The organism is Mangrovicoccus algicola (genome assembly GCF_014903745.1).
Lineage (GTDB): Bacteria > Pseudomonadota > Alphaproteobacteria > Rhodobacterales > Rhodobacteraceae > Mangrovicoccus > Mangrovicoccus algicola.
In genome coordinates this window covers 1-51,712 of record NZ_JACVXA010000035.1, presented here as the reverse complement: position 1 = coordinate 51,712, position 51,712 = coordinate 1, and the positions used below count along the sequence as shown (strand labels likewise).

General features: G+C 68.6%; 52 protein-coding genes, 2 tRNA genes and 2 pseudogenes. 22 read left to right on the top strand and 34 right to left on the bottom strand.

From position 1 onward, the window contains the following. From ICN82_RS12195 to dnaK, 7 genes and pseudogenes are all read right to left on the bottom strand, one after another. Positions 1 to 308 (bottom strand): annotated as a pseudogene (locus ICN82_RS12195) (hypothetical protein); the annotation flags it as partial. After that, a complete protein-coding gene (locus tag ICN82_RS12190; protein WP_193183130.1) occupies positions 305 to 712 on the bottom strand; it encodes an ExbD/TolR family protein in 408 nt (135 codons plus the stop codon). The gene ICN82_RS12190 and the pseudogene ICN82_RS12195, both read right to left, overlap by 4 nt. Positions 713 to 715: 3 nt before the next feature. Beyond that, on the bottom strand, positions 716 to 1,090 hold the full coding sequence (locus ICN82_RS12185; protein WP_330998999.1) for an ExbD/TolR family protein: 375 nt from the start codon (positions 1,088 to 1,090) through the stop codon (positions 716 to 718). Positions 1,091 to 1,092: 2 nt separating this feature from the next. Next, positions 1,093 to 2,202 carry a MotA/TolQ/ExbB proton channel family protein gene (locus tag ICN82_RS12180; RefSeq protein WP_226898455.1) on the bottom strand — a complete coding sequence of 370 codons (1,110 nt, stop codon included), beginning with the start codon at positions 2,200 to 2,202 and terminating at the stop codon, positions 1,093 to 1,095. A gap of 220 nt (positions 2,203 to 2,422) precedes the next feature. Continuing rightward, positions 2,423 to 3,184, bottom strand: a complete 762-nt coding sequence (gene radC, locus ICN82_RS12175) for a RadC family protein (RefSeq protein WP_193183126.1) — start codon at positions 3,182 to 3,184, stop codon at positions 2,423 to 2,425. A gap of 84 nt (positions 3,185 to 3,268) precedes the next feature. Then, positions 3,269 to 4,429 carry a molecular chaperone DnaJ gene (gene dnaJ, locus ICN82_RS12170; RefSeq protein ID WP_193183123.1) on the bottom strand — a complete coding sequence of 387 codons (1,161 nt, stop codon included), beginning with the start codon at positions 4,427 to 4,429 and terminating at the stop codon, positions 3,269 to 3,271. A 75-nt stretch (positions 4,430 to 4,504) separates the two neighbouring features. Further along, positions 4,505 to 6,436: a molecular chaperone DnaK gene (dnaK, locus tag ICN82_RS12165; RefSeq protein WP_193183121.1), complete on the bottom strand. Its 1,932-nt coding sequence runs from the start codon at positions 6,434 to 6,436 to the stop codon at positions 4,505 to 4,507. Between the two features lie 213 nt (positions 6,437 to 6,649). Between dnaK and ICN82_RS12160 the strand changes: the two genes are divergently transcribed. Continuing rightward, a complete protein-coding gene (locus tag ICN82_RS12160; protein WP_193183113.1) occupies positions 6,650 to 7,249 on the top strand; it encodes an alpha-ketoglutarate-dependent dioxygenase AlkB in 600 nt (199 codons plus the stop codon). Positions 7,250 to 7,259: 10 nt separating this feature from the next. On the opposite strand, the gene ICN82_RS12155 is transcribed toward ICN82_RS12160, so the two are convergent. Beyond that, on the bottom strand, positions 7,260 to 7,871 hold the full coding sequence (locus ICN82_RS12155; RefSeq protein ID WP_193183111.1) for a hypothetical protein: 612 nt from the start codon (positions 7,869 to 7,871) through the stop codon (positions 7,260 to 7,262). Positions 7,872 to 8,057: 186 nt separating this feature from the next. Here ICN82_RS12155 and cysQ point away from each other — a divergent pair, with 186 nt between their 5' ends. The 3 genes from cysQ (at position 8,058) to galU (ending at position 10,714) form a co-directional block, all read left to right on the top strand. Beyond that, a complete protein-coding gene (gene cysQ / locus ICN82_RS12150) occupies positions 8,058 to 8,852 on the top strand; it encodes a 3'(2'),5'-bisphosphate nucleotidase CysQ (protein WP_193183140.1) in 795 nt (264 codons plus the stop codon). Then, positions 8,853 to 9,653: a 3-deoxy-manno-octulosonate cytidylyltransferase gene (locus ICN82_RS12145; RefSeq protein ID WP_193183109.1), complete on the top strand. Its 801-nt coding sequence runs from the start codon at positions 8,853 to 8,855 to the stop codon at positions 9,651 to 9,653. 170 nt (positions 9,654 to 9,823) lie between these two features. Next, the gene (gene galU, locus ICN82_RS12140) at positions 9,824 to 10,714 is read left to right on the top strand and encodes a UTP--glucose-1-phosphate uridylyltransferase GalU (RefSeq protein WP_193183107.1); all 891 of its coding nucleotides are present in this window, start codon (positions 9,824 to 9,826) and stop codon (positions 10,712 to 10,714) included. 117 nt (positions 10,715 to 10,831) lie between these two features. On the opposite strand, the gene ICN82_RS12135 is transcribed toward galU, so the two are convergent. From ICN82_RS12135 to ICN82_RS12095, 9 genes are all read right to left on the bottom strand, one after another. After that, the gene (locus ICN82_RS12135) at positions 10,832 to 11,296 is read right to left on the bottom strand and encodes a PTS sugar transporter subunit IIA (protein ID WP_193183105.1); all 465 of its coding nucleotides are present in this window, start codon (positions 11,294 to 11,296) and stop codon (positions 10,832 to 10,834) included. Between the two features lie 31 nt (positions 11,297 to 11,327). Further along, on the bottom strand, positions 11,328 to 11,906 hold the full coding sequence (hpf, locus tag ICN82_RS12130; RefSeq protein ID WP_193183103.1) for a ribosome hibernation-promoting factor, HPF/YfiA family: 579 nt from the start codon (positions 11,904 to 11,906) through the stop codon (positions 11,328 to 11,330). A gap of 271 nt (positions 11,907 to 12,177) precedes the next feature. Continuing rightward, the gene (gene lptB / locus ICN82_RS12125) at positions 12,178 to 12,930 is read right to left on the bottom strand and encodes an LPS export ABC transporter ATP-binding protein (protein ID WP_193183101.1); all 753 of its coding nucleotides are present in this window, start codon (positions 12,928 to 12,930) and stop codon (positions 12,178 to 12,180) included. Next, a complete protein-coding gene (gene lptA / locus ICN82_RS12120; protein ID WP_193183099.1) occupies positions 12,927 to 13,457 on the bottom strand; it encodes a lipopolysaccharide transport periplasmic protein LptA in 531 nt (176 codons plus the stop codon). Before lptA ends, lptB begins: the two co-directional genes overlap by 4 nt. Then, positions 13,454 to 14,080: a hypothetical protein gene (locus ICN82_RS12115; RefSeq protein ID WP_193183097.1), complete on the bottom strand. Its 627-nt coding sequence runs from the start codon at positions 14,078 to 14,080 to the stop codon at positions 13,454 to 13,456. Before ICN82_RS12115 ends, lptA begins: the two co-directional genes overlap by 4 nt. Positions 14,081 to 14,082: 2 nt before the next feature. After that, a complete protein-coding gene (locus tag ICN82_RS12110; protein WP_193183095.1) occupies positions 14,083 to 15,057 on the bottom strand; it encodes a KpsF/GutQ family sugar-phosphate isomerase in 975 nt (324 codons plus the stop codon). Positions 15,058 to 15,062: 5 nt separating this feature from the next. Next, entirely contained in the window at positions 15,063 to 15,677 is a 615-nt protein-coding gene (locus tag ICN82_RS12105; protein WP_193183092.1) for a ribonuclease D, read from the bottom strand. A 128-nt stretch (positions 15,678 to 15,805) separates the two neighbouring features. Then, a tRNA-Leu gene (locus ICN82_RS12100) sits at positions 15,806 to 15,892 on the bottom strand. Between the two features lie 196 nt (positions 15,893 to 16,088). Continuing rightward, a tRNA-Leu gene (locus ICN82_RS12095) sits at positions 16,089 to 16,175 on the bottom strand. A gap of 191 nt (positions 16,176 to 16,366) precedes the next feature. On the opposite strand from ICN82_RS12095, the gene ICN82_RS12090 reads away from it, so the two are divergent. After that, positions 16,367 to 17,350 (top strand): complex I NDUFA9 subunit family protein, encoded by a 984-nt coding sequence (locus tag ICN82_RS12090; protein ID WP_193183090.1) that lies wholly within the window; start codon positions 16,367 to 16,369, stop codon positions 17,348 to 17,350. Here the strand turns inward: ICN82_RS12090 and ICN82_RS12085 are convergent. From ICN82_RS12085 to ICN82_RS12045, 9 genes are all read right to left on the bottom strand, one after another. Continuing rightward, positions 17,340 to 18,278, bottom strand: coding sequence for a YihY/virulence factor BrkB family protein (locus ICN82_RS12085; protein ID WP_193183088.1), 939 nt, complete (start codon positions 18,276 to 18,278; stop codon positions 17,340 to 17,342). The two genes, ICN82_RS12090 and ICN82_RS12085, sit on opposite strands and share 11 nt — an antisense overlap. A gap of 118 nt (positions 18,279 to 18,396) precedes the next feature. Beyond that, the gene (locus tag ICN82_RS12080; RefSeq protein ID WP_193183086.1) at positions 18,397 to 20,328 is read right to left on the bottom strand and encodes a hypothetical protein; all 1,932 of its coding nucleotides are present in this window, start codon (positions 20,326 to 20,328) and stop codon (positions 18,397 to 18,399) included. Positions 20,329 to 20,436: 108 nt separating this feature from the next. Then, positions 20,437 to 21,294, bottom strand: coding sequence for a lysophospholipid acyltransferase family protein (locus ICN82_RS12075; protein WP_407943760.1), 858 nt, complete (start codon positions 21,292 to 21,294; stop codon positions 20,437 to 20,439). Positions 21,295 to 21,336: 42 nt separating this feature from the next. Continuing rightward, positions 21,337 to 21,615: an HPr family phosphocarrier protein gene (locus ICN82_RS12070; RefSeq protein ID WP_193183138.1), complete on the bottom strand. Its 279-nt coding sequence runs from the start codon at positions 21,613 to 21,615 to the stop codon at positions 21,337 to 21,339. Continuing rightward, a complete protein-coding gene (locus tag ICN82_RS12065; RefSeq protein ID WP_193183082.1) occupies positions 21,578 to 22,018 on the bottom strand; it encodes a PTS sugar transporter subunit IIA in 441 nt (146 codons plus the stop codon). Before ICN82_RS12065 ends, ICN82_RS12070 begins: the two co-directional genes overlap by 38 nt. Continuing rightward, complete coding sequence (gene rapZ / locus ICN82_RS12060) at positions 22,015 to 22,941, bottom strand: RNase adapter RapZ (protein WP_193183080.1); 927 nt, start codon at positions 22,939 to 22,941, stop codon at positions 22,015 to 22,017. The genes ICN82_RS12065 and rapZ overlap by 4 nt, the downstream gene beginning before the upstream one ends. Beyond that, positions 22,938 to 23,381: an HPr kinase/phosphorylase gene (locus tag ICN82_RS12055; RefSeq protein WP_193183078.1), complete on the bottom strand. Its 444-nt coding sequence runs from the start codon at positions 23,379 to 23,381 to the stop codon at positions 22,938 to 22,940. The genes rapZ and ICN82_RS12055 overlap by 4 nt, the downstream gene beginning before the upstream one ends. Beyond that, the gene (locus ICN82_RS12050) at positions 23,362 to 23,886 is read right to left on the bottom strand and encodes a histidine kinase dimerization/phospho-acceptor domain-containing protein (RefSeq protein ID WP_193183076.1); all 525 of its coding nucleotides are present in this window, start codon (positions 23,884 to 23,886) and stop codon (positions 23,362 to 23,364) included. The genes ICN82_RS12055 and ICN82_RS12050 overlap by 20 nt, the downstream gene beginning before the upstream one ends. A 264-nt stretch (positions 23,887 to 24,150) precedes the next feature. Then, the gene (locus ICN82_RS12045; RefSeq protein WP_193183074.1) at positions 24,151 to 24,933 is read right to left on the bottom strand and encodes a response regulator transcription factor; all 783 of its coding nucleotides are present in this window, start codon (positions 24,931 to 24,933) and stop codon (positions 24,151 to 24,153) included. A gap of 272 nt (positions 24,934 to 25,205) precedes the next feature. On the opposite strand from ICN82_RS12045, the gene ICN82_RS12040 reads away from it, so the two are divergent. Continuing rightward, positions 25,206 to 26,804 (top strand): phosphoenolpyruvate carboxykinase, encoded by a 1,599-nt coding sequence (locus tag ICN82_RS12040; RefSeq protein WP_193183072.1) that lies wholly within the window; start codon positions 25,206 to 25,208, stop codon positions 26,802 to 26,804. A 51-nt stretch (positions 26,805 to 26,855) separates the two neighbouring features. On the opposite strand, the gene ICN82_RS12035 is transcribed toward ICN82_RS12040, so the two are convergent. Beyond that, positions 26,856 to 27,632: a sulfite exporter TauE/SafE family protein gene (locus ICN82_RS12035; RefSeq protein ID WP_193183070.1), complete on the bottom strand. Its 777-nt coding sequence runs from the start codon at positions 27,630 to 27,632 to the stop codon at positions 26,856 to 26,858. 161 nt (positions 27,633 to 27,793) lie between these two features. Here ICN82_RS12035 and ICN82_RS12030 point away from each other — a divergent pair, with 161 nt between their 5' ends. The 11 genes from ICN82_RS12030 (at position 27,794) to ICN82_RS11980 (ending at position 41,817) form a co-directional block, all read left to right on the top strand. After that, the gene (locus ICN82_RS12030) at positions 27,794 to 29,473 is read left to right on the top strand and encodes an acyl-CoA dehydrogenase family protein (protein ID WP_193183068.1); all 1,680 of its coding nucleotides are present in this window, start codon (positions 27,794 to 27,796) and stop codon (positions 29,471 to 29,473) included. Between the two features lie 206 nt (positions 29,474 to 29,679). After that, on the top strand, positions 29,680 to 30,321 hold the full coding sequence (locus ICN82_RS12025) for a ribonuclease HII (protein ID WP_193183067.1): 642 nt from the start codon (positions 29,680 to 29,682) through the stop codon (positions 30,319 to 30,321). A gap of 113 nt (positions 30,322 to 30,434) precedes the next feature. Continuing rightward, entirely contained in the window at positions 30,435 to 31,529 is a 1,095-nt protein-coding gene (locus ICN82_RS12020; RefSeq protein WP_193183065.1) for a site-specific DNA-methyltransferase, read from the top strand. 212 nt (positions 31,530 to 31,741) lie between these two features. Next, a complete protein-coding gene (gene glpK / locus ICN82_RS12015; protein WP_193183063.1) occupies positions 31,742 to 33,229 on the top strand; it encodes a glycerol kinase GlpK in 1,488 nt (495 codons plus the stop codon). Next, entirely contained in the window at positions 33,229 to 34,365 is a 1,137-nt protein-coding gene (locus tag ICN82_RS12010) for an iron-containing alcohol dehydrogenase (protein WP_330999000.1), read from the top strand. The genes glpK and ICN82_RS12010 overlap by 1 nt, the downstream gene beginning before the upstream one ends. A 111-nt stretch (positions 34,366 to 34,476) precedes the next feature. Further along, positions 34,477 to 35,925 (top strand): xylulokinase, encoded by a 1,449-nt coding sequence (gene xylB, locus ICN82_RS12005; RefSeq protein ID WP_193183059.1) that lies wholly within the window; start codon positions 34,477 to 34,479, stop codon positions 35,923 to 35,925. Then, positions 35,922 to 37,229, top strand: a complete 1,308-nt coding sequence (gene xylA / locus ICN82_RS12000; protein WP_193183057.1) for a xylose isomerase — start codon at positions 35,922 to 35,924, stop codon at positions 37,227 to 37,229. The genes xylB and xylA overlap by 4 nt, the downstream gene beginning before the upstream one ends. 50 nt (positions 37,230 to 37,279) lie before the next feature. Next, positions 37,280 to 38,539 carry a cytochrome-c peroxidase gene (locus tag ICN82_RS11995; protein ID WP_407943759.1) on the top strand — a complete coding sequence of 420 codons (1,260 nt, stop codon included), beginning with the start codon at positions 37,280 to 37,282 and terminating at the stop codon, positions 38,537 to 38,539. Positions 38,540 to 38,614: 75 nt separating this feature from the next. Further along, positions 38,615 to 39,106, top strand: coding sequence for a TRAP transporter small permease subunit (locus ICN82_RS11990; RefSeq protein ID WP_226898454.1), 492 nt, complete (start codon positions 38,615 to 38,617; stop codon positions 39,104 to 39,106). After that, positions 39,099 to 40,718 (top strand): TRAP transporter large permease, encoded by a 1,620-nt coding sequence (locus ICN82_RS11985; protein ID WP_193183055.1) that lies wholly within the window; start codon positions 39,099 to 39,101, stop codon positions 40,716 to 40,718. The genes ICN82_RS11990 and ICN82_RS11985 overlap by 8 nt, the downstream gene beginning before the upstream one ends. A gap of 37 nt (positions 40,719 to 40,755) precedes the next feature. Beyond that, complete coding sequence (locus ICN82_RS11980) at positions 40,756 to 41,817, top strand: TRAP transporter substrate-binding protein (RefSeq protein ID WP_193183053.1); 1,062 nt, start codon at positions 40,756 to 40,758, stop codon at positions 41,815 to 41,817. Positions 41,818 to 42,077: 260 nt separating this feature from the next. On the opposite strand, the gene ICN82_RS11975 is transcribed toward ICN82_RS11980, so the two are convergent. Further along, positions 42,078 to 43,040: an alpha/beta hydrolase gene (locus ICN82_RS11975; protein ID WP_193183051.1), complete on the bottom strand. Its 963-nt coding sequence runs from the start codon at positions 43,038 to 43,040 to the stop codon at positions 42,078 to 42,080. An 82-nt stretch (positions 43,041 to 43,122) separates the two neighbouring features. Further along, complete coding sequence (locus tag ICN82_RS11970) at positions 43,123 to 43,716, bottom strand: HD domain-containing protein (protein ID WP_193183049.1); 594 nt, start codon at positions 43,714 to 43,716, stop codon at positions 43,123 to 43,125. A gap of 66 nt (positions 43,717 to 43,782) precedes the next feature. Between ICN82_RS11970 and ICN82_RS11965 the strand changes: the two genes are divergently transcribed. From ICN82_RS11965 to ICN82_RS11950, 4 genes are all read left to right on the top strand, one after another. After that, positions 43,783 to 44,073, top strand: a complete 291-nt coding sequence (locus ICN82_RS11965; RefSeq protein WP_193183047.1) for an S-adenosyl-L-homocysteine hydrolase — start codon at positions 43,783 to 43,785, stop codon at positions 44,071 to 44,073. A gap of 112 nt (positions 44,074 to 44,185) precedes the next feature. Continuing rightward, the gene (ahcY, locus tag ICN82_RS11960) at positions 44,186 to 45,574 is read left to right on the top strand and encodes an adenosylhomocysteinase (protein ID WP_193183045.1); all 1,389 of its coding nucleotides are present in this window, start codon (positions 44,186 to 44,188) and stop codon (positions 45,572 to 45,574) included. A gap of 1 nt (position 45,575) precedes the next feature. Then, complete coding sequence (locus ICN82_RS11955; protein ID WP_193183043.1) at positions 45,576 to 46,541, top strand: ketopantoate reductase family protein; 966 nt, start codon at positions 45,576 to 45,578, stop codon at positions 46,539 to 46,541. A 36-nt stretch (positions 46,542 to 46,577) separates the two neighbouring features. Beyond that, positions 46,578 to 47,513, top strand: a complete 936-nt coding sequence (locus ICN82_RS11950) for a DUF808 domain-containing protein (RefSeq protein ID WP_193183041.1) — start codon at positions 46,578 to 46,580, stop codon at positions 47,511 to 47,513. Between the two features lie 354 nt (positions 47,514 to 47,867). Here ICN82_RS11950 and ICN82_RS11945 read toward each other — a convergent pair whose 3' ends face one another. From ICN82_RS11945 to tsaD, 5 genes are all read right to left on the bottom strand, one after another. Beyond that, a complete protein-coding gene (locus tag ICN82_RS11945) occupies positions 47,868 to 48,293 on the bottom strand; it encodes an EVE domain-containing protein (protein ID WP_193183039.1) in 426 nt (141 codons plus the stop codon). Positions 48,294 to 48,362: 69 nt separating this feature from the next. Next, positions 48,363 to 48,635: a YciI family protein gene (locus ICN82_RS11940; RefSeq protein ID WP_193183031.1), complete on the bottom strand. Its 273-nt coding sequence runs from the start codon at positions 48,633 to 48,635 to the stop codon at positions 48,363 to 48,365. A 39-nt stretch (positions 48,636 to 48,674) separates the two neighbouring features. After that, entirely contained in the window at positions 48,675 to 49,349 is a 675-nt protein-coding gene (locus ICN82_RS11935; protein ID WP_193183029.1) for an SDR family NAD(P)-dependent oxidoreductase, read from the bottom strand. Positions 49,350 to 49,359: 10 nt separating this feature from the next. Next, positions 49,360 to 50,295, bottom strand: a complete 936-nt coding sequence (locus ICN82_RS11930) for an NAD(P)H-dependent glycerol-3-phosphate dehydrogenase (protein WP_193183132.1) — start codon at positions 50,293 to 50,295, stop codon at positions 49,360 to 49,362. Between the two features lie 8 nt (positions 50,296 to 50,303). After that, positions 50,304 to 51,413, bottom strand: coding sequence for a tRNA (adenosine(37)-N6)-threonylcarbamoyltransferase complex transferase subunit TsaD (gene tsaD / locus ICN82_RS11925; RefSeq protein ID WP_193183027.1), 1,110 nt, complete (start codon positions 51,411 to 51,413; stop codon positions 50,304 to 50,306). Between the two features lie 51 nt (positions 51,414 to 51,464). Here tsaD and ICN82_RS11920 point away from each other — a divergent pair. Next, positions 51,465 to 51,712 (top strand): annotated as a pseudogene (locus tag ICN82_RS11920) (uroporphyrinogen-III synthase); the annotation flags it as partial.

The window sequence follows — 51,712 nt, the reverse complement described above, 5'->3', positions numbered from 1 at the left end:
ACCGGGGCGGCGGCAACCGGCGGCGGCGCGTCGGGCGTCGCGGCCGGCGCGGGGGACGTGACCGGCGGCGGCGGTGGCGGCGGCTCGGCGGTGACGATTTCCGTCTCCACCTCCGGCGGGGTTTCCCATTCGGCCACCATCGCGGCCAGGGTCGCATTCGCGCCTTCCAGCGACACGGCGGCATCGCCGCCGACCCCGCCGGTCTCGGCGCCGCCCTCCCGCCAGGGCATGTCGGCGAAGATCGCCAGATGGGCGATCAGCGCCAGTGCGGTGCATCCGGTCAGTTCGGCCAGCGTGCGGCGGTTCATCTCACGGCCGTCACGATCTCTGCCCGGCGGATCCCCGCCTCCGGCAGTTTCGCCATCAGGGCGGCAAGTTTCGGGGCGGGCAGGCCGGCATCGACCCGGATCTGCAGCGGCGCAGGGGCCGCGCAGGGCTCGGGGCAGGGCGGCATCGCCGCCTTCAGCGCGGCCAGCACCTCATCGCCGCCGGCATGTTCGCGGAACCCGTAGCGGCCTTCGGCATCCACGTGCAGGACCATCTCGCCCTCGGGGCGGGCATCGCTTTCCGAGGCGGGGGGATCCACCTCGAACGGGGCGGGCGGGGCGATCTGCGCCGTCATCAGGAAGAAGATCAGCAGCAGGAAGACCACGTTGATCATCGGGATGATGCTCTCGGCGGGCTGCCGTTTCTGGGGCTGGGCAAGGCGCATCGGCTATTCCACCAGCACCAGGTTGGCATAGCCCGCGCGGCCGAGCAGCTCCATCACCTCGACGAGGCGCTGGACATCGGCCTCTTCGCCGGCGCGCAGCACGACCGGGTCCGCCGGGGTCTCGGTCAGCTCGGCCAGGGCGGCGGGCAGGGCCGCGGGCTCCAGCGCGCGGCCGTTCAGGGCCAGGCCGTCAGGCTCCACCTGCACCAGCCGCGGCGGGCCGGACCAGCCGCTGCCGCCACCGCCCAGGCCCAGCGGGATCTGCATGTCCATGCCGAAGCGGGAGGCCAGCATGAAGAACACCAGCAGCAGGAACACCACGTCGATCATCGGCGTGAGGCTGGGGCGGCGGCTGCGCCGCCTCGTGGTCAGCGACATGCTCATTCGGCGGCGGCCCGGAATTGCGCGGCACGGGCGGCGGCGCTGTCGCGGCCGAGGAAGACGCGCGTGCCGATATCCTCGAAATCATGGGCAAGCCGGTCGCAGACGCTTTCCAGCCAGCTCAGCGCCATGGTGGCGGGGATCGCCACCGCCATGCCCGCCGCGGTGGTCAGCAGAGCCTCCCAGATGCCGCCGGCCAGCATCGAGGGATCCGCGCGCGAGCCGGCTTCCTGCAGCGCCTGGAAGGCCGAGATCATGCCGATCACGGTGCCCAGAAGACCCAGCAGCGGCGCGATCGTGGCGATCAGTTCCAGCAGCTTCAGCCCCGAGCGCGCCTCGGCCAGCAGGCCGCGGGCCACGCGCTCCATCTCCGCCTCGGCATCGTCGTCGGAATAATGGTCGCGGGCAATGGAATCATAGGCCGTCACCAGCAGGCGCGCGCGGGCCGAGCTGCGTCCGGCGACCAGCGCCCTGGCCTGCAGCGTGTCGCCCTGGTGCCAGGCGGCGAGGCTTTTCTCGCTGCGCCGCTTTGCCGACCAGGCGCCCATCGCCGAAAGCCGCAGGACGCGCCACAGGATCACCGCCACCGTCAGCACCGACAGGATGGCGATGGCCCAGACCACGGCGCCGCCCTGGTTGAGGAAATCCAGCGCCTGCGCGGCCGGGTCGCCGGCCCAGCCGGGCAGCTGCGCCAGCGCCTGGTCGACCGGCCCGTCGGGAAGCGCAGGCGCCTCGGGCGCCGGCAGGCCGGTCTCGGCGGCGGGGATGTCGGTGGCGGGCTGCTCCGCAGTCGCTGCACCGGGCGCGGCAGTCTCGGGCGCGGCGGCACCGGGCTCGGCAGCCTCGGGCGGCGTTCCGGCCTCGGAGGGGGCCGTCGGCAGCTCCGGCGATGCCGGTGCGGACGGGGTCGCGACGGAATCCGCATCGCCGGGCGTTGCTGCTTCGGGCATGGCGGCAGCGGGCGCTTCGGCCGGCGCCGCCTCCGGCGCGGCCCCGGTCGCGGAGGGTGCCGCGGTTCCGGTCCCGGGCGGTGTGTCCGGGGCCTCCGACAGCTGTGCCATTTGCAGGAGGTCGGGACCTTCGGGCTGCTGGGTCGGGGTCGGGTCCATGGTATACTCCGGTCTGTCCGTACCCGCGCGGGTCGCGGACCCGGATCTGACACGGCACGGCATGATGGCTTACTGACCGGGATGGCGGCGACGCGCGGGCGTCATGGCTCTCTCCGGCTGATCGGAGGCGCAGGCCGCCCCCCGTTTCGCGAGCACCTTACCTAAATAGTCGGAATAACGTCAAGACGCGGGGCCGCAGCGCAGCAATCTGCCGGCGGGGTCACAGGTAGCCGGCGCTGCGGAAGCTCAGCTCGACCGATCGGCCGATGATGAGATGATCGTGGAGCGTGATGCCGAGAACCTCCGCGGCCTGCTGGATCCTGACGGTCATGGAGATGTCCGCCTCCGAGGGCGTGGGATCTCCCGAGGGGTGGTTATGCACGAGGATCAGGGCGGAGGCGTTGAGTTCCAGCCCCCGCTTGACCACTTCGCGCGGATAGACGGGCACATGGTCCACCGTGCCGCGGGCCTGTTCCTCGTCGGCGATCAGCACGTTCCTGCGGTCGAGGTAAAGCACGCGGAACTGCTCCGTCTCCAGATGCGACATGGTGGTGTGGCAATAGTCCAGCAGCGCATCCCAGGAACTGACGACGCGGCGCTTCATCACCTTGGCGCGGGCCAGCCGGTGGCTTGCCGCCTCGACGATCTTGAGTTCCACGACCACGGATTCGCCGACGCCGCGCACCGCCATCAGCCGTTCCTTCGGCGCGGTCAGCACCCGGGCGAAATCGCCGAACGTGTCCATCAGGCGCCGTGCCACGGGTTTCACGTCGCAGCGCGGAATGGCGCGGAACAGGATCAGCTCCAGCATCTCGTAATCGGGCATCGCCTGCGCGCCGCCTTCCATGAATCGCTGCCGCAGGCGCTGGCGGTGATCCTTGATGTAGGAAGGCAGCTTGCCGCCGCGCGAACCGGTGACGAAAAGTTCCTGCCCCTCGAACAGGGGCAGCATCGGTTCGCGGAATTCGGGCGGCTCGGACATGCCACCGGTCTGCCGCGGACTTGCTGAATTTTAGGTTAATCAACCATGACGAAAAGCGGGGAGGCCGGGTTTCCCGGCCTCCGTTCAGCCCTTCATGCTGTCCCAGAAGTTGCGGACGGAATCGAAGAAGCTGTTGGCCTGCGGGTTGTTGTCCTCGCTCAGCCGCTCGAACTCCCGCAGCAGGTCCTTCTGCTTGGAGGTCAGGTTGACCGGGGTCTCCACCACCATCTCGATGAACATGTCGCCGGCCGCACCGCCGCGCAGGGCGGGCATGCCCTTGCCGCGCAGGCGCATCTGCCGGCCTGACTGGCTGCCGGCGGGGACCTTCACCCGCGAGCGCCCGCCATCGATGGTCGGCACCTCGATATCCCCGCCAAGCGCGGCGGTGATCATCGAGACCGGCACGCGGCAGGCCAGGTTGGTGCCCTCGCGCAGGAAGATCGGGTGATCGGCCACTTCGATGAAGATGTAGAGATCGCCGGTCGGACCGCCGCGCAGCCCTGCCTCGCCCTCGCCGGCCAGACGGATGCGGGTCCCGGTCTCCACCCCTGCGGGGATGTTGACCGAGAGGGCCTTCTCCTTCTCCACCCGGCCCTGGCCGTGGCAGGCCTTGCAGGGATTCTTGATGATCTGGCCGACGCCGCCGCAGGTCGGGCAGGAACGTTCGACGGTGAAGAACCCCTGCTGCGCGCGGACCTTGCCCATGCCGTTGCAGGTCGGGCAGTTGACCGGCTCGGCGCCGCCCTCGGCCCCGGTGCCGCTGCACACGCCGCAGGGCACGGCCGTGGGCACGGTGATGGTCTTCTGCAGCCCGCGATAGGCATCCTCCAGCGAGACGCGCAGGTTGTAGCGCAGGTCCGCGCCGCGCACGGCGCGCTGCCTGCGGCCGCCGCCGCCGCCGCGCTGCTGGCCCATGAAATCGCCGAACAGGTCGTCGAACACGTCGGAGAAGGCGGAGGCGAAATCGGCATTGCCCGCCCCCGGACCGCCCGGACGGCCCCCGCCCCCGCCCATCCCGCCTTCGAAGGCGGCATGGCCGAACCGGTCATAGGCGGCCTTCTTGTCGGCATCCTTCAGGACCTCGTAGGCCTCGTTCGCTTCCTTGAAGCGGGCCTCCGAGTCGGGGTTGTCGGCATTGCGGTCGGGGTGATGTTCCTTGGCCTTCTTGCGATAGGCCTTCTTGATCTCCTCCGCGGAGGCCCCCCGGGCGACCCCCAGGACATCGTAGTAATCTCGTTTCGCCATGGGCTTCTATCCCTCTCGAAAACGCGCGGAACCGGCCCGGCGGGCCGGACCGGTTCCAGGAAGAAGGATGGCGGCTTAGGACCGCTTGTCCTCGCCGAGATCCTCGAAATCGGCATCGACGATATCCTCGTCGGATGCGTCACGCTCGGTGCCGGAGGCTTCGGGGTCGAAATCGGCCTCGCCTTCCTTGCCATCCGCCTGCTGGGCGCGATAGATCGCCTCGCCGAGCTTCATGGAGGCCTCGGTCACGTTCTGGATGCCCGAGCGGATCTTGCCGGCATCCCCGGAGCCCATGACATCCTCCAGCGCGCTGATCGCCAGCTCGATCGCCTCGACCGTGGTCGGGTCGACCTTGTCGGAATGCTCTTCCAGCGACCGCTTGGTCGAATGGATGAGGCTCTCGGCCTGGTTGGTGGCCTCGACCAGGTCCTTGCGGGACTTGTCGGCCTCGGCATTCGCCTCGGCGTCGCGCACCATCTGCTCGATCTCGTCATCCGACAGGCCGCCGGAGGCCTGGATGGTGATCTTCTGCTCCTTGCCGGTGCCCTTGTCCTTCGCCGTCACGTGCACGATGCCGTTGGCGTCGATGTCGAAGGTCACCTCGATCTGGGGCAGGCCGCGCGGGGCCGGCGGGATGTTCTCCAGGTTGAACTGGCCGAGCATCTTGTTGTCGGCCGCCATTTCGCGCTCGCCCTGGAAGACCCGGATCGTCACCGCGTTCTGGTTGTCCTCGGCGGTGGAGAAGATCTGCGACTTCTTGGTCGGGATGGTCGTGTTGCGGTCGATCAGCCGGGTGAAGACGCCGCCCAAGGTCTCGATGCCCAGCGACAGCGGCGTGACGTCCAGAAGGACCACGTCCTTCACGTCGCCCTGCAGAACGCCGGCCTGGATCGCGGCGCCCATGGCCACGACCTCGTCGGGGTTCACGCCCTTGTGCGGCTCCTTGCCGAAGAACTTGGTCACTTCCTCGATGACCCTCGGCATGCGGGTCATGCCGCCGACCAGGACGACCTCGTCGATATCGGAGGTCGACAGACCGGCATCCTTGAGCGCCGCCTGGCAAGGCTTCATCGAGTTCTTGATCAGGTCGCCGACCAGCGATTCCAGCTTGGCGCGGGTCAGTTTCATGACCATGTGCAGCGGCTGGCCGCCATTGGGCGACATCGAGATGAACGGCTGGTTGATCTCGGTCTGCTGGCTGGAGGAAAGCTCGATCTTGGCCTTCTCGGCGGCTTCCTTCAGCCGCTGCAGCGCCATCTTGTCCTTGGTCAGGTCGACGCCGTGCTCTTTCTTGAACTCGTCGGCCAGGTACTGGACGATGCGCATGTCGAAGTCCTCGCCGCCGAGGAACGTGTCCCCGTTGGTCGATTTCACCTCGAACAGGCCGTCATCGATTTCCAGGATGGTGACGTCGAAGGTGCCGCCGCCGAGGTCATAGACCGCGATCGTCTTGCTTTCCTTCTTGTCCAGGCCATAGGCCAGCGCGGCCGCGGTCGGCTCGTTGATGATCCGCAGCACTTCGAGGCCCGCGATCTTGCCGGCATCCTTGGTCGCCTGGCGCTGCGCGTCGTTGAAATAGGCCGGGACGGTGATGACCGCCTGGGTCACCTGCTCGCCGAGATAGGACTCGGCGGTTTCCTTCATCTTCTGCAGGATGAAGGCGGAAATCTGGGAGGGCGAGTACTTGTCGCCGCGCGCTTCCACCCAGGCGTCGCCATTGCCGCCGTCGATGATGGAATAGGGGACGATGTTCTTGTCCTTGGTGACCTCGGCATCCGTCACGCGGCGCCCGATCAGGCGCTTCACGGCGAAGATGGTCGCTTCCGGATTGGTGACCGCCTGGCGCTTGGCCGGCTGGCCGACGAGACGTTCGCTTTCGGTGAAAGCGACGATCGAGGGGGTCGTCCGCGCCCCTTCCGCATTCTCGATCACGCGGGCCTGGGAGCCGTCCATGATGGCCACGCAGGAATTGGTGGTCCCCAGGTCGATACCGATGACTTTAGCCATGCTGTCTTACCTCTTCTCTGGCGATGTGCGGGGCTGGCCCGTCAAGGCGCCGATCCCCGATCCCTGATAGTTCCGGCCCCCGTGCCCGGATATTGGTCACGCAACCGTGCATCGGGGGTCGATTGACGGGTATATAGGGAGGTGTCCCTGATGCTGCAAGCGATCTGCCCGACAGGATTCTGCATCACCCGGGCGCGGTAAAGGGAGGGTTTCATGGAACTCGGCGATGTGGGGATTTTCACTGCCGCGCTGGATCGCGCCGCGCAAGAGGCGATGGTCGCGGCGGTGCGGCAGGTCGTGGCGGAGGCGCCGCTTTTCCATCCCGAGACGGCGCGGGGCCGACAGATGTCGGTGCGCATGACCTCCTGCGGGGCATGGGGCTGGGTCAGCGACCGGCGCGGCTACCGCTATGAACGCTGTCATCCGGCGACGGGGCGGCCCTGGCCGGCCATCCCGGAATCCGTGATGGATCTTTGGCGCCGCTTTGCCGGGGCGGGGGCGCGCGATCCCGAGAGCTGCCTGGTGAATTTCTACGGCGAGGGCGCGCGGATGGGGCTGCACCAGGACCGCGACGAGGCCGATTTCACCCAGCCGGTCGTCAGCCTGAGCCTCGGCGATGACGGGCTGTTCCGGGTGGGCGGATCCGGCCCCGGCGGGCCGACGCGCTCGGTCTGGCTGAAATCGGGCGATGTCGCGGTCCTGGCCGGTCCCGGCCGGCTGGCGCGTCACGGGGTGGACCGGATCCGCTTCGGCTCCTCGGGGCTGCTGGCGCAGGGCGGGCGGCTGAACCTGACGCTGCGGGTGGTGAGCTAGCCGCGCGGGGTCACGGCGCCGATAGCGCGCAGCAGCCCAGCCGCAGATGCACCGCACCCGCGGTTTCGGCCAGGGACAGCACCGCCGAAAGCCCGAAATGCCGGTCGCTCATCCCGTCGGAGCAGGCCTCGTTGCGCACCGCCAGGTGGCCGCGCAGCTCCTCGCCGACGAAGGTCCACAGGCGGGTATGCCCCCCCGGTCCCGTGGCCGCGTCCGATCCGGTGATCTGAAGCGGCGCCTCGGGATGCTCGGGGCGCTCGAACTCGGCGAAGAAGGCCGATGGCATGTTCAGCCCCCAGAAGGGTTCGGTGCCGTAGCAGCGCATCGGCAGGCCTTCGTCGGCAGGCGGCTGCAGCCGGGTCAGCCCGGCGGCGGGCAGCCAGGCCACCCCGGCGCCGCGCCCGGCCTCGGCCCACAGTCCATCCTCGGAAAAGCCGAGTATCTCCAGGTCCTTGCCGGCCTGGGCGAGACCGGCCTCGGGGGCCGCGGCATCCGGCGCGGCACGCAGCACTGTCTCGGCCGCGAGCCGATGGCGGGCCGGCAGCCGCCCTTCCGCGCGGGCGGGCGGGAAGATGAAGGCCGACGCCAGCGCCAGCAGGAACACACAGAGGGTCTTGGTCATGGCACGGGTCCGGGGATCTGCCGGCAGCTGCCGGGCCGGGTCACCATAGCCGCAGCGCGCGGGGCTGGCCATCCGCGGCGCGCCGCGACCAGTCGTCCCTGTCGTGCCTGCCGCCTTGCCGCCGCGGCGCATCCGCGGCTAGCTTCGCCGAAACGAACAGGCCTGTGCATGTGGAGAGTGACGGATATGGATTACGGCAAGCTTGAAGTGGTGATGCGCAGGCTCGCGCTGGAAGCGGGCGAGATCATCATGGGGATCTATGGCGAGGATGATTTCTCGGTCGAGGCCAAGGATGACGACAGCCCGGTGACCAAGGCCGACAAGGCGGCGGATGCGCATATCTCGGCCGGTCTGCGCGCGGCCTTCCCCGACGTGCTGCTGGTCACCGAGGAGCAGGCCGCCACCCATGGAGAGTCGGCCGCCAGCTTCCTGATCGTCGACCCGCTGGACGGCACCAAGGAATTCATCAAGCGCCGCGGCGATTTCACCGTGAACATCGCCTATGTCGAAGACGGCATCCCGGTGCGCGGCGTGGTCTATGCGCCGGCGAAGGACCGGCTGTTCTACACGCGCGCCGACGGCCAGTCCGTGGAGGAGGCCGATGCCCGGCTCGACGCCGCGGGCACGGTCGTCACCATGTCCGTCTCGGCTCCCGACACCGGGGCGCTGCGGGTGGTGGCGTCGAAATCGCATCGCGACCAGGCCACCGACGACTATATCGGCAAGTACAGCGTCGATGACATGAAGAGCGCGGGATCCTCGCTGAAATTCTGCCTGGTGGCGACCGGCGAGGCGGATCTGTATCCGCGGCTGGGCCGCACGATGGAATGGGACACGGCGGCGGGCCATGCCGTCCTGGCCGGGGCCGGGGGCGAGGTCGTGCGCTTTGACGATCACACGCCGCTGCGTTATGGCAAGGCGGATTACGCCAACCCGTTCTTCATCGCTTACGCGCCGGGGATCGAACTTCAGCAGGCCTGAATGACCTCCATCATCATCATCCCGGCGCGCTATGCGTCGACCCGCTATCCCGGAAAACCCCTGGTCGAGCTCAGGGATGCAGACGGGGTGGCGAAAAGCCTGATCCGGCGGTCCTGGGACGCCGCCATGGCGGTCCGGGGCGTCGACCGTGTCGTCGTCGCCACCGATGACGACCGGATCCGCACCCATGCGGAGGCTTTCGGGGCCGAGGTGGTGATGACCTCCGAATCCTGCCGCAACGGCACGGAACGCTGCGCCGAGGCGCTGGCGGTGCTGGGCGGCGGCTACGACATCGTCGTGAACCTGCAGGGCGATGCGCCGCTGACCCCGGCCTGGTTCGTCGAGGACCTGATCGCGGGGCTTTCGGATACGCCCGCGGCCGAGGTGGCCACGCCGGTGCTGCGCTGCGACGGCGCGGCGCTGGCCGGGTTCCGCGAGGACCGCAAGGCCGGGCGCGTCGGCGGCACCACGGCGGTGTTCCGCGCCGACCGCATGGCGCTGTACTTCTCCAAGGAAGTGATTCCCTATTCCGATGCGGTGCCGACGGACGGGCCGGAGACCCCGGTTTTCCACCATGTCGGCGTCTATGCCTACCGCCCCGCGGCGCTGGAAGCCTATGGCCGCCTGCCGGTCGGGACGCTGGAAACGCTGGAGGGGCTGGAGCAGCTGCGCTTCATGGAGAACGGCCATCCGGTCCTGTGCGTCGAGGTGGAGGCCCGCGGCCGCCAGTTCTGGGAGCTGAACAATCCCTCGGATGTGGCGCGAATCGAGGCGATGCTGGCGGCGCAGCCCGGCGCATGATAGAATTCCGGCAGCCTCCTGCCGAATTAGCGGCAGTCTGGGGGGCCGGACCGCAAAGGAGTTGTCTCCCGCCGGGAGTTCTTTCACGATAATTTCAGTGGGGACGGAACGAACAGCCGATACCGGCGTTCCCGTCCGGAGTGCGTAAATTGAAGAGCAAGGGCAAGGTCATGAAACACAAGGTAACCAAAGCCATTTTCCCTGTTGCCGGGATGGGGACGCGGTTCCTGCCCGCCACCAAGTCGATCCCCAAGGAAATCATGACGCTGGTCGATCAGCCGCTGATCCAGTACGCGATCGACGAGGCCCGCGATGCGGGGATCGAGGAATTCATCTTCGTGACCTCGCGCGGGAAGTCCGCGCTGGAGGATTATTTCGACGGCGCGCCCCAGCTTGAGGCGACGCTCCAGCGCAAGGGCAAGACCGCGCTTCTGGACCAGCTCAAGCGCACGGACATGGAAAGCGGTGCCATCGCCTATGTCCGCCAGCGCGAGGCCCTGGGCCTGGGCCATGCGGTCTGGTGCGCGCGGCGCCTGATCGGCGGCGAGCCCTTCGCCGTGATCCTGCCCGATGACGTCATCAAGTCCGACAAGTCCTGCCTGGCGCAGATGGTCGAGGCCTATGAGGAAGTCGGCGGCAACATGGTCGCCGCGATGGAAGTCCCGATGGACAAGATCTCGTCCTACGGCACGCTCGCCATCAAGGAGGACATGGGCCACATGGTGAAGGTTTCCGGCATGGTCGAGAAGCCCAAGCAGGAAGAGGCCCCTTCCAACCTGGCGGTGATCGGCCGCTACATTCTCGATCCCTCCGTGCTGAACAATCTCGACGAGATGAAGATCGGCGCGGGCGGAGAGATCCAGCTGACCGACGCGATCGCCGAGGAGATCGAGGGCAGCGGCGTCTATGGCTACCGCTTCCGCGGGGAGCGCTACGATTGCGGCTCCAAGGCGGGGTATCTGCAGGCGACCGTGGCCTTCGGGATGGAACGCGACGACCTGCGCGACGAATTCACGTCCTTCCTGCAGGATTTCGTGGGCGAACGCCTCGCCGCCGAGTGACAGGCGCCGCCGCCGCGACCCGCTGATCCGGGCGCCGTCCTTCGGGGCGGCGCCTTTTTCGTGTGGGGTACCGTTGCGCGGCCGCGCGGAACCCGGCCGGGACCGTCCCGTCGGGGCTCAGGCCGCCTTGGTGTTCTGCAGGTCCGTCAGGATGGTATAGAGCGTGTCGGGGTCGTCATTGGCGCGAAGCTTGGCGCAGGTCGAGCTGTTGCGCATGATCCGCGACACGGCCGCCAGCGCCTTCAGATGCGCGACGCCGCAATCGTCCGGGGCAAAAAGCGCGAAGACCAGGTCCACCGGCTGGCGGTCGATGGAATCGAAGGGCAGCGGACGTTCCAGCCGCAGGAACACGCCCGAGACCTTGCTGAGCGTGCCCAGGCGGGCATGGGGGAGGGCGACACCCTCTCCCACGCCGGTTGGACCGATGGATTCGCGATCCTGAAGCGCTTCCACAGCGTCATCGGCACTGATGCCGTAACAATCGGCGGCAATTTCCGCCAGTTCCTGCAGCAGCCGCTTCTTGCTGGTCATCCCGCCGATGGATTTCACCGCGGCAGGTGTCAGTAGGGAGGCTAGTTCCATCTATCCACTTTCTCGCGCGCTGCGCGATCGTTCACACCGTGTTGCTGGGATCGATCCAGCCGATGTTGCCATCGTCCCGGCGATACACCACGTTCACTCCGCTCGTGCCCTCGTTGCGAAACACCAGGATCGGCGCGCCGACGAGTTCCATCTGCATGACCGCCTCTCCGACCGAAATGGAGGGGATGCGCGTCTCCATCTCGGCGATGATAACGGGCTGAAGCGAGCTGGGTTCCTCGAGATCCTCGCCATCCGCTTCGGCGGCGATCACATACGACGAAGCCCCGAAAGCTTCAACCGGCTCCGCGCGCTTGACATGATGATCCTTCAGGCGGCGCTTGTAGCGGCGCAGCTGCTTGTCGAGCTTTTCCAGGCAGGCCTCGAAGGCGCCGTAGATCTCGGTGCCCTTGGCCTTGGCCTGCGATGTCAGTCCGGTGGAGAGATGCACCGTCGCCTCGCACACGAATTCATGCGCGTCACGGGAGAAGGTCAGGATCGCCTCGGTGGGACGCTGCGAGTACTTGGTCATGACCTCGTCGAGCGCCTCCTCGACATGGGTCTGAAGCGCGTCACCGACGTCGATCTGCTTCCCGCTGATTTGGTATCTCATAACACCTCCTTATGCTCGGGGCTGTGAACCGGCCGGGTCCGTCACGTGCAGGACCGGGGGGCCGGGGATTGGGCTGCGCCTGAGGGAGCGGGCATCCGCTGCGACCTCGATACAGGCGCCGGAAGACGACAGGAGGACATAGGCATCGTCGAACATGCAGCCATTTGGCTCCACCTCACCTTTGTCTGTCAACTCTATCCGCGCATCGAGGTTCCCGGCAAGTTTCTTCGCCGGGGCCGGACAGGCGGGCAGCCCGCCGCCCGCCTGAGGGTCAGGACATGCGGAATCCCTGCCCCAGATAGACCTTGCGGACATTCTCGTTGGCGATGACATCCTCGGCGGAGCCGCTCATCAGCACCTTGCCCTCGTGCAGGATATAGGCGCGGTCGACGATCTGCAGCGTCTCGTGGACATTGTGATCGGTGATCAGCACCCCGATTCCCCGGGTCTTCAGATCGGCGACCAGCGCGCGGATGTCGCCCACCGCGATCGGATCGACCCCGGCAAAGGGTTCGTCCATCAGCACGTAGCGGGGATTGGCCGCGAGGCATCGGGCGATTTCCACCCGGCGCCTTTCGCCGCCCGACAGCGCCAGCGCCCGCGAGCGGCGCAGATGCGTGACCGAGAATTCCGACAGCAGCTCCTCCAGCCGCTCGCGCCTGGTATGCGGGTCGGGCTCCGAGATCTCGAGGATCGCCAGGATGTTGTCCTCGACCGACAGGCCGCGGAAGATCGAGACTTCCTGCGGCAGGTAGCCGATGCCCAGCTTGGCGCGGCGGTACATGGGCAGGGTGGTGACGTCGCGCCCTTCCAGCCGCACCTCGCCGCCCTCGGCATGGATCAGCCCGGCAATGGCGTAGAAGGTCGTGGTCTTGCCCGAGCCGTTGGGCCCCAGCAGGGCGACAACCTCGCCGCGGTCCAGCTCCAGCGACACGTCGCGGATGACGGGGCGCTTGCGATAGCTCTTGCGCAGGCCGCGGACCTGAAGACCGCCGGCCGGGATTTCGGGATCGGGGCCGGTCATTGCCCGGCGCTCTCCGGGGCGGTGCCGGGGGTGATGACGGTGCGCACCCGGCCCTCCATGCGGCCGGTTCCCGTGGCCAGGTCGATCACCAGCCGCGTCCCGTTCAGCGTGTTCGGCCCCTGGGTCAGCAGCACGTCGCCGGTCATCACGACTTCCTCGGTGACGGGGGAATAGACGGCTTCCTCCGCCTCGGCCGCCTCGTCGGGCGTGACCATGGTGACGCCGCCGGTGGCGGTGATGCGGTCCACGTCCTCGCCCAGGCTGCCATCGGGCAGACGCGCATATTCGACCAGGATGCGCGGCGCGGCCAGCCGCATCTCTCCCTGCACCACCAGCACGTCGCCGGTGAACAGCGCGGTGCCCGCGGTCTGGTCCAGTTCCAGCTGGTCGGAGGTGACCTCGACCGGCGCGTCGCGGTCGGTCTCGGCAACGCCGCCAAGGCTCACGCCCGTCCCCTGCGACAGGGCGGCCCCGGGCAGGGCCTGCGCCGCCGCCAGCATCAGGGTCAGGATCAGGGACTGTCTCATTCGGCTTCGGCCTCCGTCGCTTGGGGGCGATATATCAGGTGTACCCCGTCCGTGAACAGCGCAACCGTGCCCCGTCCGCCGCCCTTCTCGGCGGTGACGGTCAGCCCCCCGGCCTCGATCCGGCCGGCGGGGCCGTCGGCCTCGACCGGGCCGAGGCTCTGCATGTGGGTCAGGTTGGTGCGCAGCCGCACGCCCGGCATGGTGGCGACGTAGCCTTCGGAGGCGGTGATCCGCACCCCGCCTTCCAGCACCGCGCTGCGGTCGCCCTGGTCGAGCCGCCCCTCGGGCGCCTCCAGATCCAGGATCGTGCCGTCGGGCCGCGCCAGCCGCGCCCTCAGCTGCCGTCCATGGGCCACGCCCTCCCTGTCGGGATCGGGCGTGACCTTGTCCGCCTGCAGCCGCAGCTCGGCGCCGTCCTCGGTCAGCGTGGCATAGGTCGGGCTTCCCAGGCGCTCCTCGCGGGCGAGTTCGCCCATCTCGGCCTCGGTCCAGGGCAGCGGCTCGCCCTGCTGGCCGCCGCGCGACAGCAGGAAGAGCGTGGAGAGCAGGCCGAGCGCGACCAGCGGCAGGACGAGTTTGACGATGGCGATAGCGCGCGAATAGGCGTTATCGAATCGTGCCACAATCAGACGACCCCGGCGCGCAGGCAGTCATGGATGGTGACGATGCCGCGGGCGATGCGCGGGCCGCCGGGATCGACCGCGAAGAGGCTGGTGATCTTCAGCCGGTCCATCAGCGCCACGGCCTTCTCGGCCAGTTCGTCGGGGCCGATCGTCTTGGGGTCGCGGGTCATCACGTCGCCGGCGGTCTTGTCCAGCAGGTTCACCAGGTTCCGCCGCAGGTCGCCATCGGTGATGATCCCGGCCAGCAGCCCCGATTCGGACAGCACGCCGACCACGCCGAAGCCCTTCTGGCTCATGACGATCAGCGCCTCGCCCATCGACGTGTCCATGCCCACCAGGGGCAGTTCGTCGCCGCCATGCATCAGGTCGGAGACCTTCGACAGCTGGGCGCCGAGCTTGCCGCCGGGATGGAACTGGCGGAAATGCTCGGGCGTGAACTGGCGGTGCTCCATCAGCGCGACGGCAAGCGCATCGCCGAGCGCCAGGGTCATGGTGGTCGAGGTGGTCGGCACGATGCCGGTGCCGCAGGCCTCGGGCGCCTTGGGCAGCACCAGCGCGACATCGGCCTGGCGCAGAAGCGTCGAGTCGGGGCGGCTGGCCACGCCGATCAGCGGGATGTTGAAACGCCGGGTATGGGCGATCATGTCCGCCAGTTCCGGGGTTTCGCCGGAATTGGACAGCATCATGACCACATCGCCGGCGGCCAGCATGCCCAGGTCGCCATGGCTGGCCTCGGCGGGATGGACGAAATGCGCGGGCGTGCCGGTGGAGGCCAGGGTCGCGGCGATCTTGCGCGCGATATGCCCCGATTTGCCCATGCCCGAGACGATCACCCGCCCCCTGGCATTGAGGATCAGCCGGACGGAAGCGGCGAAGCTGTCATCCAGCGCCGCGCCCAGAAGGCCGAGTGCCTCGGCCTCGATGGCGATCACGCGGCGGCCGGCGGAAAGGAAGATGTCGGAATCGGTATCGGTCATGGGGATCACGTATGGGCAAAGATGTCGGTATCGGGCCAGCCTTCCAGATCGAGAAGCGCCCGCGTTGGCAGGAAATCGAAGCAGGACTGCGCCAGCCTGGCGCGGCCTTCGCGCGCCAGCCGCAGGTCCAGCGCCTCGCGCAGCCTGTGCAGGTGCAGCACGTCCGAGGCGGCATAGGCGATCTGCGCCTCGCTGAGGGTCCCGGCGCCCCAGTCGCTGGATTGCTGCTGCTTGGAGATATCCTCGCCCAGCAGTTCCGAGACCAGGTTCTTCAGCCCGTGGCGGTCGGTATAGGTCCGCACCAGCCGCGACGCGATCTTGGTGCAATAGACCGGCGCCGCCAGCGCGCCGAAGGCATGATGCATCATCGCGATGTCGAAGCGCCCGTAATGGAACAGTTTCAGCACGGTCGGATCCTTCAGGATCCGCACCAGGTTCGGCGCCGTGGTCTGGCCCCTGGCGACCTGCACCAGATGGGCGGTGCCGTCGCCCGCGGACATCTGCACCACGCAAAGCCGGTCGCGGCCCGGGATCAGCCCCATGCTTTCGCAGTCGATGGCCACGACTGGCCCGAGATCCAGCCCGTCGGGCAGGTCGCCCTGATAGACGTGATGCGGCAAGGGGCTTCCTTTCAAGACGGGTCCAGGAGTCCCGTTATGCCCAGTCATCCGCCGATGTGCTAGGGATCGGGGCGAAAATTCCGTCACTGCGCGACGCGGCGCCGGTTGGATCATGTCGAAAGGGGGGATGGTGCCCAGAAGAGGACTCGAACCTCCACGTCCTTACGGACACTAGCACCTGAAGCTAGCGCGTCTACCAATTCCGCCATCTGGGCCGATGTCGTGAGGGCGGCTTCTAAGGGCCGTTCCGGGGGGTGTCAACACGATATCGCGCGCCCGCGCGAAACTTTTCCGTGCCGCCTGCTCTGCCGCGCGCGGGCGCGGAACAGCCGGTGGCAGGGGGCGTTCGTCATGTGAAAGAGGGGGGGGGGCGACATCGGTCCGGCAGGGTCATTTCCGATCGGTGGGAAATGGTGCCCAGAAGAGGACTCGAACCTCCACGTCCTTGCGGACACTAGCACCTGAAGCTAGCGCGTCTACCAATTCCGCCATCTGGGCCGATGTCGTGAGGGCGGCTTCTAAGCGTGCTGCGCGATGGTGTCAACAGGTCCCCGCGCCTTTCCTTGCGTCATGTGCCCGGAGATTAACCGGGGCTCCATGCGGGTGGGTGCACAAACGCGACCAGTTGCACCTTGTCCGGTCCCCCGGGGCGGGATATTTCCTGAATGGTACCCAGCGGGAGGCAGGCCATGTCGAAACTTGTCACGATCTTCGGCGGATCGGGCTTCGTCGGACGCCATATCGCACGGCGGATGGCCAAGGCGGGCTGGCGCGTGCGCGTGGCGGTGCGGAACCCGAATCTGGCCATGCATGTGAAACCCTACGGGGCAGTCGGCCAGGTCGAACCGGTTTTCTGCAACATCCGCGACGACGGATCGGTGCGCGATGTGCTTGCGGGGGCCGATGCGGTGGTCAATTGCGTGGGCATCCTCGTCGAGTCGGGGCGCAACGGGTTCGAGGCGGTGCAGGCGGAGGGCCCGGGCCGCATCGCCCGGCTTGCCGCGGAGGCGGGGATTTCCCGCATGGTCCAGCTTTCCGCGATCGGCGCGGATGCCGGCAGTCCCAGCGCCTATGCCCGCAGCAAGGCGGCCGGAGAGGCGGCGGTGCTGGCCGCGCTGCCCGGCGCGATGGTCCTGCGTCCCTCGGTGATCTTCGGACCCGGGGACAGTTTCTTCAACCGTTTCGCCGCGATGGCGCAATTCGGACCGGTCCTGCCGATCACCGGCGCCGGGACGCGGTTCCAGCCGGTCTACGTCGATGACGTCGCCGCCGCCGCGGAGCTGTATCTGCTGGACGGTGCCGGGGGCGGGATCTACGAGCTCGGCGGCCCGGAGGTGAAGACCTTCCGCGCGCTGATGCAGGACATGCTGGGCGTGATCCGCAAGCGTCGCTGGGTGCTGGCCCTGCCGCAGCCCGCGGCGCAGACCATGGCCTGGAGCTTCGACATGCTGCAGAAGCTCAGCGGCGGCCTTCTTGTCAACCGGATGCTGACCCGCGACCAGCTCAAATCGCTGGCGCGCGACAATGTCGTGGCGCCGGATGCGCGCGGGTTCGCCGATCTGGGCATTTCCCCGGCGGCGATGGGGGCTGTGCTGCCGGGGTATCTGTGGCGGTTCCGCCCGGACGGGCAATATGCCGTGCTCAAGGACGCGGCCCGCAACCTCAGGACGTGACGCTTCCGGTCTCGGTCAGGGCGGCGGTTTCCTCCGCCTCCCGCGCGATCCTGGCCTCGCGATCCTCGCGGAACCGCTCCAGTTCGGCATTCAGCGCGGCGCCCAGAAGCACCACGTAGATGGTGATGTAGAGGAACATGAGCAGGGCGATCACGGCACCGATCGATCCGTAGACCTGGCTGTAATTGCCGAAATTGCTGAGATAGTAGCTGAAGCCGAAGGTCGCGGCGCCCCAGACGGTGATCGACAGCACCGAACCGGGAGTGAAGAAGCCGGTCATGCGGTGCGGCCGGTTGGGCGCGAAGCGGTAGAGCAGCCAGACGCCGGTGAAGACCAGCCCCAGCGCGATGAACCAGCGCGCGATCTGCAGAAGCAGGCCGTTCACCCAGTTCAGCAGCCCGGCCGGCAGGTTCTGCGCCAGGAAGGGCAGGTTGAGGATCGTGGTGATGATCGGCACGATGACCAGCGCCAGGATCGCCGCCACCGCCACCAGGCTCAGCGCGATGGTCAGCGCGTAGGACAGCGCCATCGCGTGCCAGCCCTTGCGCTGCGGCCCGCGATAGACCGCGTTCAGCCCGCGCACCAGCGCATCGGTGCCCTTGCGCGCGGACCATAGCGCCGCCAGGGTGCTGATCACCGTCGCCCAGCCCAGCGTGCTGCTCGAGGTCAGCACCATCCGGCGCACCTGGCTGTCGATGATCTGGAAGGCCTCGGGCGGCATGAATCGCTGCAGCATCTGCATCTGCGATTCCACGGCGGCCGGATCGGCGATGAACCCCAGCAGGGCGACCACCGCGGCGATGGCCGGGAAGACCGAGAGCATGGAGAAGAACGCGCCGCCCGCGGCGACCAGCGGCAGGTTCGCCTCATCGGTCCGCGTCATGAGGTTCATGGCGAATCGCCATATGGTCTTGATGGTCTCGAGCACGCCGCGCCTTTCCTTGTCACTGCTTCGTGATAGCACGGCGCGGCAGGCCCCTGAAACGACGCAACGAAAATGGCGTCCGGAACGGGCCCGGACGCCTGCATTTCGGTAACGGTCCGGCCTACCGGAAGGAGGCGGTCAGGCTGGTCGCCCCCGTCGCGGCCAGCGCGCCGCCGCTCTCCTGCAGGACGCGAAGCTCGAGGATGTCGCCGCCGGCCACCTCGATCCAGTCGGACCCGGCAGAAAGAATCGCGGGCGCCCCGGCCTGGGCGGGCACGGCGATGTTCAGATCCTTGCCGGGCGTGCCGTTGCGCAGCACCTGCATCCGCCGCAGCCCCCCGCCGCCGGCCGTGAATTCCACCGTCGCCCGCAGCCGGATCCGGGTGATTGCCCGGTTCTGCGGGATGATGATCCGCGTCGGCGTTTCCGTATCCCAGGCCTCTGCGGCAACGGTGTCCGCGCGCTCCAGCGCGCTCCAGCCGAGGGTTTGCCAGGCATTGTCGGCAAGGCTCTGGCCCGGCGCCTCCAGCGTCAGGAACAGGCTGTAGGGCTCGCGCAGCGACAGCGCGGCCTTCTCGGTTGCGGCGCTGTCATCGACCTCGGCCGAGACCGAGCCGAGGAAGGCCCCGGGCTCGTAGACCGCCTTGCCGGTCCCCGCACCCTTCTCGAAATAGCTGCTCATCACCGCCAGGCTGGTGACGCGGTTGCGGCGGATCTCGATCCGGTCCGTGACATGTCCCTGCGCGTTGCTGGTATCGACCATGCGGATCCCGACGCGCCGGGTGTCCCCCCCCTCGTGATGCATGTTGTGATCGATGAGGAAATCGATGCAGTGATCCAGGTAGATATCGGCGGGCGGGGCCAGGGAGGTATCGGTATTCGTCTTCTGGAAGAAGGCGTTGCGATGGATCTGGCCAAGGCGCGATCCCTTTATCTTCAGCCCGATGTCGCGATAGTCGAAGAAGCAGTCGGTGATCACCAGCTCGGGTTCGGCGCCGGTGCGGAACCACTCGATCGCCACCTTGCAGGTCGGGCAGCGGACGTTCTCGAACAGGCCGCGCTCTGCTTCGATCGCCCCGGCATCCTGCGGGCCGTCAGGATGGCCGCGGCACAGGACCGGGCGCGCGACGAAATAGAACTGCACGTCGCGGATGATCGGGGCATAGGCCCCGTCGATCACCAGCCCGTCCTCCATGCGCCACAGGATCGAACTGTCGCTCCAGTCGTTCATCTGCTTCACGTTGGGCACGAGCGGACCCGAGATGTGGCAGTTTTCCAGAAGCATCCGCCAGGCGCCTGTGAAATCCAGCCCGCGGGTGAAATGGTCGTCATAGGGGAAGCCCGCGGAGAGATGGGCGTCATAGCCCTGCACCAGCAGGTCGCGCACGATCAGCGAGCAGTTGCGCCGGGATCCGCCGTTCAGCGGCAGCGTCGCCGCCAGCGGGCGGCCATTCACCCGGCCCTCCGCCAGGATGGCGAATTTCTCGAACTGGAAGAAGGGCGCGCGGTTGGGGGCGCTGAACAGCGGCCCGTGCGATACGCTGGCCCCATCGACCACGATGCGGCTGATCTCCGTGCCCATCCCGAAAATGCCGATGCCGAAATTGTCGGCGGGCAGGTTGATGCTCTCGTCAACCGGGCTTTCCAGCGAGAAGATGCCCGGCGGAATCATCACCGTGCCGCCGTTCTTCTCGCGGGCGTAATCGACGAAGTTTCGCAGCGCCGGACCGATATCCGACCCGCGATTGTCGACGATCTTGCCGAAATGCCGCAGATCCACGCTCTGGGCCAGTTCGAACCACTGGCCGTTCGCGGCCTGCCTGCGCATCGGATGGCCGGGCTGGTTCAGCGCCGGAACGTAAAGGGCCGGCGCGGGCATCGCTCCGCCTTCATGGGCCACGACCTGAACCGCGGGCACGGCGCCGTTGACATGGACCCCCGGAATGTCGCTGGCCATCATCGGCCCGACCTCCAGCTCGACGAGGTTCTGCTTGGGGCCCGGCGCGGCGCCGAGTTCGGCCTCGAATTCCGAAGACGTGATTTCCTGGGTCATGGCGGCTCCACCGGTTCTCGATGGGCCGGGAGGCTAGGTCCGGGGGGTAAGCAAGCGCTGACCGTTCCGCGCGCGGTGGTCAGGTTCGCTTAACCCGCTGGCAGGCGGTCACAGCGACAGGGTGCGGTCCCGCAGCCAGGCGACGAAGCCGCGCGGATCGCTTGCCCAGCGGCGGCTCTCCTCGGGCGGCACCGGCTCTCCGACGATGGGGGCCTGCGGCTTGTTCAGCGCGGCCACGACCTCATGGATCAGAAGTCCCTGGCGCAGCGTCGGCGAAAGCTGGTTCGCGACCTGGTACCAGCGGCTGTTCTGCCCGGGAAAGCGCACCGGCAGGACGGTGGCGCCGCTGCGCTGGATCATCTTCGCCGTGAAGGGGTTCCATGCCGCCTCGAGTGCCGGGCCGAACCAGGTCCTGGAGGAGGCCACCACGCCGGAGGGGAACAGCACGATCGCACCGCCCTGGCCCAGATGTTCCATCGCGCGGCGGCGCATCTCCAGGTTCTGCTGAAGCGCATCGGCCTCGTGCGGAAAGGGCACTGGCAGCATGAAGCGGCGCACCTCGTCCACACCGGTCAGAAGCGAGCGCGTCAGGATCTTGTAATCCTGCCGGACGCGCCCGATCAGTTCTGCCAGAACCATGCCGTCGACCAGCCCATGCGGATGGTTGGCGACGACGATCAGCGGCCCGTTCCGCGGGATGCGGTCGATCTGCTCGCGCGGCGTATGCAGCGCGATGCCCATGACATCCAGCGCGCGGCGCCAGAATGCCTGGCCCTCGGGGACGCCGGATCTCTCGAAATCGCGAATCAGCCGCAGCAGCGTGATCTTTCCGGTCAGCCATTCGAGGGACCGGATGGTCTGCGCCTTCACGGGGCTGTCGAACGTGGTCGCGTAGGACAGCTTGCGCTTGTCATACGGCACGTAGTCGGGGCCCTCGGCCGTGGCGTCCTGATAACTCTCAACCACTTGCTGTCCATCCATCCTGTCGGTGCCCGGCGTTCCGGAGGATCAGAAATCTTCCCCGAACCGGTTGGCGACCAGATCTTCCAGGGCCTGGGCCAGCTTCGCGGCGTCCGGTCCGCAGGTTTCGACCTCAATAGTTGTTCCCTTTGAGGCTGCCAACATCAAAAGGCCCATGATGCTGTCGCCCGAGGCGCTGAGTCCCTCGCGGGACACAGTGGCCCTTGCGTCATGGCTTTCGACCACCTCGGCAAGCTTCGCCGAGGCGCGGGCATGGAGCCCCTTCTCGTTAATGATTTCGAGGGTCCGCCGCGTTTGTTGCGGCATGGGCGTGATCGTCAAACGGCGCTCCGTCAAAGCTGTTTATGTATTTCTTGCCGGCCGCCAGCGCGGATTCAACCGCCAGAGCGACCGGCTGGCCGCGCAGTTTCGCCAGCTTTATCAGCATGGGCAGGTTCGCCCCGGCCATGATCTTGCGCTTGTCCTGCATGCAGGCGGGCATGGAGAGGTTGGACGGGGAGCCGCCGAACATGTCGGTGACGACCACGACGCCGTCGCCCTCGTCGACGCGGTTGGCCGCGGCGATGATCTCGGCGATCTTGCCTTCGCGGCTGTCCTCGGCGGCGATCGCCACGGGCACGATCCCGCTCTGGGGCCCCAGAATGTGCTCCATCGCCGAGAGATACTCCCGTGCCAGTCCGCCATGCGCGACAATAACGATGCCTATCAAGCTGCGTCACCCGGTTTTGCAGGGGCGGCCAGCATACCGCGCCGCTCCAGCTCATGATGTCGAATAGACACGCCCCAGCCCTTTGCTGCAAGCGCGGACGCCAATTTTTCTGCAAGTGCAACGGAACGGTGCTGCCCGCCGGTGCAGCCAAATCCCAGCGTCAGGTGGGATTTTCCCTCCTCCAGATAGGCAGGCAGCAGCAGTTCCGCCAGATCCGCGATGCGCGAAAAGAACGGGTCGAAGCGCGGATCTTCGGAGATATAGGTCGCGACGGCCGGGTTCCGGCCATCCAGCGCGCGCAGCTCCGCCGACCAGTAGGGATTGCGCAGGAACCGCACGTCGAAGACCATGTCGATGCCGCGCGGCAGTCCGCGCTTGTAGCTGAAGGAATGCACCGAAAGGGCCAGCCGCTGCGCCGCGGAGCCGCCGAACCAGCGATCCAGCTCGGCGCGCAGCTCGTGCGGTGTCAAATCCGAGGTATCGATCAGGAAATCCGCCCGCGCGCGGATCGGCTCCATCAGATCCAGTTCGCGTTCCACTCCTTCCGCGGCGGTTTCGGCCGGGGCCAGCGGATGGCGGCGGCGGGTCTCGGAATAGCGCCGCACCAGGATATCCGCGCGGGCATCGAGATAGATCAGCTCCAGCCCGACCCCGGCATGGCGGCTCAGCGCTCCGATCATCTCGATCAGCGCGGCGATGCTGAACTCGCGGTTGCGCACATCCAGGCCCAGGACCAGCGGGCGGCCGCCCGGGGCGCCGTCGATCAGCGCGGGAACGAGGCTCAGGGGCAGGTTGTCGACCGTCTCGCAGCCCATGTCCTCCAGGGCCCGTATCGCGGTGGACCGGCCGGCCCCGGAGGGACCGGTGACGAAGATCACGCGGGTCTGGTGCTCCGGTTCCGCAGTGCCTGATCGCGCCGTCATGCCGGATGAATCCCCTGTCCCCGCACATATTGCAGTATCCCTGCGGCAAAATGCACCGAGTCGACCCGGTGTAAAAGGGGCAGGCGGATCCCGAGCAGCAGGATCGCGCCCGGCTCGGGTATCCGTTGCGTTTCGGTGACAGAAAGGTCCACGACCAGCGTCACGGGGGCCGGTCCGACCAGCTCGGCACGGATCAGGCCGATGCCGCGGCATTCGATGGCCGGCGGCAGCGGCGGCGGTGCGGCGGCCATCACCCGGCCGTCGCGCCGCCACAGCGTGGTGACATCATCCGCGACCAGCCCGCCGCCATGGGCCATCAGCTGCAGTGCCAGCGAGGATTTTCCGCTGCCCGAGGGGCCTTGGATCAGCACGGCGCAACCGTCGATCGCGACGGTCGAGGCGTGGCGGGTCTCGGCTGGCTCAGCTTGGCTGGGGGGCATCCTGTCCCTGTCTCAGTCTCAGGCGGTGGCAGAGGGTGGCGCTACCTCTCCCGGCGGAGGGCGGGCTGTCAAGCGGAGTGCCGCGGCTGCGGATTTCTGTTTCCCAGAACAGCCCGCCGGCGTCCTGGCGAAGCCGCATCGTCACGTCCTGCCCGTCGGGGATCCGGGCTGCGGTCGCCCATGCCAGCCGGGCGATGGCGGCGGCCCGGGCCGGGTCCGCTGCGGTGCCGGAGGGCAATCCGGCGGCAAGCTCCAGCGTGACCGCGGATCCGCGGGCTTTCAGGGCTGCGGCGGCTGCGGCGAGTTCGCGTGTCAGAAGCGCGGGAAGTCCCGGCGGATATCGCTGGTCGACACTCTCCAGCATGCGCGCCAGTCGGCCGATATCCGACAGCATCTGTTCCAGGATCACGCGTTCGGGCGTGTCGGCGCTGCGTTCCAGCAGGGTTTCCGTCCCCAGCTGCAGGGCTGTCAGGGGACTGCGCAGGTCATGGACCAGCTCGCGCAACCCCGCCGTCCGTGCCGTCAATGCGCGCGAGATCGCGTCGGAAAGGTCAGTCGGCGGGGGGGCGGAACTGTGATCGGGCAAGAGACACCGGCATCTGCGCCCCCGCGTCTGGCGGGGGCCGTTGCGAAACGGACGGGCGGATGTCGCTTCTGCGGCAGGGCCGGGGCGCTGGGATCCGCCGTTCGGGCGGGGCGCCTGCGGCTGCCGGTCCCTTCGGGTCCGGATGCAAGGGGCGAGGCAGGCGGATGACGGACCGCTGCGAATTCAGATCTGGCCGGGCGTTTCCGGCGGCGATGTATAGCGATAGCCGATGCCGTAAAGCGTCTCGATTGCCGAGAAATCCGGATCGACGCCGCGCAGTTTCTTGCGCAGCCGCTTGATGTGGCTGTCGATGGTCCGGTCGTCGACATAGATGTTGTCGTCATAGGCGACATCCATCAGCTGATCGCGCGACTTGACCACCCCGGGCCGCCTTGCCAGGGCGGCCAGCAGCTGGAATTCGGTCACGGTCAGGCTGACCGGTTCCCCGCGCCAGGTGACCAGGTGGCGTTCCGCATCCATGCACAGGATGCCGCGGATCATCTCCGCCGCGGGCTCGGCGGCAGGCGCGGCGGCGGGCGGGGGCGTTCCGTGCCGGCGCGCGCGGCGCAGATTGGCGCGCATGCGTTCTAGCAGAAGGCGCTGGGCGAAGGGCTTGTGCACGTAGTCGTCGGCTCCCAGCCGCAATCCCAGCGCTTCGTCGATCTCGTCGTCGCGACCGGTCACCATGATGATCGGAAAATCCCATGCGGAGCGGGTGCGGCGCACCAGTTCCATGCCGTCCATGCCGGGCATGACCAGATCGATGAGGGCAATGTCGGGGGGGTGGCGTCCGAACCCCTCATAGGCAGCCGCACCGTCGGGATAGGCGTCCACGACATAGCCCTCGGCCTCCAGCATCAGGCGGACGGCATGCAGGATCGACGGATCGTCCTCCACGACGGCGGCGCGGACCTGTGCCGGCGCCCCCTGATGACGTGAAACCGTTCCTGTCGCCGTACCGGCCATGCTGCACCCCACAAACGCGATGATTCGCCATTCCCACCCGCTGTTTTCTACGCCGGGGAGTGCAAACGAAATCCTAACCGGCGCGGGGGTTAATCAAGTTTGCGCAAACATCTATATGGTTGCGCTAACTCGCAAAATCCGTCCTATCCACCCGTTTTTAGCTCATGTTATAGCAGCTTTACGCCACTTCTGCGGCCCGTCACGTACCGTCGAGGGAGCGGCCAGCGCGAAACGCGTTTCACCCGCATTCCGCGGAACTCAGGAGCTACGAGATGGACATCGGACGTGTGAACCCGGCGCAGAAGCTGGAAGATCAGGGCATTGAAGGGCTCGGCAGCGTTTTCTACAACCTGATGGAACCGGCGCTGATCGAGGCCGCGCTGAAACGCGGCGAGGGCGAGCTGGGCCAGGGGGGAACCTTCCTCGTCTCCACCGGCAAGTTCACCGGCCGCTCGCCCAAGGACAAGCACGTCGTCAAGACCGACACCGTGGCCGACACCATCTGGTGGGACGCCAACGCGGAGATGTCGCCCGCGGGCTTCGATGCGCTCCATGCCGACATGCTGGCGCATATGAAGGGGCGGGACATGTTCGTCCAGGACCTGTTCGGCGGCGCCGATCCGGAACACCGGCTGGATGTCCGCATGGTGACGGAACTGGCCTGGCACAACCTGTTCATCCGCCACCTGCTGCGCCGTCCCTCGCGCGAGGAGCTGGACGGGTTCGTCCCGGAATTCACCATCATCAACGTGCCGTCCTTCAAGGCGGATCCGGCGCGGCATGACTGCAAGTCGGAAACCGTGATCGCGCTGAATTTCGACAGGAAGCTGATCCTGATCGGCGGCACCGAATATGCCGGCGAGAACAAGAAGTCGGTCTTCACCCTGCTGAACTACATCCTGCCGGAGAAGGGCGTGATGCCGATGCACTGCTCGGCCAACCATGCCAAGGGCAACCCGGTCGACGCGGCGATCTTCTTCGGCCTGTCGGGCACCGGCAAGACCACGCTTTCGGCCGATCCCGAGCGTGTCCTGATCGGCGATGACGAACATGGCTGGTCCGAGCGCGGCACCTTCAATTTCGAGGGCGGCTGCTATGCCAAGACGATCTCGCTGAGCCCCGAGGCGGAGCCCGAGATCTACGCCACCACCTCGAAATTCGCGACCGTGATCGAGAACATGGTCTATGACCCCGAGACCAAGGCGCTGGATTTCGAGGATGACAGCCTGACGCCGAACATGCGCTGCGCCTATCCGCTGGACTACATCTCCAACGCGTCGGAGACCGGGCTGGGCGGCCATCCCAAGAACATCATCATGCTGACCTGCGACGCCTTCGGGGTGCTGCCGCCGATCGCGCGGCTGACCCCGGCGCAGGCGATGTACCATTTCCTGTCGGGCTTCACCTCGAAGATGGCGGGCACCGAACGCGGCGTGACCGAACCGCAGCCGGTCTTCTCCACCTGCTTCGGCGCGCCTTTCATGCCGCGCCGCCCGGAAGTCTACGGCAACCTCTTGCGCGACAAGATCGCCAAGCACGGGGCGACCTGCTGGCTGGTCAATACCGGCTGGACCGGCGGCGCTTACGGCACCGGCCAGCGAATGCCGATCAAGGCGACCCGCGCGCTTCTGACCGCCGCGCTGGACGGGTCGCTGAACGAGGCGACGTTCCGCAAGGACCCGAATTTCGGCTTCGACGTGCCGGTCACCGTGCCGGGGGTGGATGCGGGGCTTCTTGATCCGCGTTCGACCTGGGCGGACAAGGAGGGCTATGACGCCAATGCCCGCAAGCTGGTGAAAATGTTCTCGGACAATTTCGAGCAGTACCTGGCCCATATCGACGAGGATGTACGCGCCGTCGCCATCGGTTGAGCCGAAGGGCGGGGGAGGCCCCGGGTCAGGCCCGGGGCGGGACGGCGCCGGTCACAGGCCGGCGAGCCCCCGCCGCACCAGGTTGACCCCCGCGACGGCCAGCACGGCCAGCGTGCAGCGGCGGAACAGAACCTCGTCCATCCTGCCCCGCGCCTGCATGCCGATGACCAGCCCGGCCATCGCCGGGACTACCATCGCGGTGCTCAGCGGCAGGGTCTGCGCATTCAGCACGCCCGAACGCAGATGCGCCAGGGTCAGCACGCAGGCCCCGGCGAAATAGACGACGCCCTGCACGCGCACGGATTCCTCCTTCGCCGCGCCGCTGGCCGAGAGATAGGCGACGGTCGGGGGCCCCCAGACACCGGAAAGCCCGCCGATCACCCCGGCGACGGTCCCCACGGCAAGTTCCACGCGGATGCGCAGGTGCGCAGGCACGGTGACCTGTCGGCCGGAAAGCTGCCACAGCGCGAAGCCGGTGATCGCCGTTCCCAGCGCCAGGAACAGCCAGGATTGCGGCAGCACCGAGACCAGCTGGGCAGAGAGCGCAATGAAGACCAGGACGATGGCGATGTAGCGCCAGTAGCGGAGTGCCGCCGCGCGGGCCCGGCCCAGGCCGCCGCCGAAGGCCTGGATCACGTTGGTCACCAGCGTCGGCACGATCAGCAGCGCCAGCGCCAGTTCGCCGGGCAGGAAGGTGGCAAGCCCCGAGATCATCACCATCGGCATCGCGAAGCCGGTGGCCCCCTTCACGAAGGCGGCAAGCACGGTGATGGCCACGGCCGCGGCGGCGGCCCCGGGGCCGGCGGGCCAGAAAGTTGTGAAATCCATGACCTGTCCTTTCCTGCCAAGCCATAGCCGGAACCGCGGCGCGGTGCAGCGCAAAACGGACAGGTCATTTTGTGTCAATTTAGAACATATATTTGAATATATATTGCGCTGCGCCTGCGAAGGCGGTAGATCCGGAGATGGACCAGAGAAGGAGGCGACCGATGCCCCATGACGGACAGGGCCAGCGGCCCGACATGTCCCCGATCCTCCCCGATCTCGCGGCGCTGACCGACGCGGCGCTGCCTGTCGCCGGGTCTGTCCTGGAGCAGGCGCGCGCCGCGCTGGGCGGGCGCGTGACCGAGAATGGCCGCCTGTCGCCGGACTTGCTGGAGCGGGAGCAGGATGCGGCGCATGGCCTTGCCTGGCTGGCCACCTATGTCGAGGCGCTGCGCCAGCTCCGGGCCTGGGCGGGACGGCTGCAGCAGGGCGGTGCCTTCGGCGAGGCCGAGCAGCTGATCCTGCAGATCGGCTTCGGCGAGTACCTGTCGCAGATCGCCGGCGGGATCCCGATGTGGCAGGCAGAGTTCTTCCGGCTGCGGGATCTGGGGATCGCCGCGCCGGAGCTCGGCTCCGGCGCGGCGGGGATCTTGATGGCCGGGGGCAATACCCCCGCGGCGCGGCATCGCCTGCTGGAGCTGGTCCGGGCGCGGGCCGGGCATGCCACGCCCGGCGATTGCGGCCTCGATGCGGAGCTGGACATGATCCGCGAGCAGTTCCGCCGCTACGCGACGGACCGGATCGTCCCCGACGCCCATGACTGGCATCTGAGCGACGCGCTGATCCCCATGGAAATCATCGGCGAGCTTGCCGAAATGGGCGTCTTCGGCCTGACCATCCCCGAGGAATATGGCGGGCTGGGCCTGTCCAAGGCCTCCATGTGCGTCGTCTCCGAGGAATTGTCGCGTGGCTATATCGGGGTGGGCAGTCTCGGCACGCGTTCCGAGATCGCGGCGGAGCTGATCCTCTGCGGCGGCACCGACGAGCAGAAGGCGACATGGCTGCCGCGGCTCGCCTCGGGCGAGACCTTGCCGACGGCGGTCTTCACCGAACCCAATACCGGTTCGGATCTGGGCAGCCTGCGCACCCGCGCGGTGCGGGATGCCCAGGGCGGCTGGCAGGTGACGGGCAGCAAGACCTGGATCACCCATGCCGCCCGCGCGCAGTTGATGACCCTCCTGGCGCGCACCGATCCGGCCAGCGACGATTACAGGGGCCTGTCGATGTTCCTGGCCGAGAAACGTCCCGGCACCGCGGCGGAGCCGTTCCCCGACCCGGGCCTGACCGGCGGCGAGATCGGCGTCCTGGGCTATCGCGGCATGAAGGAATACGAGCTGGGATTCGACGGGTTCCGCGTGGCGGCGGACAACCTGCTGGGCGGGGTGGAGGGGCGCGGCTTCAAGCAGCTGATGGAAACCTTCGAATCCGCGCGCATCCAGACGGCCGCCCGCGCCATCGGCGTGGCGCAGTCGGCGCTGGACGTGTCGCTGCAATACGCGATCGACCGGCGGCAGTTCGGCAAGCCGCTCATCGCCTTTCCGCGTGTGGCCGGCAAGCTTGCCATGATGGTCGTGGAACTGATGATCGCGCGGCAGCTGACCTATCATTCCGCTTGGGAGAAGGATAGCGGCCATCGCTGCGACCTGGAGGCGGGGATGGCCAAGCTCCTGGCGGCGCGCGTGGCCTGGGCCTGTGCCGATAACGGGCTGCAGATCCATGGTGGCAACGGCTTCGCGCTGGAATATCCGATCAGCCGGCTGCTATGCGACGCGAGAATTCTCAACATCTTCGAAGGGGCTGGGGAAATCCAGGCGCAGGTCATCGCGCGCCGCCTGCTGGCCTGATCGGGCGATTCGCAAGACTCTGATAAGAAAATATTTTCTGAAGTCGCTCGCCAGATTGCCCCTTGCGCCCGCGGTCGTCGTCCGGGCGGCGGAGGGCCACGGCGATTCGTTTCTCCCACAGAGCTTTCCACAGGCGCGAATCTTGTCCACAGGGAGCAGGACCTGCCGCCATCCGGCGCGCCGACCCCGCGATGAGAGGATCCGCCATGCCGAGCCCCGTGAAACCCGTCCCCAGTTTCGATCCCGAGCGGCAGCTTTGCGGCGATCCGCGGCTGATCCGGATCGCCGGTGTGGACGAGGTCGGGCGGGGGCCGCTGGCCGGGCCGGTGACGGCGGCGGCGGTGCGGCTGGACCCGGCACGGGTGCCTGCCGGACTGAACGATTCAAAGGCGCTGAACCCGCTGCGGCGCGAGGCGCTGGCGCAGGAAATCCTTGCCACCGCGGATGTCTGCATTGCCCATGCAACTGTCGCGGAAATCGATGAAATCAATATCTTGCAGGCCACGTTCCTGGCGATGCGGCGGGCGGTGGCGGGGTTGGGCGCCGTTCCGGACCGGCTGCTGATCGACGGCAACAAGGTGCCGCCCGGACTGCCCTGCCCGGCGGCGCCCCTGGTCAAGGGGGATGCGAAATCCCTGTCGGTCGCGGCGGCCTCCATCGTCGCCAAGGTGGCGCGTGACGCGATCATGGCGGACCTGGCGCGGGAATGCCCGGGCTATGGCTGGGAGCGGAACGCCGGCTATCCCACGCGCGCGCATGTTGTTGCGCTGAAGTCACTGGGGATAACACCATACCATCGCCGATCCTTTGCCCCCATCCACAAGATATTGTGCGGGGACACAGAATAGAGTCTCGCTCTAACCTGTTGATGAGGAAAAGAAATTGACTGCACTTCGCGGCTGACTCATGTTATCCACAATAACAGCGTGGATAACCGCGCGTCCGCGAGGCAGATCGAACAATGAAAAGAACCAAGACCGAGGGCACGCCGCTGCCGCTCAACCAGATACTGTTGGGTGATTGCGTCGAGATCATGAACCGGATGCCCGAGGCCTCCGTCGACCTGATCTTCGCCGACCCGCCCTACAACCTACAGCTTCGCGGGGATCTTCACCGGCCCGACAATTCCAAGGTCGATGCCGTGGACGATCACTGGGACCGCTTCGACACTTTCGCCGCCTATGACCGGTTCACCCATGACTGGATGAAGGCGGCGCGCCGGGTTCTGAAACCCAATGGCGCGATCTGGGTGATCGGCAGCTATCACAACATCTTCCGCGTCGGCGCCGCGCTGCAGGACCAGGGCTACTGGATCCTCAACGACGTGGTCTGGCGCAAGTCGAACCCGATGCCGAATTTCCGCGGCAAGCGGCTGACCAACGCGCATGAGACGCTGATCTGGGCGTCGAAATCCGAAGGCGCGAAATACACGTTCAACTACGAGGCCGTGAAGGCCATGAATGACGACGTGCAGATGCGGTCCGACTGGGTGATCCCGATCTGCACCGGGCATGAACGGCTCAAGGACGCCACCGGCGCCAAGGCCCATCCGACGCAGAAGCCCGAGGCGCTGCTGCACCGGGTGCTGGTGGCGACGACCAATCCCGGCGATGTCGTGCTGGATCCGTTCTTCGGCACCGGCACGACCGGCGCCGTGGCCAAGCGGCTGGGCCGCGACTTCATCGGCATCGACCGCGAGGCCGCCTATGCCGAGGTCGCCGAGAAGCGCATTGCCAATGTGCGCAAGGCCAATAGCGAAGTGCTGGAAGTCACGAAAGGCAAGCGGGCGGAGCCGCGCGTGCCCTTCGGCCAGCTGGTCGAGCGCGGCATGCTGCAGCCCGGGGAGGTGCTGTTCAGCCCGCGCAACAAGACCGCGAAGGTCCGGGCCGACGGCACGCTCATCGCCTCGGATTGCAAGGGATCCATCCACCAGGTCGGCGCCGCGATGGAGGGCGCGCCCTCCTGCAACGGCTGGACCTACTGGAGCTATCGCCGCGACGGGATCATGGTGCCCATCGACGTGCTGCGCCAGCAGATCCGCGCCGAAATGAAATAACAGGCAAATCGAAAAAACGAGGGACAGACGGGCATCCGCAAAGGGGCCCGCACCATCGCCTGTGACTGCGGGGGCTTCGGCCCCCGTTTTTTTTGGGCCGGCCTCCCCGTCTGTGCCTGCCCGTGGCGCGGGAAATCCGCGCAGCCCCTTGCCAGCGGCGAATTGGTCGACCAATTTGGCGGCCAGAAGCAACCGGACCGGGAAGAGCCGCGATGACCCATATCCTTGCCATTGACCAGGGCACCACCTCCACCCGCGCCATCCTGTTCGGCGCCGACATGGTTCCCGGCGCCATGGCCCAGGAGGAGTTCGCCCAGCATTATCCGGATAACGGCTGGGTGGAGCATGATCCGCGCGAGATCTGGCAGACGGTGCGCCGCACGGTTCCCGCGGCGCTGCAGAAGGCCGGGCGCGCCCCTGCCGATGTCACCGCCATCGGCATCACCAACCAGCGCGAGACCGTCGTGGTCTGGGACCGCGAGACCGGCGAGCCGGTGCATAACGCCATCGTCTGGCAGGACCGGCGCACCGCGCGCTGGTGCCACGAGATGAAGGAGCAGGGGCACGAGGAGCTGGTCACGCAGAAGACCGGGCTCCTGCTCGACCCCTATTTCTCCTCGACCAAGCTGGCCTGGATCCTCGACAATGTCGACGGCGCCCGCGACCGGGCCGAGGCGGGGCGGCTGCTGTTCGGGACGATCGACAGCTACCTGATCTGGAAGCTGACCGGCGGCCGGTCGCATGTCACCGACGCGACCAATGCCTGCCGCACCATGCTTTACGACATCCGCAAGGGCGGCTGGTCGACCTCGCTGTGCGAGCTGCTGCGGATCCCGATGAAGATGCTGCCCGAGGTTCTCGACAGCGCGGCGGAATTCGGCACGACCGACCCGGAGGTCTTCGGCGCCGCGGTGCCGATCCTGGGCGTGGCGGGCGACCAGCAGGCGGCGACGATCGGCCAGGCCTGCTTTGCCCCCGGCATGGCGAAATCGACCTATGGCACGGGGTGTTTCGCGCTCCTGAATACCGGGGCGGAGCCGGTGCAGTCCGCGCACCGGCTGCTGACCACCATCGCCTACCAGTTCGACGGCACGCCCACCTATGCGCTCGAAGGCTCGATCTTCGTCGCGGGCGCGGTGGTGCAGTGGCTGCGCGACGGGCTGAAGATCATCGGCGCCGCCTCCGAGACCCAGCCGCTGGCCGAGACCGCCGATCCGGCGCAGCGGCTGATCCTGGTCCCGGCCTTCACCGGGCTGGGCGCGCCCTACTGGAATTCCGACGTGCGCGGCGCGGTCTTCGGGCTGACGCGCAATTCCGGCCCGGCCGAGATGGCGCGCGCGGCGCTGGAAAGCGTGGGCTTCCAGACCCGCGACCTGATGGAGGCGATGCATGCCGACCTGCCCGACCAGGACAGCGATGCGGTGCTGCGCGTCGATGGCGGCATGGCGGTCAGCGACTGGACGATGCAGTTCCTCGCCGACATCCTGAACCTGCCGGTGGACCGTCCCGAGGTGACCGAGACCACCGCGCTCGGCGCCGCCTGGCTGGCCGGGATGAAGGCCGGGGTCTATCCGGGGCAGGAGGAATTCGCCCGCCACTGGGCGCTGGAGCGGCAGTTCGACCCCGCCATGCCCGAGGAGGAACGCGAGGCGCGCTATGCCGCCTGGAAACGCGCGGTGGCGGCGGTGCAATCCGCATGATTGCACCCTTCGGGCTGCGCCTGCCCGGCGAGATCCGCTTCGGCCGCGGCCGGGCCCGGGATGCGCTGCCCGAACTGGCCGCGATGGCGCCGCGGATCCTCGTCATCCACGGGCGCGATCCCGGGCGCGCGGGCTGGCTGACGGAAGGATTGACGCGGTCGGGGGCGGAGTTCCGTGCGCTCGCGGCCCCGGGCGAACCCGATCTGCCCATGCTGGAGGCGGCCGTGGCCGCGGCGCGCGATTTCGGGGCCGGGGCGGTGGTCGCCTGCGGCGGCGGCGCGGCGCTGGACCTGGGCAAGGCGGTCGCGGCTCTGGCCCCGCAGGCGCATCCGGCGGCGGATTACCTGGAGCTGGTGGGAACGGGCCGCAGGCTGGCGGCGCCCGTCCTGCCCTTCGCGGCCATCCCCACCACGGCCGGGACCGGCGCCGAGGCGACGCGCAATGCGGTCATCGCCGTGCCCGCGCATCGCCGCAAGGTCAGCCTGCGCGACGACCGCATGCTGCCGCGGCTGGCGATCGTCGATCCGTCCCTGACCGATGGCTGCCCGAAATCCGTCACGCTGGCCTCCGGCCTCGATGCGATCGTGCAGGTGATCGAACCCTGGCTCAGCCCGAAGGCCTCGGTCCTCACCGATGCGCTTTGCGAAAAGGCGCTGCCTGCGGGGCTGTCGGCGCTGGCCGTGCTGATGGAGCGCGAGGATGCCGAGGCCCGCGATGCGATGGCCTGGTGCTCGCTGGCCGGGGGGATCGCGCTGTCCAATGCCGCGCTGGGGGCGGTCCACGGGCTCGCGGGGCCGCTGGGCGGGGTCACGGGCGCGGCGCATGGCGCGATCTGCGGGCGGCTCCTGCAGCCGGTGATGGCCATGCACATGCGGGCGGGCCTGCCCGCCCCGGCGGATCGCCGCATCGACCGGGTGGCAAGGCTGATCGGCGAGCGGCTCGGCCTGGGCCTGGCCGGCAGCAACCTGGACCAGTGGATCAGCGGCCACGGCCTGCCGCGGCTGGGGCAGATGGGGCTGGACCCGGGCGATATCGCCGCGGTGGCCGGGGCGGCCGAAGGATCGTCCTCGATGAAGGGCAACCCGGTGGCGCTGAGCCGGGCGCAGCTGGAGAGCATCCTGCACATGGCGATCTAGCCCGGCCGAAGCCGCGGCCCGAGATATAATTTGACAGCCAAAGTAAAGCGTGGTCCCTTCCCGGCGAGGAAAGCGGCCCCGGGGAGGGGCTGCGCGTAGGGAGGATATCGCGTGTTTCTCGGAATCGACCTCGGCACGTCCGGGGCGCGGCTCTTGCTTGTCGACGGGGCACAGCGGGTCATCGGCGCGGCAGAGGGGGCGTGCGAGGTTGCGCATCCCCATCCCGGCTGGAGCGAGCAGGCCCCGCAGGACTGGGTGGCGGCCATCCGCGCGGCGCTGGCGCAGCTGAAGGCGGCTCATCCGGCGGAAATCGCCGCGCTGCAGGGCATCGGCTTTTCGGGACAGATGCATGGCGCCGTCCTTCTGGATGCCGCCGGCGAGGTGCTGCGCCCCTGCATCCTGTGGAACGACACGCGGTCCCACCTGGAGGCCGCCGCGCTGGATGCCATGCCGGTGATGCGCGAGGCCTCGGCCAATGTCGTCTTCCCGGGCTTCACCGCGCCGAAGCTGGCCTGGCTCGGCACGCATGAGCCGGAGGTTTTCGACCGCGTGGCGACGGTGCTCCTGCCCAAGGATTACCTGCTGTTCTGGATGACCGGGCGGCGGGTGACCGACATGTCGGACGCGGCCGGGACTTCCTGGCTGGACGTGGCCGCGCGCCGCTGGTCCTTGACCGCGCTGGAGGCGTCGGGGATGCGGCCCGGGCAGATGCCCGATCTTGTCGAGGGCTCCGAGGTGGTCGGCACGCTGCGGCCCGACCTGGCCGCCGATCTGGGCCTGCCCGCGGGGGTGCAGGTCGTCGCCGGCGGGGCGGATAACGCGGTCTCGGCCTGCGGGGTCGGCGCGCTGAAGGCGGGGCAGGGTTTCGTCTCGCTCGGCACTTCTGGCGTGCTGCTGGCGGCGCGCGACGATTTCGGCGCCGATCCGGGCAGCGCGGTGCACAGTTTCTGCCATGCCGTTCCGGGGCGCTGGTACCAGATGGGCGTGATCCTCGCCGCGACCGACAGCCTCAACTGGCTGTCGCGCATCACCGGCCGGTCCCCGGCCGATCTGCTGGGCGGGCTGGGCGCATTGGAGGCGCCGGGCCGCGTCCGTTTCGCCCCCTATCTGTCGGGCGAACGCACCCCGCATAATGACAGCGCGGTCCGCGGCGGGTTCGCCGGGCTCGACATCGCCCATGGGCCGCAGGATCTGGCCCGCGCGGTGATCGAGGGGGTCAGCTTTGCCTTGCGCGACTGCCAGCAGGCGCTGATGGCGACCGGCACGGCGCTGGATCAATGCCTGGCGATCGGCGGCGGCACGCGCTCGCGCTACTGGGTGGAGCTTCTGGCCAGCGTGCTGAACCAGCCGCTCGACCTGCCGGCCAAGGGCGAATTCGGCGCCGCGCTCGGGGCCGCGCGGCTGGCCATCTGCGGCGTGACCGGCGCCGATCCCGACACGGTGATGACCCGGCCCGGGATCGGCGAGACGGTGATGCCGCGGCCCGATCTGATCCCCGCCTATGACGATGCCTATGCCGCCTGGCGCGAGCTCTATCCCAGCCTGAGGGTGCTGAAATGACCAAGGACTTCTTTGCCGGGCTGGAGCCCGTCCGGTTCGAGGGAACCGAAACGTCCAATCCGCTGGCCTTCCGCCATTACAACCCCGACGAGATCGTGCTGGGCAAGCGGATGGAGGATCACCTGCGCTTTGCCGTCGCCTACTGGCACAGCCTGGCCTATGAGGGCGGGGACCCGTTCGGCGGGCCGACCTTCCTGCGGCCCTGGCAGGCGGGCGGCGACATGGCCCATGCCGGGGCCAAGGCCGATGCGGCCTTCGAGATGTTCCGCCTTCTGGGCCAGCCCTATTTCTGTTTCCACGATGCCGATGTCCGCCCCGAGGGCGCGAGCCTTGCGGAGTCCGTCTCCAACCTGGAGCGGATCACCGACATCTTCGCCGCGAAGATGGAGGAAACCGGCACGAAGCTCTTGTGGGGCACGGCCAACATGTTCTCGGCGCGGCGCTGGATGGCCGGGGCCTCGACCAACCCGGACCCGGAGGTCTTCGCCTATGCCGCCACCACGGTGAAGGCGGCGATGGACGCCACCCACCGGCTGGGCGGCGAGAATTACGTGCTCTGGGGCGGGCGCGAGGGCTATGAGACGCTCCTGAATACCGATCTGGGGCAGGAGCTGGACCATATGGGCGCCTTCCTGTCGAAGGTGGTCGAGTACAAGCACAAGATCGGCTTCAAGGGCACGATCCTGGTGGAGCCGAAGCCGCAGGAGCCGTCCAAGCACCAGTATGATTTCGACGCGGCCACCTGCATCGGGTTCCTGCGCAAATACGGGCTGGAGAAGGAGGTGAAGCTGAACCTGGAACAGGGCCATGCGATCCTGGCCGGGCACAGCTTCGAGCACGAGCTGGCGGTGGCGGCCGCCGAGGGGATGCTGGGCTCCATCGACATGAACCGCAACGACTACCAGTCGGGCTGGGACACGGACCAGTTCCCCAATAACGTGCCCGAGGTGGCGCTGGCCTATTACGTCATCCTGCGCGCGGGCGGGCTGGGCAGCGGCGGCACCAATTTCGACGCCCGCATCCGTCGCCAGTCGCTGGACCCCGAGGACCTGATCGCCTCCCATGTCGGGGGCATGGATGTCTGCGCGCGCGGGCTGAAGGCGGCGGCGGCGATGCTGGAGGATGGCGGACTGGAGGCGGCGCTGGCCGACCGCTATGCCGGCTGGCAGGCACCGGAGGCGCAGGCGATGCTGTCGCAGCCGCTGGAGGAGATCGCGGCCGCGGCCCTGGCCCGCGGGTCCGATCCGCAACCGAAATCGGGCCGGCAGGAGATCCTGGAGAATTGGGTCAACCGCTTCGTCTGAGGCCGGGGCGCGGGCCCCGGGAGGCTCCGGGTCGGGCCCGGGGCGGGACGGTGCTGGCGGCGCTGCTCCTCGCCCTGCCTGCCGGGGCGGGGGAATTTCCCGTCTTCGACCCGGCAGAGGTGCGGCTCGGCCAGCTGCTGTTCTACGATCCGGTCCTGTCGGGCAATCGCGAGGTGGCCTGCGCCACCTGCCATCACCCGCGTTTCGGCACGTCCGACGGCGTCAGCCTGGGGCTCGGGGATGGCGGCATCGGGCTGGGCCCGGAGCGGCGCCCGGATCCCGGGAACCTGCCCGAGCAGCGGGTGCCGCGCAACGCGACCGCGCTGTTCAATCTGGGCTTTCCGGAATTCCGGGTGATGTTCCATGACGGGCGGCTGGAGGAAGACCCGGGCCAGCCGGCAGGGATACGCACGCCGCTGGGGGCCGAGATGGTCGCGGGCTTCGACGGCGTTCTGGCGGCGCAGACCATGTTCCCGGTGCTCAGCCCCGACGAGATGGCCGGGCATTACGGCGAGAACGAGGTCTCGACCGCCGTGCGGCAGGGGCTCCTGACCGGGCAGGACGGGGCCTGGGCGCGGATCACGGCGCGGGTGGCGGCGATCCCGGACTATCGCGACGGGTTCGCGGCGATCGGGGCGGAACCGCTGCGCTTCACCGATATCGCCAATGCGCTGGGGGCCTTCATCGCGGTGGAGTGGCGCGCCGATGACAGCCCCTATGACCGGTTTCTCGCGGGCGTTCCGCTGCCGCCGGAGGCGGAGGCGGGCCGGCAGCTTTTCGAGGGAAAGGCGGGCTGCAGCGCCTGCCATTCCGGACGCTTCCAGACCGATCACGGATTCCATGCCATCGCCATGCCGCAGATCGGCCCGGGCAAGGCGGCGCGGTTCGAAAGCGGGTTCCGCGACGAGGGCCGCCAGCGCGTCACCGGCGCGGCGGAGGATGCCTACCGGTTCCGCACGCCGAGCCTGCGCAACGTGACGGCGACCGCCCCCTATGGCCATGACGGCGCCTATGCCTCGCTGGAGGCGGCGATCCGCCACCACCTGGATCCGGTCGGCGCGCTGATGGCCTATGACCTGTCCCGGGCGGTGCTGCCGCCCCTGCCGGGGGCACGCGACCACATGATCCTGACCGACCCGCCGGAGACGGCGCGGATCGCGGCGGCGAATGAACTGGCCCCGGTCGCGCTGAGCGATGCGGAGGTCGCGCAGATCCTCGCCTTCCTCGACAGCCTGAGCGATCCTTCGGCGATCGCCGGGCGGCTGGGCGTCCCCGACAGCGTGCCCAGCGGGCTTGCCGTGCCACGCTGAGCGACCGGAAATTGCGCGCAATGATGCGTCAGGCTTGCGGAACCGCGGCATTTTCGGCAGGAGGCGCCATGAAAGATGGGGATTGACGTGATGGTGAACCGGATCGCCCTGAGCCTGCACCGGGTGACCGGGCTGCTGTGCCAGGGTCTGCTGATATTGATCGTGGCGGGACAGCTGGCGGTGGTGATCCTGCGCTATGTCTTCGGCATCGGCTTCATCGAGCTGCAGGACGCCGTCGCCTATTCCTTTGCCGCGCTGGTGGTGCTGGGCCTGCCGGTGGCCTTTGCCGAGGACGGGCATGTCCGGGTCGACGTGTTCCGCGCGGGCCAGTCGCCGCGCTGGCAGCGGCGTTTCGACATGGCAGGCATCCTTGCGCTGCTGGTGCCGTTCTTCGGGCTGACCTTGTGGTGGGTCTGGCCGGACGTGGCCTTCAGCTGGTCGATCCTGGAAGGCTCGAAGGAGACCGGCGGCCTGCCGGGGTTCTTCATCGTCAAGACCATGCTGCCGGTGGCCTGCGTGCTGATGCTGCTGCAGGGGCTTGCGGCCCTGGCGGTGCGCCATGATTGAACATGCCTGGCTGATCGTCTTCGGCATCTCGCTTCTGGCGGGGATCCTCTCCGGCATTCCGGTCATGCTTGTCCTCGGGGGCATCCCGATCCTGCTGGCCTTCATCGCGGCGCCCTTCGGCGGCTTCGACCTGGGCTATCTGCAGGCCTATCCGCAGCGGGCCTTCGGGGTCATGTCGAATTCGCTGCTGCTGGCGGTGCCGCTTTTCGTGATGATGGGCGTGCTGCTGGAGAAATCCCGCGTCGCCGAGCGGATGCTCATGCAGGTCGGGCGCCTGCTGGGCGGGTCGCCGCGCGCGCTGGTGGCGGCGGTGCTGCTGATTTCCACGCTGATCGCGGCCTCCACCGGCATCATCGGCGCGACGATCGTCATGCTGGGGCTGATCTCGCTGCCGGCGATGCGCCGGGTCGGCGTGCCCGACGGCACGGCCAGCGGCCTGATCTGCGCGGCGGGGACGCTGGGGCAGATCATCCCGCCCTCGATCGTGCTGATCCTGCTGGGCGACCAGGTGGCCAATGCCTATCTCGACGCGCAGCAGCGGGCGGGCAATTTCGCCCCCGACGCCGTGACGGTGGGCGACCTTTTCGCGGGGGCGCTGATCCCCGGCCTGCTGCTGGTGGGGCTGTACGGGATCTATGTCGTGGGCATCCTGTGGAAGCACGAGACCCCCGCCAGCGCCGAACCCCTGCCCGAGTCGCGCCTGTCGGACGTGCTGCGCGAGATCGTGCCGCCGATCCTGCTGATCCTCTCGGTGCTGGGCTCGGTCCTAGCCGGGGTCGCCACGCCGACCGAGGCGGCGGCGATCGGGGTCGCGGGCACCATCCTGATCACCGCTGCGCGGGTGCGCGCGGCGGGCAACGAGGAGGTGATGCCCGGCGTGGTCTCCGAAGAGGCGCTGACCGCGCGTCTCACCCCGGCCTGGCTGCGCCTCGCCATGTCGCTGACCGCCGCGGTGGCCTTCGGGCTGGTGGCGCTTCGCATGGCGGGCGTCGGGCGGGTCGATCTGAGCGCGGAGAATATCGCCCTGGACGGCGGCGCCGCGCTGGCGCTGGGACTGACCGTGCTGCTGGTTCTCGGCCTCGCCGTGGCGGTGATCGCGCTGTGGCGCGCGGGCGTGATGGCGGCGGCCCTGTATGAAACGGTCAAGGTCTCGGCGATGATCTTCGGGATCATCCTCGCGGCCTCCATGCTGTCGCTGGTCTTCCGCGGCTTCGAGGGCGATGCCTGGGTGCATGAGGTGTTGACCGGGCTGCCGGGCGACCATCGCACGATGCTGCTCTTCGCGCTGGCGGTGATCTTCCTGATGGGCTTCGTGCTGGAATTCGTGGAGATCGTCTTCATCGTCGTGCCGCTGGTCGGACCGATCATCCTCCAGGATGTGGACCCGGTCTGGTTCGCCGTGCTGATCGCGCTGAACCTGCAGACCTCGTTCCTGACGCCGCCCTTCGGTTTCGCGCTGTTCTATTACCGCTCGGTCGCGCCGCCCGAGATCAGCACCGGGACGATCTACCGTTCGGTGATCCCCTTCGTGCTGATCCAGCTGGCGACCCTGGCGATCGTTTTCCTGTGGCCGGATCTTGCGACCTGGCTGCCGGATATGCTGTTTGGCTGACACGGAACGGGGCACGGGCCCCGAAGGGAGAGACTGAATGAAACGCCGCGAATTCCTCAAGACCGGGGCCGTCGCCGCCCCGGCCGCCGCACTTGCCGCCCCCGCCATCGCGCAGGGCGTGATCGAGTGGAAATGCCCGACCTCCTTTCCGGCGCAGGCGCCGGGGGTGGGGCACAATGCCGTGCAGTTCGTCGAGCGCGTCAATGCCATGGCCGAGGGCAGGCTGCAGCTGAAGCTGTTCTCGGCCGGCGAGCTGGTCCCGGCCTTCGCGGTCGAGGACGCGGTGCAGCAGGGCACGGCCGAGATCGGCCATTCGACGCCCTATTACAACGCGGGCAAGAACTCGGCGCTGCATTTCTTCACCACGATCCCCTTCGGCATGACCGCGGGCGAGCTGTCGGGCTGGATGTATTACGGCGGCGGCCGCGAGCTGTTCGAGGAGATCTATGCCCAGCGGAACCTGATGCCGCTTTATGCGGGCAACTCCACCGTGCAGGCGGCGGGCTGGTTCAAGAAGGAGATCAACACGGTCGCCGACCTGTCGGGCCTGAACATGCGGATCGCGGGCCTGGGCGGCGAGGCGATGCGCAAGCTGGGCGTGAACGCGGTCCTGATGCCGCCGACCGAGATCTTCCCGGCCTTCCAGTCCGGCGCGATCGATGCCGCCGAATGGGTGGGCCCGATGCTGGACCAGGCCTTCGGGCTGAACAAGGTGGCGAATATCTGCTATGCGCCGGCCTTCCATGAACCGGGCGCAGGCCTGGAGGTCGTGGTCAACAAGGACGCTTGGGACAGCATCAGCCCCGACTTGCAGATGATCCTGCGCACCGCGGCCGAAGGCGCGCTGTCGCAGAACATCGCGCAATACGAATACAACAACGCCGTGGCCTTCAAGCAGCTGCAGGATGCCGGGGTGGAGTTCAGGACCTTCCCCGACGAGGTTCTTGAGGCGCTGCGCGGCGCCACGAAGGAAGTGATGGACGAGCAGGCGGCGGCCAATCCGGATTTCGCCAAATGCATGGAAAGCTACTATGCCTTCCTCGATGTGGCGATCCCCTATTCCAAGGCCTTCAACGCACCGTCGATGATGCAGCGCTGAACGCGCGCCGGGATCAGGTTTCATTAACCTCGAGTTTACCTAAAAACCTTAGGACTCGGGGGGCCTGAACTGGCAAACAAAAAGCTCCGGGGGCGCAAAACGTGCCCCCCGGGCGCCCGGATCCGCGGAAAACCCGCCTGGCCGGTCCGGTCGCCCCGATAATCCGGTGACAAAACGTCCCGGCGCTTCGCGAACCTGCCCCGGTCCGGCCCTGCCGGTTGCCGGGGCCTTTCGTTTCTTCCCCTTGCCCGCGCCTTTTGTCAGCCCCGCGCCTGCCGGGTTTCCAGGAAATCCAGGATCGCCGCGGCCGTGCGCGGCGCCGTGGGCCCCATCATCAGCACATGGCCGGTCTCGGGGATGATCCGTGGCAGTCCGCCGTAATAGGCGGCGGTGGCCCAGCTGTCGGCGACCGGCACCAGCCGGTCCAGCGCGCCGCCGATGACCATGAGGTCGGGCCGCGGCCCGGGCAGCGGCGCGAAAGGCGGAAAGCCGAGCGCGCGGGTCATGGCGCTGAGCGACTCTTCCGAGAGCTTCGGCACCAACGCGTCGAAGTCGCGATCGGCGATCCCCTGCGGGAAGAGCGCCGCCCGCATGATGTCGACATTGCCCGGATGCAGCCCCGCGACGGTGAAATCCATCAGCGCCAGGTACAGCGCGGGGTCCAGCCAGGCCATCTGCATCGAGGCGCGCCACAGCCCGTAGGGCGGGACCGAGGCCAGAAGCACGGTCGCCGCGGGCCGGGTGCCCTGCCGCAACAGGGTCTGAAGGGCCGCTCCGCCCAGCGAATGCGCCACGACCGCCGTCGGTCGGCCGATCCGCTCCAGCGCGGTGCCGATCGCGGCGGCGAAATCCTCCAGCCGCGGTCCTTCCAGATCCGGCAGGAGGGGAAAGGACTGCGCCAGCAGGCTCAGCGCCGCCTGCCCGTCGCCCCGGGTGAAGGCAAGCTGAAGCACCCGGTCCATCGTTTCGGCCGTCGCGGCGGCCGCCCCGCCGCCCCGCCGTCCGGGCAGGGTGATGGTCCAGGACCGGTACCCCGCGCGGGCGAAGGCCGAGAGCCAGGCCTCGTCCCAGATCCAGCCGCCCGAGGCCATGCCATGGACGAAAAGCAGGTCGAAGGGGCGGTCCGGCCCGCCCGCGGGCTCGGTGACGGTCATTGCCCATCCGGGCAGGGTCTCGGCCCCGGCCGCCTCGCCGGGGGCCATTCGGGTCACTGTATCGGTCATGAGGCGACTCGTGCTGACGAAGATGACCCCAGCCTAGCACGGAATGCTGCGTCGCGGCATCGCCCTTGCCGGCGCGGCCGGATCACATCGCGGACAAAAGCGCGGCATGCCGCGCGGCATAGTCGCCGCGGGCCTCCACCGGCGGGCGCAGGCGCAACTCCATCCCTTCGATCACCTCCGGGTCGGGGCGGCCGAAGAACCGCGTGGCCTCCGCCTCGGAGAACCCCGCCAGCTGCGTCGCCTCCATCCAGGCCGAGACGTTGTCGGCCTTCTTGATCGCCTTCTTCAGCCGCACCGGCAATTGCGCGGGCAGGCCGAAGCGCAGGTGGATCGCCGCTGCCAGCCGCCGGTCGAGGTCGCCATAGGCGGGGCCGATCGCGGCCTTCACCGGAGAGATCATGTCGCCGATCACGTATTCGGGCGCGTCATGCAGCAGCGCCGCCAGGCGCCAGGCGGGGGACGCGGCGGGCTGCATCCGGGAGAAGAGCGCCTCCACCAGCAGCGAATGCTCGGCCACCGAATAGGGCCAGTCGCCCGCGGTCTGCCCGTTCCAGCGCGCGACGAAGGCCAGCCCGTGGGCAATGTCCTCCACCTCGATATCCAGCGGCGTCGGGTCCAGCAGGTCCAGCCTGCGCCCCGACAGCATCCGCTGCCATGCCCGTGCCTGTCTGGCCATGCCGTCCGTGCCCATCCCCGGGAACTGTCGCGTCTCTTCGGCGTTAATTCCACGAAGGAGACAGACATGAAACCCGCAATTCTCGCCGCCGTGACTTTCGCCCTCGCCGCTCCCATGGCCTCCGCCGAGGTGGTCTGCATGGATAGCGACGAGATGGAGGCCGCGCTGATCGACTGGTATCAGCTGCAGCCCGTGGACTGGACCGAGACCGAGAAATCCGTGATCTGGGCATCGAACCGGTCGGGGATCTGGGCCACCGTCTCCTATGACGACCGCTCGCACCGCGCCTGTGTCGTGGAGCAGGGCGAGAACTGGACCGAGGATGGCGGCGCCGTGCTGAGCGCGTCGCGCGAGTGATCGCGGCGGCCTCCGGGCCGGTTCGCGACAAATGCTGCCGGATGTCAGGATTGCCGTGACGGGGGGCAGGTGCTAGGTGGCGCGGGAGAAAACCCCATCAGGAGTGCCTCCCATGTCCCAGGATTACATCGTCAAGGACATCAGCCTTGCCGGGTTCGGCCGCAAGGAACTCGACATCGCCGAAACCGAGATGCCGGGGCTGATGGCGCTGCGCGAGGAATATGGCGAGGCAAAGCCGCTGAAGGGCGCGCGCATCGTCGGGTCGCTGCACATGACGATCCAGACCGGCGTGCTGATCGAGACGCTGGTGGCGCTCGGCGCCGATGTCCGCTGGGCGTCGTGCAACATCTTCTCCACCCAGGATCATGCCGCCGCCGCCATCGCCGAAGCGGGCGTGCCGGTCTTCGCGATCAAGGGCCAGACGCTGGAGGAGCACTGGGACTATCTCGACCGCTCCTTCATGTTCGCCGACGGTCCGAACCTGATCCTCGACGATGGCGGCGACGCGACGCTCTACATCCTGCTGGGGGCGCGGGCCGAGGCGGGCGAGGACATCATCCCCGTCGCGCAATCCGAGGAAGAGGCGGTCATCAAGGCGCAGATCGCCAAGCGCATGGCGGCCTCCCCCGGCTGGTTCACCAGGATGCGCGACCAGATCATGGGCGTGTCGGAGGAAACGACCACCGGCGTGCACCGTCTCTACGAGCTGCAGCGCGACGGCCGGCTGCCCTTCCCGGCGATCAACGTCAATGACAGCGTGACCAAGTCGAAATTCGACAACAAGTACGGCTGCAAGGAGTCGCTGGTCGACGGCATCCGCCGCGCCACCGACACGATGATGGCCGGCAAGGTCGCCGTGGTCTGCGGCTATGGCGATGTGGGCAAGGGCTCGGCCGCCTCGCTGCGCGGCGCGGGCGCCCGCGTGAAGGTGACCGAGGCCGACCCGATCTGCGCGCTGCAGGCAGCGATGGACGGGTTCGAGGTGGTCCTGCTGGAAGACGTGGTCGACACGGCTGACATCTTCATCACCACGACCGGCAACAAGGACATCATCCGCATCGAGCACATGCGCGCGATGAAGGACATGGCGATCGTCGGCAATATCGGCCATTTCGACAACGAGATCCAGGTCGCGGCGCTGAAGAACCACAAATGGACCAATATCAAGGACCAGGTGGACATGATCGAGATGCCCTCGGGCAGCCGCATCATCCTTCTGTCCGAAGGCCGGCTGCTGAATCTCGGCAATGCCACCGGCCACCCGTCCTTCGTGATGTCGGCCTCCTTCACCAACCAGGTGCTGGCGCAGATCGAGCTGTTCACCCGCGGCGACGCCTATGCCAACGAGGTCTATGTCCTGCCCAAGCATCTCGACGAGAAGGTCGCGGCGCTGCATCTCGCCAAGGTCGGTGCCAAGCTGACCAGGCTGACGGCGGAGCAGGCGGCCTATATCGGCGTGACGCCGGAAGGGCCGTTCAAGCCCGATCATTACCGCTACTGACATGCGGGTCGTCGTCTACGGACTGGGTGCCGTGGGCGGCACCGTCGCCGCGGGGCTCGCCCATGCGGGCGTGCCGGTCGCGGGCATCGCGCGCGGCGCCCAGCTCGCGGCGCTGCAATCGGGGCCGCTGCTGCTGGAAAGCCCGGCGCAGCGGATCGAGGCCCGCATCGAGGTGGCCGCGGATCCCTCCGATCTGGGGCTCGGCCCGCGGGACGTGATCCTGCTGGCGGTAAAGACCCAGGACAGTTCCGCCGCGCTGGAACGGCTGGCGGCGGCGGGGCTGCGCGACCAGCCGGTCTATTGCATGCAGAACAGCCTGGCCAACGAGCCGCTCGCCGCGCGCTATTTCCCCGACATCCACGGCATCAACGTGATGATGCCCTGCGCGATCGCGGCGCCGGGTCATGTCCGTACCTTCGTGGAACCGCGTTTCGGCCTGTTCGATATCGGCTGCTGGCCGGGCGGCACGGATGCGACCGACGCGGCCCTGGCCGCGGCGCTCGAGGCGGGCAACATCGCCTGCGCGCCCTCGCAGGACGTGATGGCCTGGAAGCGCGGCAAGCTGCTTCTGAACCTGTCCAACGTGATCGATGCCGCGGTCGGACCCGATGCCGGGGACCGGGCAGTGCGCGAGGCGGCCCGGGGCGAGGCCGAGGGCATCTACCGGTCGCTCGGCCTCGACTGGCGCAGCACCGATGCCGGGGATCCCCGGCGCGACCTGATCCGCCACGGCACCATCGCGGGCGCCCCCCGGGCCGGCAGTTCGACGGCGCAGAGCCTGGCGCGCGGGGCGGCGCAACTGGAAACCGCCTGGCTCAACGGCGAGATCGTCACCATGGCGCGGGCCGCCGGGCTGGACGCGCCGGTCAACGCGGCGCTGGTGCGGCTGGGCGCGCATCTGGCGGGGAACAAGGCGGGTCCGGGGGCGATGACTGTCGGTGAACTCGAAGACTGGATCCGGACCTGACCGCAGCGTGTCGGGCCGCAGGCAGGGGAATGACGGATGAGCTCGGGACTACTGGCGCTTCTCGATGACGTGGCGCTGATCGCCAAGACGGCGGCGGCCTCGGTCGATGACGTGGCGGGGATGACCGCCAAGGCGGGCACGAAGGCGGCCGGCGTGGTGATCGACGACGCGGCGGTGACGCCGCGCTATGTCATGGGGTTCTCGCCCGCGCGGGAATTGCCCATCGTCTGGAAGATCGCGCGCGGCTCCTTCTTCAACAAGCTGGTGCTGATCCTGCCGGCCGCGCTGATCCTCAGCCAGTTCGCCCCCTGGGCGATCACCCCGGTCCTCATGTGCGGCGGGCTGTTCCTGTGTTTCGAGGGGGCCGAGAAGGTCCTGGAGCTGGTCCACCCGCACAAGGAGGATGCCAGCGCCCCGGCCGCCGCGCCGAAGGGCGGGGCCGACCTGGAACGCGTGCGCGTGCGCTCGGCCATCCAGACCGACCTGATCCTGTCGGCAGAGATCATGGCGATCGCGCTCAGCTCGCTGCCCGAGTCGCCGCTATGGGAACAGGCCGTCGTCCTGGCGGTCGTGGGCGTGGCCATCACCGCCGGGGTCTATGGCGCGGTGGCGCTGATCGTGAAGGCGGACGATATCGGGCTGGCCTTGGCCGAGAACAGCGGCTCGGGCCCTATGCGGGGATTCGGCCGCTGGCTGGTGCGCGCCATGCCCTGGGTGCTGTTTGCCCTGTCCAAGATCGGCATGGTCGCCATGCTGTGGGTCGGCGGCGGCATCCTGCTGCATGGCGCGGAGGAACTGGGGCTGCACGCCCCGGCGGACTGGGTCCATCACCTGCAGGAGGTCGCGGGCCATGCCCTGCCGGTGCTCGGCTGGCTGGCGGCGGCGGCGGTCTCCGCGCTTCTGGGGCTGGCAGTGGGATTCCTGCTGCTGCCGCTGGGGCATCTGGCGATGCGGCTGCGCGGCGGGCACTAGCGGCCGATCCCCCGGCATCTTGACAGGGTCCTAAGGCAAGCCACTGATTTTTAGGTACTTAACGCTTCACTCCGCGGATCGGCGGGTGTAGCCTGACACGATCCCCGGCCGATCCTGCCGGGGCGATACACGGAATCGCGGACAGGGGTGTGTCCGGGGTGGAAGAGAGGGTCCCGGCCAGCCGGGGCCCTCTTTGCATTGGGCCACGCACTTTCCGGCCGGGCGGGGCAGGGGCGCGATGCGCGATCCTTGCGGGACATGCCGGGCCCGGGCCAGGCAGCCCCGCGCGGCCCCTCTGCCGGGGGGCGCGATGCGGGGGATCAGGGCGGGGCAGGGGCGGCGTGCCCCGAGAGATCAGGCCGGGGGAACGGTCCCGCCCAGATCGCAGATCGCGGCGAATTCCTCCGCCGTCACCGGCTGGACCGACAGTCTCGGACTGCGCAGCAGGGCCATCTGCGACAGGCGCGGGTCGGCTTTCGCCATCTCCAGCGTCACGGGGCGGGCCAGGGGTGTCAGCGCGCGAATATCGACGCACTCCCAGCGCGGGTCCTCCGCCTTGCTGTCGGGATGCGCCGGGGCGATCACCTCGATCAGGCCGACCACCGCCTTCTCGCTCTGGGAATGGTAGAAGAAGCCGCGATCGCCCACCGCCATCTCGCGCATGAAGTTGCGCGCCTGGTAGTTGCGCACTCCGTCCCATTCCTCGCCCGCATCGCCGCGGCCGACCTGGTCATCCCAGGACCAGGTGGAGGGTTCGGACTTGAACAGCCAGTAGCGCATCGGCGGTCTCCCGTTGGACCCCGCCTCAATGGCGGGGCCTGCGGGGCGCTGTCAAGCGGCGGTGGCGGCTCAGCCGACCACGCGTTTCCAGGGCAGGATCTGGACGCTGTCGAACAGACCGGCCGCGGCATAGGGATCGCCCGCGGCCCAGTCCGCGGCTTCGGCCTCGGTCTCGACGGTCAGGATCACCAGCGAGCCGATCATCTGCCCCTCGGGGTCGAGGAAGGGACCGGCCTGCTCGACCGTGCCGGTCTCGGCGATATAGGCCAGATGCGCGTCGCGATTGGCCTTGCGGATCTCGATCGCGCCGGGCTTGTCGAAACAGATCAGGGTGTAGGGCATGGGGCTCTCCTCTCTTGCGGGCGGCGCGCGGGGCGCGGCCTATTCGGCATAGATCATCTTCTTGGTCATGCCGCCATCGACGATCAGCGTCTGGCCGGTCACGAACCCCGCCTCCGCCAGGTACAGCACGGCATCGGCAATGTCCTCGGGGCGGCCCACCCGTCCGGCGGGATGCTGGGCGTGGTCGGTCATCGACAGTTCCGCCGCATCGGTGATCCAGCCCGGCGCGATCGCGTTGACGCGGATATCGGGGCCCAGCTGCACCGCCAGCGCCTGGGTCAGCGCGACCAGCCCGCCCTTGGCCGCCGCATAGGCGAAATCGCCGCCCTCGGACATCAGCGCGCGGGTGGAGGTCATGTTGACGATGCAACTGCCTGCCTGCATCAGCGGCGCCGCCGCGCGGCTGACCAGGAAGGCACCGGTCAGGTGGCTGGCGATCATCCCCTGCCAGTCGTCCAGCGTCGCCTCGGTGATGGCCAGGCCCAGCCCCGAAGTGCGCCCGCCATTGTTGACCACCAGGTCCACCCGGTCCCAGTCCAGCCCCTCGATGGCGCGGGCGACCGAGGATTCCTCGGACAGGTCGCAGGTCACAGGAATGCCCAGCGGGGCGGGCAGCAGGTCGAGGCAGGCCACCTCCCAGCCGCGCTCCAGCAGGGCGCGGGCGATTGCGGTTCCGATCAGCCCGGCCCCGCCGGTGACTATGGCACGTTTCATGGGGCTCTCCTCATTCCTGCTTCAGCGGGCGCGCCATGAGCGCGGCCAGCGCGTCCCGGACCGACACCTCGCCCGCCACCAGCGCGGCCACCGCGCGGGTGATCGGCAGGTCGATGCCGGCGTCTTCGGCCAGGCGTGCCATGGCCCGGGCGGTGGCCGCGCCCTCCACGGTCAGCGCCGGATCCAGCGCCTCCCCCCGTCCAAGCGCCAGACCGCTGCGATAGTTCCGCGACTGCTCCGAGGTGCAGGTCAGCACCAGGTCGCCGAAGCCCGACAGCCCGGTCAGCGTCTCGGGGCGCGCGCCCAGATGCGCGGCCGCGCGGGTCATCTCGGCGAAGCCGCGGGTCATGGTCGCCGCGCGGGCGCTGTCGCCCAGCCCGGCGCCGATCACCGCGCCCGCGGCAAGGGCGATGACGTTCTTCAGCGCCCCGCCCAGTTCGGCACCGGTCAGGTCGTCGCTGAGATAGAGCCGCAGGACGGGCGTGGACAGCCGCGCCTGCAGGGCCGCCGCCCCGGGATCGGCGCAGGCCAGGGTCATCGCCGTGGGCAGCCCGCGGGCCAGGTCGGCGGCAAAGCCAGGCCCGGTCAGCACGGCCGGGACGGCCCCGGGGGCCAGGTCGCGGATCAGCCGGGAGGGTCCGGTCAGGCGCGCCAGGTCGATGCCCTTGCAGCAGGCGACCAGCACCCGCCCCGGCCAGAGCCCCGGATGCGCGGCCAGCAGCGGGGACAGCGCCTGCATCGGCACGGCCAGCAGGATCGTGTCGCTCCGCTCCAGCGCGGCCGCGTCGCCGGTGACCTGCAGCGCCGCGGGAAGGCGGGTGCCGGGCAGGCGGGGGCTTTCGCGCCGGGCGTGCATGGTGCCGGGATCGCGCGCCCAGAGCGTCACCTCCTGTCCGGTGCGGGCCAGGGTCACGGCCAGCGCGGTGCCGAAGGCGCCGGCCCCCATGACGGCGATCACGCCTTGGGTCCCTTGCGGCCCGAGCCGATCAGCGACGGGCTCTGCCGGTCCAGCGGCCAGCGCGGCCGCGCCGCCAGGTCCATCCCGTCGGTTCCGCCCGCGCGGAACCGCTCCAGCCCGGCCCAGGCGATCATCGCGCCATTGTCGGTGCACAGCCGCAGCGGCGGCGCGAGGAAGGGCACGTCGCCCGCCACCTCGGTCAGCCGGAGGCGCAGCGCCTGGTTCGCCGCGACCCCTCCGGCCACGGCGAAGGCGGTCGGGCGCAGGCCGCGCGCGGTGCATTCGGCGAGGGCGCGGCGCGACTTCTCGGCCAGCACATCGGCCACCGCGGCCTGGAACCCGGCGCAGAGATCGGCGCGGTCCTGCCGCGTCAGCCCGCCCCGCCCGGCCATGACCTGGTCGCGGGACCGGATCAGCGCGGTCTTGAGACCGGAAAAGCTCATGTCGCAGCCGGGACGGTCGAGAAGCGGCCGGGGAAAGCGGAACCGCGCCGCATCGCCCCGCGCGGCCTCGCGTTCGACGGCGGGGCCGCCGGGCTGTTCAAGTCCCAGCAGCTTGGCGGTCTTGTCGAAGGCCTCGCCCGGGGCGTCGTCGATCGTGCCGCCCAGGCGGGTGAACCGGTCCGGCCCCTCGACCAGCAGGAACTGGCAATGCCCGCCCGAGACCAGCAGCATCAGGTAGGGAAAGCCCGCCCCGTCGGTCAGCCGCGGGGTCAGCGCATGGCCTGCCAGGTGATTGACGCCGACCAGCGGCAGCCCGGCGCCCATCGCGATGCCCTTGGCGCACATCACCCCGGCCAGCACGCCGCCGATCAGTCCCGGCCCGGCGGTGACGGCCACGAGGTCGAGATCGCCCAGCGACAGCCCGGCCCCGGCCAGGGCCTGTTCCACGGCCAGGTCCATCTTCTCGGCATGGGCGCGTGCGGCCAGTTCGGGCACGACCCCGCCGAAGGGCGCATGAAGCGCCGCCTGGCCCATCACCACATTGGCCAGGATCACCGGGGCCGTGCCCGGTTCGTGGCGCAGCACGGCGGCGGCGGTGTCGTCGCAGCTGCTTTCCATGCCGAGCACGGTCAGCGCCCGGTCGTGACCCGTTGTTCTCTCCATGTCCGGCAGCTAGCATCGGGGACCGTCCGCCACAAGCTTGCCGAGGCGCCCGTGCCGCATGTCCCGATCCTGCTGACCCGCCCCGAACCCGGTGCCGGCCGCTTCGCCGCCGAGATCCGCACGCGGCTGGGCCCGGGACCGGTCGTGGTCTCGCCGGTGATGGAGATCGTGCCGCGCCCGGTCGCGCCGCTGCCGGGCGGCCTCTCGGGGCTGATCCTGACATCGGGCGCGGCGCTGGTGCCCGGGCTCGACCTGCCGCCCGGCCTGCCGGCCTGGTGCGTGGGCGCCCGCACCGCGGC

Coding starts and splice junctions, on each gene's coding strand:
- rapZ (WP_193183080.1), bottom strand. CDS start 22,941: ATGACGGCGCGATCAGGCACTGCGGAACCGGAGCACCAGACCCGCGTG.
- dnaK (WP_193183121.1), bottom strand. CDS start 6,436: ATGGCTAAAGTCATCGGTATCGACCTGGGGACCACCAATTCCTGCGTG.
- tsaD (WP_193183027.1), bottom strand. CDS start 51,413: ATGGAGAGAACAACGGGTCACGACCGGGCGCTGACCGTGCTCGGCATG.
- ICN82_RS11980 (WP_193183053.1), top strand. CDS start 40,756: ATGAAACGCCGCGAATTCCTCAAGACCGGGGCCGTCGCCGCCCCGGCC.
- xylA (WP_193183057.1), top strand. CDS start 35,922: ATGACCAAGGACTTCTTTGCCGGGCTGGAGCCCGTCCGGTTCGAGGGA.
- ICN82_RS12030 (WP_193183068.1), top strand. CDS start 27,794: ATGCCCCATGACGGACAGGGCCAGCGGCCCGACATGTCCCCGATCCTC.
- ICN82_RS12185 (WP_330998999.1), bottom strand. CDS start 1,090: ATGTCGCTGACCACGAGGCGGCGCAGCCGCCGCCCCAGCCTCACGCCG.
- ICN82_RS12180 (WP_226898455.1), bottom strand. CDS start 2,202: ATGGACCCGACCCCGACCCAGCAGCCCGAAGGTCCCGACCTCCTGCAA.
- ICN82_RS12020 (WP_193183065.1), top strand. CDS start 30,435: ATGAAAAGAACCAAGACCGAGGGCACGCCGCTGCCGCTCAACCAGATA.
- ICN82_RS12160 (WP_193183113.1), top strand. CDS start 6,650: ATGGAACTCGGCGATGTGGGGATTTTCACTGCCGCGCTGGATCGCGCC.
- ICN82_RS11985 (WP_193183055.1), top strand. CDS start 39,099: ATGATTGAACATGCCTGGCTGATCGTCTTCGGCATCTCGCTTCTGGCG.
- ICN82_RS11945 (WP_193183039.1), bottom strand. CDS start 48,293: ATGCGCTACTGGCTGTTCAAGTCCGAACCCTCCACCTGGTCCTGGGAT.
- lptA (WP_193183099.1), bottom strand. CDS start 13,457: ATGAGACAGTCCCTGATCCTGACCCTGATGCTGGCGGCGGCGCAGGCC.
- ICN82_RS11970 (WP_193183049.1), bottom strand. CDS start 43,716: ATGGCCAGACAGGCACGGGCATGGCAGCGGATGCTGTCGGGGCGCAGG.
- ICN82_RS12090 (WP_193183090.1), top strand. CDS start 16,367: ATGTCGAAACTTGTCACGATCTTCGGCGGATCGGGCTTCGTCGGACGC.
- cysQ (WP_193183140.1), top strand. CDS start 8,058: ATGGATTACGGCAAGCTTGAAGTGGTGATGCGCAGGCTCGCGCTGGAA.
- ICN82_RS12035 (WP_193183070.1), bottom strand. CDS start 27,632: ATGGATTTCACAACTTTCTGGCCCGCCGGCCCCGGGGCCGCCGCCGCG.
- ICN82_RS12190 (WP_193183130.1), bottom strand. CDS start 712: ATGCGCCTTGCCCAGCCCCAGAAACGGCAGCCCGCCGAGAGCATCATC.
- ICN82_RS12080 (WP_193183086.1), bottom strand. CDS start 20,328: ATGACCCAGGAAATCACGTCTTCGGAATTCGAGGCCGAACTCGGCGCC.
- ICN82_RS11990 (WP_226898454.1), top strand. CDS start 38,615: ATGGGGATTGACGTGATGGTGAACCGGATCGCCCTGAGCCTGCACCGG.
- ICN82_RS12145 (WP_193183109.1), top strand. CDS start 8,853: ATGACCTCCATCATCATCATCCCGGCGCGCTATGCGTCGACCCGCTAT.
- ICN82_RS11965 (WP_193183047.1), top strand. CDS start 43,783: ATGAAACCCGCAATTCTCGCCGCCGTGACTTTCGCCCTCGCCGCTCCC.
- ICN82_RS12070 (WP_193183138.1), bottom strand. CDS start 21,615: ATGCCGCAACAAACGCGGCGGACCCTCGAAATCATTAACGAGAAGGGG.
- dnaJ (WP_193183123.1), bottom strand. CDS start 4,429: ATGGCGAAACGAGATTACTACGATGTCCTGGGGGTCGCCCGGGGGGCC.
- ICN82_RS11940 (WP_193183031.1), bottom strand. CDS start 48,635: ATGCCCTACACCCTGATCTGTTTCGACAAGCCCGGCGCGATCGAGATC.
- ICN82_RS11930 (WP_193183132.1), bottom strand. CDS start 50,295: ATGGGGGCCGGCGCCTTCGGCACCGCGCTGGCCGTGACCCTGGCCCGC.
- radC (WP_193183126.1), bottom strand. CDS start 3,184: ATGTCCGAGCCGCCCGAATTCCGCGAACCGATGCTGCCCCTGTTCGAG.
- ICN82_RS12155 (WP_193183111.1), bottom strand. CDS start 7,871: ATGACCAAGACCCTCTGTGTGTTCCTGCTGGCGCTGGCGTCGGCCTTC.
- ahcY (WP_193183045.1), top strand. CDS start 44,186: ATGTCCCAGGATTACATCGTCAAGGACATCAGCCTTGCCGGGTTCGGC.
- lptB (WP_193183101.1), bottom strand. CDS start 12,930: ATGACCGGCCCCGATCCCGAAATCCCGGCCGGCGGTCTTCAGGTCCGC.
- ICN82_RS11975 (WP_193183051.1), bottom strand. CDS start 43,040: ATGACCGATACAGTGACCCGAATGGCCCCCGGCGAGGCGGCCGGGGCC.
- ICN82_RS12055 (WP_193183078.1), bottom strand. CDS start 23,381: ATGCCCCCCAGCCAAGCTGAGCCAGCCGAGACCCGCCACGCCTCGACC.
- ICN82_RS11935 (WP_193183029.1), bottom strand. CDS start 49,349: ATGAAACGTGCCATAGTCACCGGCGGGGCCGGGCTGATCGGAACCGCA.
- ICN82_RS12040 (WP_193183072.1), top strand. CDS start 25,206: ATGGACATCGGACGTGTGAACCCGGCGCAGAAGCTGGAAGATCAGGGC.
- ICN82_RS12025 (WP_193183067.1), top strand. CDS start 29,680: ATGCCGAGCCCCGTGAAACCCGTCCCCAGTTTCGATCCCGAGCGGCAG.
- ICN82_RS11955 (WP_193183043.1), top strand. CDS start 45,576: ATGCGGGTCGTCGTCTACGGACTGGGTGCCGTGGGCGGCACCGTCGCC.
- ICN82_RS11950 (WP_193183041.1), top strand. CDS start 46,578: ATGAGCTCGGGACTACTGGCGCTTCTCGATGACGTGGCGCTGATCGCC.
- ICN82_RS12045 (WP_193183074.1), bottom strand. CDS start 24,933: ATGGCCGGTACGGCGACAGGAACGGTTTCACGTCATCAGGGGGCGCCG.
- galU (WP_193183107.1), top strand. CDS start 9,824: ATGAAACACAAGGTAACCAAAGCCATTTTCCCTGTTGCCGGGATGGGG.
- ICN82_RS12110 (WP_193183095.1), bottom strand. CDS start 15,057: ATGACCGATACCGATTCCGACATCTTCCTTTCCGCCGGCCGCCGCGTG.
- ICN82_RS12135 (WP_193183105.1), bottom strand. CDS start 11,296: ATGGAACTAGCCTCCCTACTGACACCTGCCGCGGTGAAATCCATCGGC.
- hpf (WP_193183103.1), bottom strand. CDS start 11,906: ATGAGATACCAAATCAGCGGGAAGCAGATCGACGTCGGTGACGCGCTT.
- glpK (WP_193183063.1), top strand. CDS start 31,742: ATGACCCATATCCTTGCCATTGACCAGGGCACCACCTCCACCCGCGCC.